The sequence below is a fragment of the Arthrobacter sp. UYEF20 genome, assembly GCF_040546335.1.
In the GTDB taxonomy this organism is placed as follows: domain Bacteria; phylum Actinomycetota; class Actinomycetes; order Actinomycetales; family Micrococcaceae; genus Arthrobacter.
On record NZ_JBEPNP010000004.1, the window covers coordinates 114007 to 171677 of the forward strand.

Annotated in this window: 51 protein-coding genes, 1 tRNA gene and 2 pseudogenes (2 of these 54 only partly in view); 33 read left to right on the top strand and 21 right to left on the bottom strand. The window is 66.5% G+C overall.

Translation table 11 applies throughout. The features are described 5' to 3' along the window. Together ABIB26_RS06330 and ABIB26_RS06335 are read left to right on the top strand one after the other, a co-directional pair. On the top strand, nucleotides 1–296 hold the 3' end of the coding sequence (locus ABIB26_RS06330) for a 2-hydroxyacid dehydrogenase (protein ID WP_354240630.1). 694 nt of this gene lie to the left of the window's left edge; the window shows 296 of its 990 coding nt (coding positions 695–990); the start codon falls outside the window, past its left edge; its stop codon occupies nucleotides 294–296. Continuing rightward, a pseudogene (locus ABIB26_RS06335) lies at nucleotides 293–1069 on the top strand (glycerate kinase); the annotation flags it as partial. The gene ABIB26_RS06330 and the pseudogene ABIB26_RS06335, both read left to right, overlap by 4 nt. A gap of 15 nt (nucleotides 1070–1084) precedes the next feature. On the opposite strand, the gene ABIB26_RS06340 reads toward ABIB26_RS06335, so the two are convergent. Together ABIB26_RS06340 and ABIB26_RS06345 are read right to left on the bottom strand one after the other, a co-directional pair. Next, nucleotides 1085–1867 (bottom strand): IclR family transcriptional regulator, encoded by a 783-nt coding sequence (locus ABIB26_RS06340; RefSeq protein WP_354240632.1) that lies wholly within the window; start codon nucleotides 1865–1867, stop codon nucleotides 1085–1087. 114 nt (nucleotides 1868–1981) lie between these two features. Further along, nucleotides 1982–2866: an SDR family NAD(P)-dependent oxidoreductase gene (locus ABIB26_RS06345; RefSeq protein WP_354240634.1), complete on the bottom strand. Its 885-nt coding sequence runs from the start codon at nucleotides 2864–2866 to the stop codon at nucleotides 1982–1984. 173 nt (nucleotides 2867–3039) lie between these two features. On the opposite strand from ABIB26_RS06345, the gene ABIB26_RS06350 reads away from it, so the two are divergent. From ABIB26_RS06350 to ABIB26_RS06365, 4 genes and pseudogenes are all read left to right on the top strand, one after another. Next, a complete protein-coding gene (locus ABIB26_RS06350) occupies nucleotides 3040–3525 on the top strand; it encodes an FAS1-like dehydratase domain-containing protein (RefSeq protein WP_354240636.1) in 486 nt (161 codons plus the stop codon). Between the two features lie 17 nt (nucleotides 3526–3542). Next, complete coding sequence (locus ABIB26_RS06355; RefSeq protein ID WP_354240638.1) at nucleotides 3543–3992, top strand: MaoC family dehydratase; 450 nt, start codon at nucleotides 3543–3545, stop codon at nucleotides 3990–3992. Nucleotides 3993–4017: 25 nt separating this feature from the next. After that, nucleotides 4018–5298, top strand: a pseudogene (locus ABIB26_RS06360) (MFS transporter). A gap of 60 nt (nucleotides 5299–5358) precedes the next feature. Continuing rightward, nucleotides 5359–6426 (top strand): UDP-N-acetylmuramate dehydrogenase, encoded by a 1068-nt coding sequence (locus tag ABIB26_RS06365; protein ID WP_354240640.1) that lies wholly within the window; start codon nucleotides 5359–5361, stop codon nucleotides 6424–6426. 32 nt (nucleotides 6427–6458) lie between these two features. Here the strand turns inward: ABIB26_RS06365 and ABIB26_RS06370 are convergent, their stop codons facing one another. Then, nucleotides 6459–6950, bottom strand: a complete 492-nt coding sequence (locus tag ABIB26_RS06370; protein ID WP_354240642.1) for a hypothetical protein — start codon at nucleotides 6948–6950, stop codon at nucleotides 6459–6461. 75 nt (nucleotides 6951–7025) lie between these two features. On the opposite strand from ABIB26_RS06370, the gene ABIB26_RS06375 reads away from it, so the two are divergent. Continuing rightward, a complete protein-coding gene (locus ABIB26_RS06375; protein WP_354240644.1) occupies nucleotides 7026–8132 on the top strand; it encodes a winged helix DNA-binding domain-containing protein in 1107 nt (368 codons plus the stop codon). 22 nt (nucleotides 8133–8154) lie between these two features. Here the strand turns inward: ABIB26_RS06375 and asd are convergent, their stop codons facing one another. The 10 genes from asd to ABIB26_RS06425 form a co-directional block, all read right to left on the bottom strand. Next, nucleotides 8155–9297, bottom strand: coding sequence for an aspartate-semialdehyde dehydrogenase (gene asd, locus ABIB26_RS06380; RefSeq protein WP_354240646.1), 1143 nt, complete (start codon nucleotides 9295–9297; stop codon nucleotides 8155–8157). An 81-nt stretch (nucleotides 9298–9378) separates the two neighbouring features. Further along, on the bottom strand, nucleotides 9379–9597 hold the full coding sequence (locus ABIB26_RS06385) for an NF038396 family protein (protein WP_354240648.1): 219 nt from the start codon (nucleotides 9595–9597) through the stop codon (nucleotides 9379–9381). A 2-nt stretch (nucleotides 9598–9599) separates the two neighbouring features. Beyond that, nucleotides 9600–10190 carry a dihydrofolate reductase gene (locus ABIB26_RS06390; protein ID WP_354240650.1) on the bottom strand — a complete coding sequence of 197 codons (591 nt, stop codon included), beginning with the start codon at nucleotides 10188–10190 and terminating at the stop codon, nucleotides 9600–9602. Beyond that, on the bottom strand, nucleotides 10187–10990 hold the full coding sequence (locus ABIB26_RS06395) for a thymidylate synthase (protein ID WP_354240652.1): 804 nt from the start codon (nucleotides 10988–10990) through the stop codon (nucleotides 10187–10189). The genes ABIB26_RS06390 and ABIB26_RS06395 overlap by 4 nt, the downstream gene beginning before the upstream one ends. A gap of 31 nt (nucleotides 10991–11021) precedes the next feature. After that, nucleotides 11022–11432, bottom strand: coding sequence for a GntR family transcriptional regulator (locus tag ABIB26_RS06400; RefSeq protein WP_354240654.1), 411 nt, complete (start codon nucleotides 11430–11432; stop codon nucleotides 11022–11024). Continuing rightward, nucleotides 11429–13078, bottom strand: a complete 1650-nt coding sequence (locus ABIB26_RS06405; RefSeq protein WP_354240656.1) for a hypothetical protein — start codon at nucleotides 13076–13078, stop codon at nucleotides 11429–11431. Before ABIB26_RS06405 ends, ABIB26_RS06400 begins: the two co-directional genes overlap by 4 nt. A gap of 86 nt (nucleotides 13079–13164) precedes the next feature. Then, nucleotides 13165–14142 carry an NUDIX hydrolase gene (locus ABIB26_RS06410; protein WP_354240658.1) on the bottom strand — a complete coding sequence of 326 codons (978 nt, stop codon included), beginning with the start codon at nucleotides 14140–14142 and terminating at the stop codon, nucleotides 13165–13167. A 10-nt stretch (nucleotides 14143–14152) separates the two neighbouring features. Continuing rightward, on the bottom strand, nucleotides 14153–16402 hold the full coding sequence (locus ABIB26_RS06415; RefSeq protein WP_354240660.1) for an RNA degradosome polyphosphate kinase: 2250 nt from the start codon (nucleotides 16400–16402) through the stop codon (nucleotides 14153–14155). A gap of 140 nt (nucleotides 16403–16542) precedes the next feature. Further along, nucleotides 16543–17526, bottom strand: a complete 984-nt coding sequence (mshD, locus tag ABIB26_RS06420; RefSeq protein WP_354240662.1) for a mycothiol synthase — start codon at nucleotides 17524–17526, stop codon at nucleotides 16543–16545. Between the two features lie 261 nt (nucleotides 17527–17787). Beyond that, nucleotides 17788–18486, bottom strand: coding sequence for a winged helix-turn-helix transcriptional regulator (locus tag ABIB26_RS06425; RefSeq protein ID WP_354240664.1), 699 nt, complete (start codon nucleotides 18484–18486; stop codon nucleotides 17788–17790). Between the two features lie 228 nt (nucleotides 18487–18714). Between ABIB26_RS06425 and ABIB26_RS06430 the strand changes: the two genes are divergently transcribed. The 7 genes from ABIB26_RS06430 (at nucleotide 18715) to ABIB26_RS06460 (ending at nucleotide 24818) form a co-directional block, all read left to right on the top strand. Further along, nucleotides 18715–19449, top strand: a complete 735-nt coding sequence (locus ABIB26_RS06430) for a permease (protein ID WP_354240666.1) — start codon at nucleotides 18715–18717, stop codon at nucleotides 19447–19449. A 184-nt stretch (nucleotides 19450–19633) separates the two neighbouring features. Continuing rightward, nucleotides 19634–20248 carry a nitrobindin family protein gene (locus tag ABIB26_RS06435; protein WP_354240668.1) on the top strand — a complete coding sequence of 205 codons (615 nt, stop codon included), beginning with the start codon at nucleotides 19634–19636 and terminating at the stop codon, nucleotides 20246–20248. Nucleotides 20249–20317: 69 nt separating this feature from the next. Then, nucleotides 20318–21052, top strand: a complete 735-nt coding sequence (locus ABIB26_RS06440) for a flavodoxin family protein (RefSeq protein WP_354240670.1) — start codon at nucleotides 20318–20320, stop codon at nucleotides 21050–21052. Nucleotides 21053–21074: 22 nt separating this feature from the next. After that, entirely contained in the window at nucleotides 21075–22157 is a 1083-nt protein-coding gene (ygfZ, locus tag ABIB26_RS06445) for a CAF17-like 4Fe-4S cluster assembly/insertion protein YgfZ (RefSeq protein ID WP_354240672.1), read from the top strand. Next, nucleotides 22154–22549, top strand: coding sequence for an ankyrin repeat domain-containing protein (locus ABIB26_RS06450; RefSeq protein WP_354240674.1), 396 nt, complete (start codon nucleotides 22154–22156; stop codon nucleotides 22547–22549). The genes ygfZ and ABIB26_RS06450 overlap by 4 nt, the downstream gene beginning before the upstream one ends. A 132-nt stretch (nucleotides 22550–22681) precedes the next feature. Beyond that, the gene (locus ABIB26_RS06455; RefSeq protein WP_354240676.1) at nucleotides 22682–23245 is read left to right on the top strand and encodes a PadR family transcriptional regulator; all 564 of its coding nucleotides are present in this window, start codon (nucleotides 22682–22684) and stop codon (nucleotides 23243–23245) included. 49 nt (nucleotides 23246–23294) lie between these two features. Further along, entirely contained in the window at nucleotides 23295–24818 is a 1524-nt protein-coding gene (locus ABIB26_RS06460; RefSeq protein ID WP_354240678.1) for a DHA2 family efflux MFS transporter permease subunit, read from the top strand. 18 nt (nucleotides 24819–24836) lie between these two features. Here ABIB26_RS06460 and ABIB26_RS06465 read toward each other — a convergent pair whose 3' ends face one another. Further along, entirely contained in the window at nucleotides 24837–25547 is a 711-nt protein-coding gene (locus ABIB26_RS06465) for a GNAT family N-acetyltransferase (RefSeq protein WP_354240680.1), read from the bottom strand. A 104-nt stretch (nucleotides 25548–25651) separates the two neighbouring features. Then, complete coding sequence (locus tag ABIB26_RS06470; protein WP_354240682.1) at nucleotides 25652–26677, bottom strand: 6-phosphofructokinase; 1026 nt, start codon at nucleotides 26675–26677, stop codon at nucleotides 25652–25654. Nucleotides 26678–27057: 380 nt separating this feature from the next. Between ABIB26_RS06470 and ABIB26_RS06475 the strand changes: the two genes are divergently transcribed. Then, complete coding sequence (locus tag ABIB26_RS06475; protein WP_354240684.1) at nucleotides 27058–28749, top strand: FAD-dependent oxidoreductase; 1692 nt, start codon at nucleotides 27058–27060, stop codon at nucleotides 28747–28749. Then, nucleotides 28746–30011 (top strand): cytochrome P450, encoded by a 1266-nt coding sequence (locus ABIB26_RS06480; protein ID WP_354240686.1) that lies wholly within the window; start codon nucleotides 28746–28748, stop codon nucleotides 30009–30011. Before ABIB26_RS06475 ends, ABIB26_RS06480 begins: the two co-directional genes overlap by 4 nt. Nucleotides 30012–30177: 166 nt before the next feature. On the opposite strand, the gene ABIB26_RS06485 is transcribed toward ABIB26_RS06480, so the two are convergent. Genes ABIB26_RS06485 through ABIB26_RS06495 form a run of 3 tightly spaced genes read right to left on the bottom strand, consistent with a single transcriptional unit; the run spans nucleotide 30178 to nucleotide 32410 of the window. Further along, a complete protein-coding gene (locus ABIB26_RS06485) occupies nucleotides 30178–30432 on the bottom strand; it encodes a PspC domain-containing protein (RefSeq protein WP_354240688.1) in 255 nt (84 codons plus the stop codon). Nucleotides 30433–30435: 3 nt separating this feature from the next. After that, the gene (locus ABIB26_RS06490) at nucleotides 30436–30744 is read right to left on the bottom strand and encodes a hypothetical protein (RefSeq protein ID WP_354240690.1); all 309 of its coding nucleotides are present in this window, start codon (nucleotides 30742–30744) and stop codon (nucleotides 30436–30438) included. Nucleotide 30745: 1 nt separating this feature from the next. After that, on the bottom strand, nucleotides 30746–32410 hold the full coding sequence (locus tag ABIB26_RS06495) for a PspC domain-containing protein (RefSeq protein WP_354240692.1): 1665 nt from the start codon (nucleotides 32408–32410) through the stop codon (nucleotides 30746–30748). Between the two features lie 124 nt (nucleotides 32411–32534). On the opposite strand from ABIB26_RS06495, the gene ABIB26_RS06500 reads away from it, so the two are divergent. Continuing rightward, nucleotides 32535–33986 (top strand): PspC domain-containing protein, encoded by a 1452-nt coding sequence (locus ABIB26_RS06500; RefSeq protein ID WP_354240694.1) that lies wholly within the window; start codon nucleotides 32535–32537, stop codon nucleotides 33984–33986. After that, the gene (locus ABIB26_RS06505; RefSeq protein ID WP_354240696.1) at nucleotides 33983–34657 is read left to right on the top strand and encodes a LuxR C-terminal-related transcriptional regulator; all 675 of its coding nucleotides are present in this window, start codon (nucleotides 33983–33985) and stop codon (nucleotides 34655–34657) included. The genes ABIB26_RS06500 and ABIB26_RS06505 overlap by 4 nt, the downstream gene beginning before the upstream one ends. Nucleotides 34658–34887: 230 nt before the next feature. Here ABIB26_RS06505 and ABIB26_RS06510 read toward each other — a convergent pair whose 3' ends face one another. Further along, nucleotides 34888–36105, bottom strand: coding sequence for a pyridoxal phosphate-dependent aminotransferase (locus ABIB26_RS06510; protein ID WP_354240698.1), 1218 nt, complete (start codon nucleotides 36103–36105; stop codon nucleotides 34888–34890). Nucleotides 36106–36379: 274 nt separating this feature from the next. Here ABIB26_RS06510 and ABIB26_RS06515 point away from each other — a divergent pair. The 9 genes from ABIB26_RS06515 to rplL all read left to right on the top strand — a co-directional run bounded on the left by ABIB26_RS06515 (nucleotide 36380) and on the right by rplL (nucleotide 43123). Continuing rightward, nucleotides 36380–36452, top strand: a tRNA-Trp gene (locus ABIB26_RS06515). Between the two features lie 78 nt (nucleotides 36453–36530). Further along, nucleotides 36531–36806: a preprotein translocase subunit SecE gene (secE, locus tag ABIB26_RS06520; protein WP_354240700.1), complete on the top strand. Its 276-nt coding sequence runs from the start codon at nucleotides 36531–36533 to the stop codon at nucleotides 36804–36806. 114 nt (nucleotides 36807–36920) lie between these two features. Continuing rightward, complete coding sequence (nusG, locus tag ABIB26_RS06525) at nucleotides 36921–37829, top strand: transcription termination/antitermination protein NusG (RefSeq protein WP_354240702.1); 909 nt, start codon at nucleotides 36921–36923, stop codon at nucleotides 37827–37829. 129 nt (nucleotides 37830–37958) lie between these two features. After that, on the top strand, nucleotides 37959–38390 hold the full coding sequence (rplK, locus tag ABIB26_RS06530) for a 50S ribosomal protein L11 (RefSeq protein WP_248759567.1): 432 nt from the start codon (nucleotides 37959–37961) through the stop codon (nucleotides 38388–38390). A 185-nt stretch (nucleotides 38391–38575) separates the two neighbouring features. Then, nucleotides 38576–39283: a 50S ribosomal protein L1 gene (gene rplA / locus ABIB26_RS06535; RefSeq protein ID WP_354240704.1), complete on the top strand. Its 708-nt coding sequence runs from the start codon at nucleotides 38576–38578 to the stop codon at nucleotides 39281–39283. Between the two features lie 93 nt (nucleotides 39284–39376). Continuing rightward, nucleotides 39377–40507 carry a GNAT family N-acetyltransferase gene (locus ABIB26_RS06540; RefSeq protein ID WP_354240706.1) on the top strand — a complete coding sequence of 377 codons (1131 nt, stop codon included), beginning with the start codon at nucleotides 39377–39379 and terminating at the stop codon, nucleotides 40505–40507. A 133-nt stretch (nucleotides 40508–40640) separates the two neighbouring features. After that, the gene (locus ABIB26_RS06545) at nucleotides 40641–41750 is read left to right on the top strand and encodes a GNAT family N-acetyltransferase (RefSeq protein WP_354240708.1); all 1110 of its coding nucleotides are present in this window, start codon (nucleotides 40641–40643) and stop codon (nucleotides 41748–41750) included. Nucleotides 41751–42072: 322 nt separating this feature from the next. Further along, complete coding sequence (rplJ, locus tag ABIB26_RS06550) at nucleotides 42073–42672, top strand: 50S ribosomal protein L10 (RefSeq protein WP_354240710.1); 600 nt, start codon at nucleotides 42073–42075, stop codon at nucleotides 42670–42672. A gap of 76 nt (nucleotides 42673–42748) precedes the next feature. Then, nucleotides 42749–43123 (top strand): 50S ribosomal protein L7/L12, encoded by a 375-nt coding sequence (gene rplL / locus ABIB26_RS06555; protein ID WP_354240712.1) that lies wholly within the window; start codon nucleotides 42749–42751, stop codon nucleotides 43121–43123. Between the two features lie 503 nt (nucleotides 43124–43626). On the opposite strand, the gene ABIB26_RS06560 is transcribed toward rplL, so the two are convergent. Then, a complete protein-coding gene (locus tag ABIB26_RS06560) occupies nucleotides 43627–44247 on the bottom strand; it encodes an aminoacyl-tRNA deacylase (RefSeq protein ID WP_354240714.1) in 621 nt (206 codons plus the stop codon). A 7-nt stretch (nucleotides 44248–44254) separates the two neighbouring features. Then, nucleotides 44255–45454 (bottom strand): acetyl-CoA C-acetyltransferase, encoded by a 1200-nt coding sequence (locus tag ABIB26_RS06565; RefSeq protein WP_354240716.1) that lies wholly within the window; start codon nucleotides 45452–45454, stop codon nucleotides 44255–44257. Between the two features lie 441 nt (nucleotides 45455–45895). Here ABIB26_RS06565 and rpoB point away from each other — a divergent pair, with 441 nt between their 5' ends. The 6 genes from rpoB to tuf all read left to right on the top strand — a co-directional run. After that, nucleotides 45896–49414 (top strand): DNA-directed RNA polymerase subunit beta, encoded by a 3519-nt coding sequence (gene rpoB, locus ABIB26_RS06570; protein ID WP_354240717.1) that lies wholly within the window; start codon nucleotides 45896–45898, stop codon nucleotides 49412–49414. Between the two features lie 120 nt (nucleotides 49415–49534). Beyond that, a complete protein-coding gene (locus ABIB26_RS06575; protein WP_354240719.1) occupies nucleotides 49535–53434 on the top strand; it encodes a DNA-directed RNA polymerase subunit beta' in 3900 nt (1299 codons plus the stop codon). Nucleotides 53435–53890: 456 nt separating this feature from the next. Next, nucleotides 53891–54265: a 30S ribosomal protein S12 gene (rpsL, locus tag ABIB26_RS06580; protein ID WP_011692814.1), complete on the top strand. Its 375-nt coding sequence runs from the start codon at nucleotides 53891–53893 to the stop codon at nucleotides 54263–54265. Between the two features lies 1 nt (nucleotide 54266). Then, nucleotides 54267–54737, top strand: coding sequence for a 30S ribosomal protein S7 (gene rpsG, locus ABIB26_RS06585; protein WP_011692813.1), 471 nt, complete (start codon nucleotides 54267–54269; stop codon nucleotides 54735–54737). Between the two features lie 69 nt (nucleotides 54738–54806). Then, entirely contained in the window at nucleotides 54807–56921 is a 2115-nt protein-coding gene (gene fusA, locus ABIB26_RS06590) for an elongation factor G (RefSeq protein WP_354240721.1), read from the top strand. A 231-nt stretch (nucleotides 56922–57152) separates the two neighbouring features. Further along, nucleotides 57153–57671, top strand: the 5' portion of a protein-coding gene (gene tuf, locus ABIB26_RS06595; RefSeq protein ID WP_069949303.1) for an elongation factor Tu. The gene runs 672 nt beyond the window's last position; the window shows 519 of its 1191 coding nt (coding positions 1–519); the start codon lies at nucleotides 57153–57155; its stop codon lies off the right edge, out of view.

Consider the following 57671-nt stretch of genomic DNA (forward strand, 5'->3'; position numbering starts at 1 on the left):
TGCGGCCCGACGCTATCCTGATCAACACCGCCCGTGGGCCGATCGTGCACGAGGCCGCCCTGGTGGACGCACTGCGGGACCGTGTCATTGCCGGCGCCGGTTTGGACGTCTTCGAGGACGAACCGCGGCTGGCTCCGGGGCTGGCCGAGCTGCCCAACACGGTCCTGCTGCCCCACGTGGGCAGCGCCACCGTTGCCGTCCGCAGCGAGATGGCCCGGCTCAGCGCCCTGAACGCAGTGGCCATCGCCGAAGGACGCATGCCGCCGCATGCCGTCAACCCACTGGTCCGGGCATGACGATTCTTGTTGCCCCGGACAGCTTCAAGGGGACGTACTCAGCCCTCGAGGTTGCAGCGGCAGTCACCGCAGGCATCACCGACGGCGGCGGCAGGGCAATGCCGCTACCTGTCGCAGACGGTGGCGAGGGGACCTTCGACGCCCTTTGCCACAGCCTGAGGACGTCGCCGGTGACGGCCGACGTCGTCAATTCCTGGGGTGAGCCGCTGCAGGCGATCATAGGGCTGGCAGCCGACGGGACCGCCGTCGTCGAAGTTGCCCAAGCGAGCGGCCTCACCGCCGCGCGGAACAGCCCCGAGGACGCCCTGACGGCCAGCACGTACGGCACGGGCCTGCTGATAACGGCCGCTATCAGTCATGGAGCCACGCACATTCTGGTGGCAGCAGGCGGTTCTGCGACGACGGACGGCGGGGCTGGGGCCGTGCAGGCGATCACCGAAAAGGGCGGTCTTCAGGGTGCCCGGATCACTGTCCTGTCTGACGTGACCACCAGCTTCCTTGACGCGCCACGCGTCTTTGGGCCGCAGAAGGGTGCAGATCCTGCAACCGTGCGGCTGCTGGAAGAACGCCTGTATCAGCTGGCCACTACGTATCCGCGAAATCCAGCCGGCGTGCCGCGCACTGGCGCGGCCGGCGGACTTTCCGGCGGGTTGTGGGCGAACTTAGGCGCAGCTCTGGTTTCCGGGGCAGACGCCGTCCTGGACGCCGCGACCTTCGACCGGCATTTGGAGCGCGCTGCGGCCGTCGTTGTGGGCGAGGGGCGGCTCGATACGCAGACCGGGGAAGCATCATGCCTCGCCGGGAAACCGCCCACCTATCAACCTCGTCATGTTGTCGGCTGTTGCCAGGAGCGGTTCCACCCATGCCTCGCAGGTCTCCAACGGCATTCTCAGAGTCGGACCGCTGATGGTCACCGCCCCCACCAAGGCGGCCGCGGAGTCGAAAACCGGGGCAGAAAGACCCGAGGCACCGTCTTCACGCTCGCCCACGGTGATGGCAAATCCGTCTGACCGGGTCCTCTTCACCGCAGCTTCCAGATCTTCAGAACTGGTAATGGTGGAATCGGTGATCGACTCCAGCGGGGCGTGCCGGACGGCGTCCATGAGCTCCGGATCCCAGGCCAGGAGGACCCGCCCCGCAGAACCCGCATGGAGCGGGAGGATCTTCCCAAGGTGCATTTCCCGGCGGAGGGCGTGCCGCGTGTCCGCCATGGCGACGCACACGCGGTACTGCTGCTCCGCCTTGAAGAAGCACGCGGTCTCGCCCGTGCTGTCCCGCAGCGTCTTGAGCAAGGGCCCGATGATGTCCAGGACTTCCATTCCTCGAGTGGCGGGGGCCGCCCAATACGCCATCCGCACGCCGATCCGGTACCGGTCATCCACCCTGTCAATGAATCCGTGCCCCACGAGGTTCCCCACCAGACGCTGCACCGTGGACGTCGGAAGACCCGTCGAATCGCGAATTTCAGCCAACGTCAACTCCGGCCGGGCGAGTGAAAAGGAATCCAAAATGTCACTAATTTTCGCCAGGACAAGAAGAGGGGCGGGCCCCTGGTTCGTGGGAGTAACCATGAGCCAATTCTATGGTCGGCCCACATTGCAGCGACTGTCCGACTCTCACACTTGCGGAACTTCAACATCGGAGAAGAAGTTTGGGCGGTGACGTAGGTATGGAGAGTGGGAGGGTTATGCCGTCACGTTTGCACTGTCGCCGGCGGTTGCGGCAAACGATGTTCCACTGACCATGCGGGCTTCCTCGGATGCCAGGAACACCACAAGCGGAGCCACGTCCGCAGGGTCGATCCATGGCACGCCCAGCGGGCTTTTTGCCATCAAGGACTTCCGTGCTGCGGCCTCGTCTTTCGCCTCGTCCCCCGTGGCCTCGCCGCCGCCGGTCGCGATCGCCTGCGCATAGCGGTCCTCGTGGCGGGTGAGTGCTGTGTCAATCAGGCCAGGGATGACTGCGTTGACGGTGATGCCGTGCTCCCCGAGTTCCAGTGCGGCCGACTTCATGAGGCCGATGATCCCCCACTTCGAGGCGGAGTACGAGGACCCCCACTTCGTCCCGTGTTGCCCCTGTGTGGAGGAGGTGACGATAATCCGGCCGCCACCACGACGCACCAGGAGCGGTGCAAAGACGCGCAGAACGTTGGCGGTGCCGTTGAGGTTGTTCTCGATTTGGTCGAACCAGTCCGCGTCTTCCATCTCCAGCAAGGGTTTGAACGCTTGGATGCCGGCATTTGCAAACACAATGTCGACACCGCCCCAATCCTCTTCCACCGCCTCGCTGATCCCCCGCAGATCGGTGATGTTCCTGTGGTCGGCGATGAACTGCCTCCAACGGACGCCATTCGCAGTTACTTGATCACCGGTCTCGGCTAGCTCGGCCGGCGACGCGGGGGCGAAAGTGTCGATCGGGCTGACTTCGGCTGCGATGTCGATGCCCACAACGTCTGCCCCGGCGCGGGCGAGAGCGATAGCACTGGCCCGCCCGATACCGCGTGCCGCGCCCGTGACCACCGCGCTCTTTCCGTCCAGACGTCCGGTGGTCCAACTCTTCTTCTCGGCCACAGCGAATGCTCCTCTCGGGCTCCGGCAGATGGACGCTTGCCGGTGGTGACGCGGCCCAGTCTACGGGGGATCCGGGCGAATATACCCGGGTCCGCTCCGAAGGCCGCGCAGACGATAGGCGACGGTTCCCCTTCCACAACGGTTCGTGGGCGGCGTGGCGCTAGGCTGGATCCATGACTATCAATCCGGATCTGCAGGGCCGCAGCTACCCTGCCGCAGAGATGTACGAGGTGGGCCGCGAGAAGATCCGCGAGTTCGCGCGTGCGGTAAAAGCCACCCACCCCGCCCACTTCGATGTGGACGCGGCCGCGGCGCTGGGCCACAGCGACCTCGTGGCCCCGCCGACCTTCGCGATCATCGTCGCCCAGCGCGCCGATGCCCAGCTGATAGAGGATCCGGACTCCGGCATCGACTTCTCCCGCGTGGTCCACGCCGACCAGCGCTTCACCCACCACCGTCCGATTGTCGCCGGCGACCGGCTGGTCGCGGAGCTGCACGTCGACGGCGTCCGCGCCATGGGCGGCGGCGCCATGATCACCACCCGCTCGGAAATCTTTGCGCTTGCCGCAGGTGCAGACGCAGTCGCGGCCGGCGATGACTCCCGCGAGGCTGTCGCCACCGCCACCTCGTCCATCCTGGTCCGCGGAGAGGGACAGTGATGAACAAGAAACAGGGCATGAGCACAGCAACCACCCCCACGCTTGCAAGCCTCACGGTCGGCCAGGACATCGGCAGCCGCAGCATCGACGTCGCCCGCACTGACCTGGTGAAGTATGCCGGCGCGTCCGGTGACTTCAATCCGATCCACTGGAACGAGGCCTTCGCCACCGGCGTCGGGCTGCCCGGCGTGATCGCGCACGGCATGTTCACCATGGGTGCGGCCGTCCAGCTGGTCACCGACTGGGCCGGCGACCCCGCCGCCGTCGTCGATTTCCAGACCCGCTTCACCAAGCCCGTCCCGGTGGCCGACACCACGGGAACCCCGGAGCCCGGTGCCGTGATCGAGGTCAGCGGCGCCATCGGAGCGCTCGACGCCGGCGCGGGCACCGCCCGCGTGGACCTCACCGTCGTCTCGGGCGGCCAGAAGGTGCTGGTGAAGGCGCAGGCCGTCGTCAGGCTGGCGTGACCAAGATCGTGACAAAGATGCTGCCGTGACCAAGGATGTCTTCGTCCCGGCTGCCGAGATCACGCACTGGCGGAACGCTGTGGTGGTGGCCTACGGGGCCAGCGGAATCGCGTTTTCCACCTAGGTGTCCCGGCTGCCGGCCATCCGCGACGGCCTGGACCTGACGCCAGGCACCATTGGGCTGCTCCTGCTCTGCATGACGGCGGGGTCCTTCCTGTCCGTGTCCGCCTCGGGCCTGATTGTCCTTCGGCTTGGCCCCAAGCGCACCATCCAGATCGGCAGCATCCTGGTCGGGTTCGGGCTGGTGCTCGCAGGCTTCGGCACGTCGGTCCTGGTCAACCCCTTGGCCGTAGCGGCGGGCCTGGCAGTGATCGGGCTGGGCACCGCGAGCTGGAACACCGCGTCCAATGTCGAGGGCGCCGCCGTCGAGCGGGCAGTGCGCCGGCACATCATGCCCCGGCTGCACGGTTCCTTCAGCCTGGGAACAGTGGCAGGAGCCGGGCTGGGTGCATGGGCCGCCGGTGCCGGCATCCCGGTGTTCTGGCATCTGGCAGCCGGCGGGCTCGTGGTGGCCGGCTCGGTGGCCACTGCCGCCGCCTGGTTCCGTGCAGACATCACTCCGGTCGAGGCGGAACGCCCCTTCAAGGCATCCGGGACGGATACCTTCGAGGATCCCTCCACCGGGCCCATCCCCATCGTCCGGCAGACGGACGCGGTCCCCGAGCAGCCGCTGGACAACAAACGCCAGATCACCCAGGCCTGGCGGGACCGCAGGACACTCCTGCTGGGCGTCCTGGTGCTGGGCCTTGCCCTTGCCGAGGGGGCGGCGGGCGACTGGGTGGCCCTGGCGCTCGCCGACGGCCACGGCCAGACCGATGCCGCCGGCGCCGCCGGGTACGGGCTGTTTGTCACCTTCATGACCGTGGGCCGCTTCGCCGGCACCCTGGTCCTGGACCGCTTCGGCCGCGTCCCGGTGATGCGCTGGTGCGCCGCCCTGGCCGTGCTGGGCCTGGGTCTGTTCGTCTTTGCCCCGGTTCCGTGGCTGGCCTACGTGGCCCTGGCGATCTGGGGACTTGGCGCCTCGCTGGGCTTCCCGGTGGGCATGTCCGCCGCAGCCGACGACCCCGCCAAGGCCGCCGCCCGGGTCTCCGTTGTGTCCACGATCGGTTACGGCGCGTTTCTCTGCGGTCCGCCCCTGCTGGGTCTGCTGGCCGAACACGTGGGCATCCTGCACTCGCTGCTGGCCGTGATGGTGATGATCGTGGTCAGTTTCCTGCTCTCCCCGGTAGCCCGCAAGATCAGTTAGCCTGCCGGGCACCGCCGGCCCGCTTGCCGGGGAGCCGCCCATCCCGGCTAGGCTGGTGAGGTGACCCAGACACTGCTTTCCGCCCTAACCACGGCTGCCGTCGGCGGCCCCGCCGGCAACTTCATCGAAGCCCGCACAGAGGCCGAAATCATCGACGCCGTCCGCTCGGCCGACGCCGCCGGCGAGCCGCTGCTGATCATCGGCGGGGGTTCCAACCTGCTGGTCTCCGACGCCGGGTTTCCCGGGACCGTCCTGAAGATCGCGTCGGAGGGGTTCGCCGTCAACGCCGAGGATTCCTGTGGCGGGGCGGCCGTCGTGGTCCAGGCCGGCCATAACTGGGACGCGCTCGTGGCGCACGCGGTGCTGCACGCCTGGTCCGGCATCGAGGCGCTGGCCGGCATCCCGGGCGCCACCGGCGCCACGCCCGTGCAGAATGTCGGGGCCTACGGTTCCGACGTCTCCCAGACCATCGCCGCCGTGCGCACCTGGGACCGGGAACGCAACGCCGTCCGGACCTTCACGAATTCGGAGCTGAAGTTCGGCTACCGCGATTCCGTCCTCAAGCAGACCACCGTCAACGGCTCCCCGCGCTTCGTGGTCCTCACGGTGGAGTTCCAGCTTCCGCTGGGCCGGATGAGCGCCCCGGTCCGCTACGCCGAACTTGCCCGGAGCCTCGGCGTCGAGGCGGGCCGCCGGGCGTACTCGAATGACGTCCGGCGCGAGGTGCTCCGGCTACGGGCCTCCAAGGGTATGGTCTGGGATCCTTCGGACCGGGACACCTATTCCACCGGTTCGTTCTTCACCAACCCGATCGTTCCGGCGGAGTCGGCTGCGCAATTGCCGGCGGACGCTCCCCGGTATCCGGGCGGAACGGACGGGCTGACGAAGCTCTCGGCCGCCTGGCTGATCGACCAGGCCGGGTTCGGCAAAGGCTTCGGGCTCGACGCCGGCAGCGTCTCGGGCGGCCGTGCTTCGCTGTCCACGAAGCACACCCTGGCTATCACCAACCGGGGTGGCGCGCGGACCGAGGACATGCTGGCAATCGCGCGGGAGGTGCGGCGCGGCGTCGTCGAACGCTTCGGCATTGAACTGCATCCGGAACCGCTGCTGATCGGCGTGGAGCTCTAGGAAACGGCGTCTGCCGCCGGCACAGTTGCCGCTCAGCTCCGGCGGCCGCGCGGGGAAACCTTGCTGAACAGCATGAAGGTGAAGCCCGACGCCGCGGCGCCCAGCAGGAACACCTCGCAGAACGCCACGGACTGCGCGCTGGGTCCGCTCCGGAGCAGCAGACCGGCGCAGGCGAAGACGACGGCCCCGGCGAGCAGGGCCAGGGAACCCAGCAGGAAGCTCTGCACCGTGGCTGGAAGCTCCGCCCCGGTCTCGAGCCGGAGATCCGCGTCCCGCGGCTCGGCGGCGGGCCGGGCTTCGGCGCGCGGCTGCAGCGCGGCGGCCGGGACGAAGGCGGCCACGGAGACGGCCATACACACGCTGGCGACAAGCTGCATGGTGCTCATCATGGGGGAGAGGCGGGTTCCGCTGGCGATGGCGACGGCGAGGCCGGCAGCCATTCCGGCCGCGCTGGAGGCCCAGCCCAGCAGGGCAAGCTTCCTGCACAGGGGCCGCAACAGGGGCCACATCTCGCTCATGGTCATGTACCAAGCGTAGGGAGTCCTGCTGGAAGGCGGCTGGGAACGTCCGGTGCGGACGCAACGGCCTACGATGGGTCCATGACAGCAGTGGTGCGCGCACGGCTGGGCCGGGGGGCCATGGGCCGGCTCCGCCTGGCCTCACAGGGGCTGACCGGCCCGGGGCTTGGCACTGTCCCGGAAGCCGTCCGGTGGATGACCGCGATGCAGGCGCAGGACCTGCCGGCCGCGCTCTGGGCCGTCGGACAGCGGGTTCCCGGATCCCGTCTGGGCGAGGTCCGCGGCGCGCTGGATCGCGGTGAGATTGTCCGCTCCTGGCCGATGCGCGGCACCCTGCACCTGCTGGCTCCCGAGGACCTGAAGTGGATGCTGGCGATCACCTCCGAACGGCTTATCCGGGGGATGGCGGGACGGCACAGGGAGCTGGAGATCACGGCAGCGGACGCGGAGGCGGCGCGTGAGGCTGCGCTTCGGCTCGTGTCCGGCGGCGGCTCCGCGACCCGGGCCGAGCTGTTCCAGGCCTTCGAAGGCGCCGGCCAGTCGACGGCGGGCCAGCGGGGCATCCATCTGCTGGGGATCCTCTGCCAGCGGTGCTGGCTCGTGCAGGGGCCGCCTGCCGGCAACCAGCAGCGGGTGGTGGCCTTCGACGAGTGGATCAAGGAGTCGCGTTCGCTGGGCCGGGAGGAGGGAATCGCCGAGCTGCTGCTGCGCTACCTGCGCAGCCACGGACCCGCCACGGAACGGGACTTCTCCTGGTGGGCCGGCGTCCCGCTGACCGAGGTCCGCGCCGCCCTCGCCGCCGTGAGGGACGAGCTGGTGGAGCTGGAGTTTGAAGCGAAGAGCTACTGGCTGTCGCCGGAGACGGCGGCGCTGCTCGACGGCGCCGTCCCCGGGGCACGCTCGCTGCTGGCGCTGCCGGGCTTTGATGAGTTCCTGCTGGGTTACGCGGACCGCTCGCTGGTCCTTCCGCCAGAGCATTCGGACAAGGTGGTGCCCGGCGGAAACGGGATGTTCAAGCGGACCATCGTGGCCGGCGGCGAGGTGGTCGGCACCTGGGCGGTGGCACGGAACGGCGCGGGAGCCGGCGTCGTGCCCGAACCGTTTGACCCTGTTAACGGACTGCGGCCTGCGGCCCAAAAGTCCTTTGAGCTGCAGGCCGCGAAGTACCGGAAATTCCTCGGTGTCTGAGGGGTTCGGCGTCTGACCGGTCCTAGAGCATCCCGGTGGCGATGTTGAGCATCCGGCGCAGCGGTTCGGCGGCGCCCCACAGCAGCTGGTCGCCCACCGTGAAGGCGCTGATGTACTGCGGGCCCATCTCGAGTTTGCGGATGCGGCCCACCGGGATGTCCAGGGTGCCGGACGCCGCCACGGGAGTGAGATCGGCCATCGAGGCTTCCTTGGTGTTCGGCACCACGGTGGCCCACTCGTTGTCCGCGTCCAGGAGCTTCTCGATTTCGGCGACGGAGAGGTCCTCGCGGAGCTTGAGCGTGAGGGCCTGCGAGTGCGAGCGCATGGCGCCGATCCGGATGCACAGCCCGTCCATGATGATGTGGTTCTCGCCGGACGTGCCGAGGATCTTGTTGGTCTCCACCCCCGCCTTCCACTCTTCCTTGGACTGGCCGTTGCCGAGGTCCGCGTCGATCCAGGGGATCAGCGAGCCGGCCAGCGGAACGCCGAACTGGCTGGCGTCGATGTCGGTGCGCTGGTGTGCCAGGACCTTGCGGTCGATCTCCAGGATGGCCGACGCCGGGTCGTCCAGTTCGCTGCTGACCTCGGCGTTGAGCGTGCCGAACTGGCTGAGGAGTTCGCGCATGTGCCGGGCGCCGCCGCCGGACGCCGCCTGGTAGGTCATCGAGGTGCCCCATTCGACGAGGCCGTTCTTGAACAGGCCGCCCAGGCCCATGAGCATGCAGGAGACGGTGCAGTTGCCGCCGATGTAGTCCAACACGCCGCCGGAAAGGCCGGCGTCGATCACGTCGCGGTTGATCGGGTCCAGCACGATGATTGAGTCGTCGTTCATCCGCAGGGTGGAGGCGGCGTCGATCCAGAGGCCGTTCCAGCCGCGGCTGCGGAGCTCGCCGTGGACCTGCTTGGTGTAGTCCCCGCCCTGGGCGGTGACGATAATCGGCAGCTTGGCCAGCGTCTCGACGTCGAACGCGTCCTCGAGCTTGCCGGCCGCACCCGCGGCAGCACCGGCAACAGCCGGGGCGGCACCTCCGGCGTTCGAGGTGGAGAAAAATACCGGGTTGATGTTGGCGAAGTCGCCCTCGTCCTGCATACGCTGCATCAGGACGGAACCGACCATGCCACGCCAACCGACCAGTCCAACGGACGGAGTAGCTGCTGTAGTCATTGAGCCAGTTTAGACTTTGCGGCCGGCAGGGCGCAGTCGGTTACGTCACCCGCACGCCTGCGGGTGGCTGCGGAGCCCGGGCTATTCGCCGCGGGACTCCTCGAGCAGCGCCGATTTCCGCTTCCGCAAGGCATAGACCGCGCCGAACGCGAAGAGCTGGGTGACCACCACGATCACGATCGCGCCGATGATCTTGTTGCCGCCGAGGATCATGGTCAGCCCTACGATCGCGGACAGCAGCGCCAGCAGGGGCAGCAGCATGTAGCCCAGGACAAAGAGGGTTTCGGGTTTATTCGGCATTCCTAGGCCTCCGTCCGGCGCCAGAGGGTGACGCGGTAGCGGGTGCTGTTGTCTGCGGTCAGCCAGCCGTCGGACGGCAGGGACGTTCCGGCGGTCCAGTCGTAGCCGAGCTCGGGAGCGAAAGTATCTCCCTCGGTGGTGGAGTCGATGGTGGTCACGACGGCGACGTCCGCAAGATCCACGGACTGCGCGAAGATCTCCCCGCCGCCGATGATCCAGACCATCTCGTGGCCGGGTGCGAACTGCGACTCCAGCAGCGCGTCGTCGAGGGATTTGACGGCGACGGCGCCTTCGGCCGCGGGCGTTCCGCCCCAGCCTTCCTGCCGGGTGATGACGATGTTGGTCCGGCCGGGCAGCGGGCGGTACTTGTCCGGGAAGGATTCCCAGGTCTTGCGGCCCATGATGACCGGATGGCCTGCGGTGAGCCGGCTGAAGTGCCTCATATCCTCCGGCAGGTGCCACGGCATGCCGCCGTCCTTGCCGATGGCTCCGGTGCTGGTCTGGGCCCACACGACGCCGAGGCCGGTGAGGGAGGCGGCGAGCTGCTCGGTGAAGTTGGCGGGCTGCGCGTCGGGGCTGGCTTCGTTGCTCATACGGCTATCGGGGCCTTAATCGTCGGGTGGTGCTGGTATCCGACCACTTCGAAGTCATCGAGGGTGTAGTCGAAGATGGTGTCCGGTTTTCGGGTGATCTTGAGCTGCGGGGAGTCGTAGGGTTCCCGGGGGAGTTGCTTGAGGACCTGGTCCATATGGTTGTCGTAAATATGGACATCGCCGCCGGTCCAGACGAACTCGCCCGGTTCCAGCCCGGTCTGCTGGGCGATCATGCAGGTCAGCAGGGCGTAGGAGGCGATGTTGAACGGCACCCCCAGGAACGTGTCCGCCGAGCGCTGGTACAGCTGGCAGGAGAGTTTCCCGTCGGCCACATAGAACTGGAAGAAGGCATGGCATGGCGGCAGGGCCATGTCCTTGAGCTCGGCCACATTCCAGGCCGAGACGATGTGCCGGCGTGAGTCCGGGTTGGACTTGAGGTTCTCGATGAGTTCGGCGATCTGGTCGATGTGGCCGCCGTCGGGGGTGGGCCAGCTCCGCCACTGGACGCCGTAGACCGGGCCGAGTTCGCCGTCGGCGTCGGCCCATTCGTTCCAGATGGTGACGCCCTGGTCCTGCATCCATTTCACGTTCGTGTCCCCGCGCAGGAACCAGAGCAGCTCCACGGCCACGGACTTGAAATGCACGCGTTTGGTGGTGATCAGGGGGAAGCCCTTGCTCAGGTCGAAGCGGAGCTGGCGGCCGAACACGCTGAGCGTGCCGGTCCCGGTACGGTCCGATTTGTGCGTGCCGTGTTCCAGGACATCGCGCAGCAGGTCTTCATAGGGCGTTGGAATGCTCACCGTCCCAGTCTACTGATCCGCCGGGCTCCGCTCATTCGTGTTGCCCGCCAAGTCTCGCCCGCACGACCGCGAGCAGGGCGGCGTCGTCCAGTCCCGCTTTGCGGCCTTCCGCAATGTAACGGTCGACGGCGGCGATCACCTCCGCGCTGAGGGCGGCCGGCATCCCGGCGGACATCCCGGCAGGGTCCGCCGGGGCGGCCATCCCGGCGACAACCGTGCCGTTGCGCCGCCGGGTCTCGATCAACCCGGCCTGTTCGAGCTCCTTGTAGGCCCGGGCAACGGTCCCGGCCGCGATGCCGAGGTCCGCCGCGAGGCTCCGGACCGTCGGCAGTCGGGTACCCGGTGCCAGCGTTCCGAGGGTGATCAGCGAGGAGATCTGCGCCCGGATCTGGTCGTAGGGCGGTGTGGCCGAGAGCAGGTTCACCGAGATCCCTGCGGTCATGACACGGGTTCCTTCTTCCGCGGCTGGCCGGGGGCGGCGCGTGCCGGGGTGCGCACCGGTATCACGGCGATGACTGTGGCCGCCGCGCCCAGGAGGGAACCTGCGATTGTCGCCGGCCACCATGATCCGGCGGACGGATTGATGGCATCCCCGAATGACGAGGCGACGAAGACCGCAGCCCAGGCCGGGCCCTGGGTCAGCAGTAGGACCGCGGCCTGGGCGGTCAACGCGGCGGCGAGGGTCCGCACTGTCCGGTGGATGGTGATGGCGCGCAGGGCCGCGTCCACGCCGGCGGGGAGATCGGGTACGGTCTGGCGGAGCCGGACGGCCAGGAATGCCGGCAGGGACATTACGGCGACGCCGGCCGTGAACAGCACAACCGGAATCCAGTCCGGTTCCTCGGCGAGCCGGGCCTGCCCCAGTGCGGTGACGATCACGGCCACCAGGAAAACAAGGAGCGCTAAGTCGGCGGTGGTCAACAGAGCAGGACTCACCGGCTGCCGGGGCCAGGTGCGCGGCGCGTCAGGCGTCCCGTAGTTGCGCTGCAGGAGCAGTTCGCCGGCGGCAATCACGAGCAAGACGAGCCCGGCCACGAGGGCCACGAAGCCGGCAAGCCCGAAGCTGGCAGCAGCCATGAGGGCCGGGGCGAGGAAGATGCCGGCCACCAAGGGTACGGCAGCCGTGAGCCCCAAGAGCGGCCCGAGCGAGGAAACGAGCCTGGCCGCCGGGTGCTGCCTGCCCGCGGCGAGTCCGGCTTCGGGCCGGTTCCGGACGCCCAGCCCGGCGGCCGCGAGCCGGGGCGGCCGCCACCACCACATCACGAGCAGGACCACGGTAGCGGCCAGGCCTGCCGGGTTGGTCCACGACGTCGTCCCCGCCGACGGATCGGGGCGGGCCGCGAAGTTCCCCGCAATGACGGCCAGCCCGGCGGCCACCGTGGCCACTGTGCGCAGCAGCCGGTTCATGGCGATGGTGCGGAGCAACGCATTGTCGGCGGTGTCAAGGGACTCCAGCTGCCGGCGGCGCGCAATCAGCCACAGCACCAGACACGTCCCGCCCGCCAGCACCAGCAGGGCGCCGCCGAGCCAGCCGGCCAGCTCGGCCCCGGGGATGCGGCCGTCGCCGCCCGCGCTCTGGTAGCTGTAGGGCCCGTCGCTGAACGTGACAGGAGGCACTGCGGCAAATCCCGGCAGGGCGGCGGTCCGCGCGATGCAGCCGGCCGCCAAGGCGAAGATGGCCGCCGTGGCCAGTGCCAGCCTGCGCGGCAGGAAATCCCGGATGCGCCGCACCGACAGGACGGCCTGCCGCCGCAGCCGCCGCGGTCCCGGGTAACTGATCTGGCCCAGGGCATGCACGGCGAGGCAGCCCAGAACCGGCCAGCCCAGGGCAGGAATGATGGCGTCCGGGGTCACCATGGGTGCGGTGGTGACCGGATTGGCCGGGATGATGCCCAGGTTCATCGCACCCTGGAGTGAACTCGCCAGCCAGCCGATCACCCCTACCCACAGCCCGTGCTCGGACACCGTGGCCGGGGATGTCCCCGTGCGCGGAGCCCAGATCACCCAGCGCAGCACGAGGTACACGACGACGGCGGCGAGCAGCGGACCGAGCAGCAGGATCGGCGGGACGTTGAACTGGACCGGCATGAATTACCCCAAAATCCTGCGTCAATGTATCAAGTGCTTGATACAAAGTAGGGCCGGCAGCGCTGCACGGTCAAGGGCCGCAGGCCTCAGTCGTCGAAGGGCCTGAACCGCTCCACGGCAACCACCCTGATTTTGCTGCCGTGCGCCACGTGGCAAACAAGGATCTCGCCCGGGGCCAGGAACGGGTCGGCGGACGGCAGCATGTCCCTGAGCCGCGAACTCATGTGTTTCTCGAGCTGCTTCAGGACGGTCGGCAGCGCGGGGCGGTGCGTACACAGGGCCACGGGCCGCTGCTTGTCGAAGAGCGCCTCGACGACGGCGGCCGTCTTGTGCGGGCTGCGGCCGTGCCGGTGTTCGGTGAGCGACTCGTTCAGCTTCACCTTGGCGTCGGCGGCCTTGGCGTACGGCGCGATGGTGGCCACACACCGCAGCCAGGGGCTCGAGACGATCCGTGCGGGTTTCCAGGCCTGCAGGAGCCGTCCCACGGCCTGGGCCTGCCGCAGGCCGGTGGCGGCCAGTGGGCGGTCGCCTTCGGCCTTGGTCCAGGAGGAACGCGGTTTGGCCTTGGCATGGCGCACCACCAGCAGCGGCCACGTCGCCAGTTCGCCGCGGCCATGGGCCGCCACCAGATGCTCGAGCGGGGTGACGTCGCTGGGATTGCTCAGCAGGCGCGCGGCCCTCTCCGGCGAGCACCACATCACGCTGTCCACTTCCTTGCCGTCGGGCACGATCCTCGCGCCGTCGACGTCGACGGCCCAGTAGTGGACCACCTTCAGCCCGGCGGGAACGTGGTAGTGGATGGGAGGCAGCGGGATGCCCAGCGGGGCGCTGAGCCCGATTTCCTCCTCCACCTCGCGGCTGGCGCACTCAGGCACCGTCTCGCCTGGATCGATCTTGCCCTTGGGCCAGGACCAGTCGTCATACCGCGGACGGTGGATCAGCAGGACTTCGAGCTGGTCCTTCGCCGCCGAATTAAGGCGCCAGGGGATGGCGCCGGCCGCGGTAACCGCAATCGCTTCGCCTAGATGGTCTGTCTGGTCCGCAACCAGTGAATCGCTACTCAACGCCACAGCCCTACCGAAGGCCTGCCGAGCGTTGCCGCGAGCGGGATGCGAGCAGCCAGGACTGGACGTCCTCCAGATTTTGGCCGTCCTCGCTGAGATGGTGGCGCTCCCACTCTCCCCGGCTGTCCAGATGCCAGCTGGCCGTCCCGGGATCCATGTAGCGGCGGAGCATGTCCAGGACATACGTCGTGTCGTCCCCGCTGGTGAGCTGCACGAGGGCCTCCACGCGGCGGTCCAGGTTGCGGTGCATCATGTCGGCCGAACCGATGTAGACCACCGGGGCGCCGGCGTTGGCGAACGCAAAGACGCGGGAGTGTTCGAGGAACCGGCCGAGGATGGAGCGGACCGTGATGTTCTCGCTGAGACCGGGGACGCCCGGGCGCAGCGAGCAGATACCGCGGACAATGACGTCCACCGGGACACCGGCCTGGGACGCCCGGTACAGGGAATCGATGATGGCCTCGTCCACCATCGAGTTGACCTTGATCTGGACGCGGGCAGGGAGGCCCGCCTTGGCATTGCGGATTTCGGTTTCGATCCGGTCAATGAGCCCGGACCGCACCGAACGCGGTGCCACCAGGAGCCGCTTGAAGGTGGATTTGGGCGCGTAGCCGGAGAGCTGGTTGAAGAGCTTGGAAAGGTCCTCGCCCACCTGCTCGTTGGCCGTCAGCAGCCCCAGATCCTCGTAGTAGCGGGCGGTGCGCGGGTGGTAGTTGCCGGTGCCGATGTGGCAGTAGCGGCGCAGGCCGTCCACTTCCTGGCGCACCACCAGGGACAGCTTGCAGTGCGTCTTGAGTCCCACGATGCCGTAGACCACATGGACGCCGGCCTGTTCCAGTTTCCGGGCCCAGGAGATGTTGGCCTGTTCGTCGAAACGGGCCTTGATTTCCACGAGGGCCAGGACCTGCTTGCCGGCTTCGGCGGCGTCGATCAGCGCATCGACGATGGGGGAGTCGCCCGAGGTGCGGTACAGCGTCTGCTTGATTGCCTGGACCTTCGGGTCCGAGGCGGCCTGCTCCAGGAACGCCTGGACGGAGGTGGAGAAGGAATCATACGGGTGGTGCAGGAGGATGTCCCGGCGCCGCATGGCCGCGAAGACATTGGCCGCCTTGGAGGTCTCCGATTCGTTGAGGTACCGCGAGGTGTGAGGGACGTGCTTCGGGTAATGCAGGTCCGCACGGTCGATTCCGGCAATGACGGAGACGCCGCGCAGGTCCAGCGGGGCCGGAACAGAGTAGACCTCGGATTCCTCGACGCCCAGCTCGCGGATCAACAGGGCCCGGATGTTCGGGTTGATGTCGTTGGTGACCTCGAGCCGGACGGGAGGCCCGAAACGGCGGCGCAGGAGTTCCTTCTCCAGCGCCTGCAGCAGGTTCTCGGCGTCGTCCTCTTCCACTTCGACGTCTTCGTTGCGGGTGACGCGGAAGGTGTGGTGCTCGAGTACCTCCATGCCGGCGAACAGCTGGTCCAGGTGGACGGCGATGACTTCCTCGAGGGCGATGAAGCGGGCCACCCGCCCGGGAATGGAGCCCGCGCGCGGACCGTCAATGGAGATCAGCCGGGGCAGCTGGTCCGGGACCTTCAGGCGGGCGAAGAGTTCCTTGTCGCTGACCGGGTTGCGGACCACCACGGCGAGGTTGAGCGAGAGCCCGGAGATGTACGGGAACGGGTGCGCGGGGTCCACGGCCAGCGGCGTCAGGATCGGGAAGACCTTCTCGGCGAACATCGCGCTGAGTTGGTCCTGGGCCTGGGAATCCAGTTCCTCCCAGTGCATGAGGTGGATGTGTTCGTACGCCAGCGCCGGGCGGATCTGCTCGGCGTAGACCCGGGCGTGGCGCTGCTGCAGCCGGTGGGCCTCCTCGCCGATCTGCTCCAGCACCTGCATGGGGCTCAGCCCGGCGGGGGATGGCACGGCGAGCCCGGTGGCGATCCGGCGCTTCAAGCCAGCGACGCGGACCATGAAGAACTCGTCCAGGTTGGAGGCGAAGATCGACAGGAAGCCGACGCGCTCCAGCAGATGCAGATTCGGGTCTTCGGCCAGTTCCAGGACCCGGGAGTTGAAGGCGAGCCAGCTGAGCTCCCGGTCCAGGAAACGGTCCGGCCTGATGTCGCCTGCCGGTTCCAGGTTCGGCGCGAATTCGGGAATGTCGATCCGGTCCTGGGTGGCGCGGGAGGCCGGTACTTCGGAGGAGCCGAAATGGGCACGCACGGGACGCGCTTTTTCTTCAGACGTGGCGGTCCGGGCAGATTCCCGTTGCATGGTCTCTCCTAAATGCTGGCGCGATTTAGCTTCAACCTTACAAGCAATCAGATTCCGCCGAGCCCAGATTTCGGCCCCGGCCGGCCGCATGCCCGCCGACTGGATTAAGGGCGGGAGGAACGGCTGGAGGAACGGCGCAACTAGCGCCCGTCAAGCGGGGCATACATGACATCGACGTCCCAGCGGGTGAAGCCCAGCCGCCGGTACAGCGAGACGGCAGGGATGTTGTCGGCGTAGACATAGAGCATCACCGCGTGCAGGCCCTGCTGCTGCAGGTGCCTGATGCCGGCGACGGTCAGCGCCTTGCCGAGTCCGGTGCCCTGCGCGGCCGGCGTGACGCCGACGACGTACACCTCACCGATCGCAGGATGCCCGCCGTGCCGGGGGTGCACCTTGGTCCAGTGGAAGCCGAGCAGCCGCCCCCGGGGGTCCGCGGCAAGCAGGAACCCGGCGGGGTCAAACCACGCTTCGGCCATCCGCGCGTCCAGGTCGGCGCGCGTCATGTTCCCCTGCTCCGGGTGGTGCGCGAACGCGGCCCGGTTCGCCGCCAGCCAGGCGTCCTCGTCCCGGCCCGGAACGAACGCCCGCACTGTGACGCCTTCCGGCAGGGCGACGTCGGGCAGCTCCGCCGCCGCCGTGGTGAGCCGCATCTTCCACAGTTCGCGGAACGGGCCGTAGCCATAGCGCGCCGCCAGCTCCGCCGCCGCCTCATGGTTTCCATGCGACCAGGCCTTGAGGCCGGCAAAACCGCGGGTGTTCCTGAGCTCGCGCACCAGCCGGTCCGCCACGCCCTGGTTGCGGTAGCTCGGGTGGACGGCGACTTCCAGCACCCCGGTGCCGTCCGGCTCCTCGACGACGACGGCGAAGCCCGCCAGGTCCTGCCCGGTGGCCGCGTCGGATTTCTCGTCAGGGCAGTAGAGGGCGAGCGTCAGCACGGTATTTGTAACTTCGGTCGCCGCGGTGTCAGCGGCGCGGAGGGTCACAAGCGTCTGTTCGGACAACGGCGGATTGCCGTCGGATTCCTCTGCGGCAGCCACGAGGACTTTGACGTCCCTCAGGAGCTGCTCATCCGCCGCTCCCTTGGCGACGAAGACGGGCCAGTTTTCAGGATGCGCAGGACTCATGGTGCAAGGCTATACGCTGGTGCCGCGGGGGAGCCGATTTTGTTGTTTCCGGAACTGCTGCGTATAGTCGTTAACTCATCCGGCGGTTCGCTGCAAAACCGTCAGGCCGGATGCGAGGGGGATCCACCACTGGGGTGGCCTCGATACGTTCGACCCGTATGTCCTCCACTCAAATACTGAAAGCCCCGGACTCCAGAGTCCGGGGCTTTTAGTATTTGAGTGGAGGACGTGTCAGCTCCGGTGGAACTGCGGGGCCGGCGCTCAGGCCTCGCTTAGTTCCTCTTCCGGATGACGGACCAGGGTCAGGCGGTAGCCGACGTTGCGGACGGTGCTGATGAGGTTCTCATGGTCGGCGCCGAGCTTGGCCCGCAGCCGCCGGACATGGACGTCCACCGTGCGGGTGCCACCGTAGTAGTCGTAGCCCCACACTTCGGTCAGCAGCTGCGCCCGGGTGAAGACCCGGCCGGGGTGCTGCGCGAGGTACTTGAGCAGCTCGAATTCCTTGAACGTCAGATTCAGTGCCGCCCCGTTGACGCGGGCGGTGTAGCTGGCCTCATCAATCACGACGCCGGCGGCCCGGATCTCCGTCGGGGCATCGTCCTTTTCCGGCACGGCGCGTGCGATGCCCAGCCGGATGCGGGCTTCCACCTCGGCCGGTCCGGCGGACTCCAGCAGGATGTCGTCCACGGTCCAGGCCGAGGACACGGCCGCCATGCCGCCCTCCGTGAGAATCAACATCAGCGGTGCGCTCAAGCCCGTGGCCTTGAGCAGCTGGGTGAGGGAGCGGGCACCCACCAGGTCCTTGCGGGCGTCCAGCAGGACGATGTCACAGGGGTCGGTATCCAGCAGTGCGGTGGGTTCGGCCGGAAGGATGTGGACGCGGTGGTTCAGCAGTTCCAGCGCAGGCAGGACGTCCACCGATGAGCCGGTGCTGTTCGTCAGTAGCAAGATGTGCGACATAGTTCCTCCAAGGGGTGTCCGCGCATCGTCGGGCGACTGTAGCTGAAATCGAGTATACCCAACGGCCTCATGCCGGACACGGTCCCGTCACCTGGCGCGGGTCCCTTTGCGACATAAAACGTTCACATAAGGCAGGATTGATCCGTCAGGGCGCGCAGCCCTTGAAGATGGCGATCAGGTCGAATGGGGGTCCGCAGTGAGCGAAGGTACGGCATCGGCGGGTAGCCAGTGAAGACGTGGAGCATAGGAATCATCGGCCTGGCCGGTCTCGCCGCCATCGTCGGCGGCGCCTACTCCTCGCCGGAGGCCCTGCTCGCCGTCGCATCGCTCACCGCCGCCGGCGTCGGCATCGGCTGGCCCCACTTCCTGGGCATCCCCGCCAAGAAAACCCTGGCCGCCCTGATCGGACTGCCGGGCGTGGGGTCCGCCGTCGCAGCCACCTACCTTCCCGCCCCGGGCTTCCTGAACTGGACCCCGTCCTTCCTGGCCGCCGGCGTCATGGCCATCTTCGTGATGCAGCTGCTCCGCGGCACCGGCCAGGCCCAGCGGCTTGAATCCACGCTCGGCTCCTGCGCCGGCGTCCTGTTGTCCTGCCTCGGGGCAGGCTGGATCGCGTGCTCCCGCTTCAACGGGGTCCGGGAAATGCTCCTCGTCGCGGCCATCAGCGCCGCATTTGCCCTGATGGCGGGCCTGATCCGCTGGCCGGACAGGATCGTCGCGCCGCTGGGTATCATCGGAGCCGGACTGGCCGGCCCGCTCGCCGGGCTGGTGTTTTCCGATATCGCCGTCCTGCCGGCGGCCCTCGTCGGCGTCGTCGTGGGGTCCGTGCTGGTGAGTTTCCGCCGCCTGGTGGTCCTCCGCGGCGAAACGCTCAACCTCCCGGCGGCCCTGGGAATGGGTCTGGGGCCGGTCTCCGCCATCGGCTCGCTGGCATACTTCATAGACAAACTACTCATCTACTAACGCGTTAGGATGGCATCATGTCCGTACTTGCATTTGAGATCTTCTTCCTTGTCCTGCTTGGCATCGCCAGCCTGTCCATGGCCTGGTTCGCCGGCTTTGTGGTGTACCGCCTCTTCGCGGGCCAGAAGTAGCCAGCCAGAAGCCAATACCCGTCCAGAACCCGTAGTTTCCAGAGGTAGCCTCCGTGCCTATTGAAATACCTACAGATCTGACACCCGAAATCGTTCCGCTGTCCTGGCTCATTGGCGAGTGGGAGGGCCCCGGCCGCCTTGGCGCCGGGGACGAGGAATCCGAGCACTTCCTGCAGCACGTCTCCTTCACCCACAACGGCCTGCCATACCTCCAGTACCGGGCCGAGAGCTGGCTGACCGACGACGAGGGCACCAGGCTGCGTCCGCTCGCTGTCGAAACCGGCTTTTGGGCCCTCGAGCGCAAGCAGCGCGAAGAGGACAGCGGGCCAGGCCTGACTCCGGGTGACATTGTCCCGGTCCTCAAGAGCGCCGACGAGGTCGAGGCCCTGCGCAACAGCGACGGAGGCTTCGACATTTCAGTCTCCGTCGCCCACCCCGGCGGGATCTCCGAGCTGTACTACGGCCAGATCAAGGGCCCCCAGATCCAGCTGAGCACCGACATGGTGATGCGCGGAAGCCACTCCAAGGAATACACTGCCGCCACCCGGATCTTCGGACTCGTGGACGGCAAGCTGCTGTGGCGCTGGGACGTGGCGACCGGCAAGGATCCGACGCCGGGTGGCGGGCTGGAGGCACACGCCTCCGCCATCCTCGACAAACTCAGCTGACGGCTCTGCCGGGAGCGTTGAGGTCTCACTGATTTTCAGTTGTACGCACCGAACGCAGGGAGCAAGGCAGTGACTGAAGAAGTAGCCACCCCCGTGGGCAAGAAGAGCTACGGCGACCTCAAAGCCGTGTACTTCAACGGCACGCTCAAGAAGTCGCCGGAGACCTCCAACACCCAGGGCCTGATCGACATCAGCCGCCGGATCATGGAGAAGCAGGGCGTCACCACCCGGGTGATCCGCACGGTGGATCACGACATCGCCAGCGGCGTGTATCCGGACATGCGCGAGCACGGCTGGCAGAGCGATGAATGGCCCGAGCTCTACCCCGCCGTCCGGGAAGCAGACATCGTGGTCATAGCCGGACCCATCTGGCTGGGCGACAACTCCTCACAGACCAAGAAGCTGATCGAACGCCTCTACGCGCACTCGGGCCAGCTGAACGAGAAGGGCCAGTGGGCCTTCTACCCCAAGGCGGGAGGCTGCCTCATCACCGGCAACGAGGACGGCATCAAGCACTGCGCCATGAACGTCCTCTACAGCCTCCAGCACATCGGCTTCACCATTCCGCCGCAGGCCGACGCCGGCTGGATCGGCGCCGTCGGGCCCGGGCCGAGCTACCTGGACGAAGGCTCCGGCGGCCCGGAAACCGACTTCACCAACCGCAACACCACCTTCATGACGTGGAACCTGCTGCACCTGGCCCGGATGCTCAAGGACGCCGGCGGCATCCCGGCCTACGGGAACCTGCCCGAGGCCTGGAAGGCCGGTACCCGGTACGACTTCGAAAATCCGGAATACCGCTAGACCCTGAGGACTTCTACTAGATATGACTTACACAAGCCCATTGTTGTCGCGCCCGGGCGCGGTCGAAGCCGGCGGCGCTGACGCCGGCGTCGCCTCCCACTACGGTGAGCCGCTGCGCGAGCAGCGGGCGCTGGCCGCCGGCACCGCCGTCGTCGATCTCTCCCAGCGCGGGGTGGTCACCGTGAGCGGGCCGGACCGGCTGAGCTGGCTCAACACCCTGTCCTCCCAGCAGGTGACCAGCCTGCCGCCGGGCCAGTCCACCGAACTGCTGCTGCTCAGCGTGCAGGGCAGGATTGAATTCGACGCGCACGTGGTGGACGACGCCGCCACCACCTGGCTGATCGTGGAAGCCGCCGAGGCCGCGCCGCTCGCCGAATGGCTCAACCGGATGAAGTTCATGCTCCGGGTCGAGGTCGCCGACGTGTCGGCGGGCTGGGCCGTGCTCGGCGCCACCGGGCGCATCCCGGAGTGGTCCGGGCTGCAGGTCTGGGAGGATCCCTGGCCGCACGTCGGTGCCGGCGGCTATTCCTACGCCGTGGTGGGCGAGGACGCCCATCCCGGGCTGGAACGTCCCTGGTTCGAATACCTCGTCCCCGCAACGAAGCTCGAAGCCACGGTCGGTGAGCGCCAGCTGGCCGGCGTCTGGGCAGCCGAGGCGCTGCGCATCGCCGCGTGGCGGCCCCGCTGGGGTGCCGAAACCGATGACAAGACCATCCCGCACGAACTCGACCTGCTCCGCACCGCCGTGCACCTGAACAAGGGCTGCTACAAGGGCCAGGAAACCGTGGCCCGCGTCCACAACCTGGGACACCCGCCGCGCCGGCTCGTCTTCCTGCAGCTCGACGGCTCGCAGCATACCCTGCCCGCCGCCGGCAGCGAGGTCCGCATCGGTGACCGCAAGGTAGGCACCGTGACCTCCGTGGCGCAGCACTACGAAATGGGGCCGGTGGCCCTCGCGGTCATCAAGCGCTCCGTGGCACCGGAGGAAGTCCTGACCGTCCTCGACGGCGACGAGCCCTACACCGCGGCGCAGGAAGTCATTGTGGCTCCGGACGCCGGCCAGGTGGTCGGACGGCAGACCGGATTCCTGCGAGGGACCCGGTGACAGGCGGGACCGCCGCGCCGGATGACGAGACGCTCGCCCTGGCCCATAAGCTCTTCGACGCGGCGCGGGAAGGGAACAGTGCGCTCCTCGGCAGCTACTTCGCCGCGGGGGCGCCCGCCACACTGACTACCTCCGGCGGGGACTCCCTGCTGATGCTGGCGGCCTACCACGGCCATGCCGGCACCGTTCGGCTGATCCTGCAGCACGGCGGTGACGCCAATGCCGCCAACGACCGCGGCCAGACGCCCCTCGCCGGAGCCGTGTTCAAGGGCTACTCCGATGTGGTGGAGGCGCTCGTGGAAGCGGGAGCCGACCCCGATGCGGGCACGCCCTCCGCGCGGGCCGCCGCGCAGATGTTCGCGCGGACGGACATCCTCGCGCTGCTGGGCTGAGCACTTGCTGCTCGGCTGAGCACGCGCCGGACGGTTCCGGAGGCACCTTGCGTCCTGATACTCCCTGTGGAATAGTTCTCGTGGAATAGTCTTCGTTGACGCAGGACGCAACACCAAAAAGGAGACTGCCTCATGGCCCGAGCCACGCCGCTGACGCCTTTGGGCGTCGCCGCGCTCTCCCTGCTGGTCGAGGAGCCCATGCATCCCTATGAGATGTACCAGCTCCTGATGGCCCGGCACGAAGACCGGCTCGTGAAGGTCCGCCCGGGAACGCTCTACCACGCTGTCGGACGGCTGGAAGAGCAGGGGCTGGTCGAGGCCGCGGGCACCGACCGTGAGGGGAACCGTCCCGAACGCACCACCTATGAAATCTCCGGGGCGGGCCGGGAAGCCCTGATCCAAAGGGTCCGGGACATGCTCGCCAAGCCCGTCAACGAGTACCCTTCATTCCCGCTGGCCATCTCGGAGGCGTACAACCTGCCGGCCGGCGTCGTGGTTGAACTGCTCGGCCTGCGTCTGGCGGACCTGCAGGGGCAGTTGAACTTCCTCGCCGCCGCGGAGGAACGGGTCCAGGCCAAAGGCGTCGAGCGCAAGTACTGGATCGACCTGGCGTACCAGCAGACCATGCTGCGCGCCGAGATCGGCTGGATCCGGAACCTCCAGGACCAGCTCGGTGGCGGACAGTTGCCCTGGTAGCCGCCCTCCGCATTCTTATCAACCCACCCATCAGCACTTAAGGAATTCCATGGAAAACGTAGCCAGGCCGTGGCCGGCACTCTGGTCCCTGGTGATCGGCTTCTTCATGATCCTGATCGACACCACCATCGTCTCGGTGGCCAACCCCAAGATCATGGAAGGCCTGAACGCTGACATCAACGCGGTGATCTGGGTGACCAGCGCCTACCTGCTCGCCTACGCCGTGCCGCTGCTCATCACCGGCCGGCTGGGTGACCGCTTCGGCCCGAAAAAGCTCTACCTGACGGGGCTGGTGGTCTTCACGCTGGCCTCGCTCTGGTGCGGCCTGTCCGGCGACGTCCAGACCCTCATCGAGGCCCGGGTGCTCCAGGGCCTCGGCGCAGCGTTGATGACGCCGCAGACCATGGCCGTCATCACCCGGATCTTCCCGCCGGACCGCCGCGGGGCCGCGATGGGCATCTGGGGCGCCACGGCCGGCGTCGCCACCCTGGTGGGACCGATCCTCGGCGGTGTCCTCGTGGACGGACTCGGCTGGGAATGGATCTTCTTCATCAACATCCCCGTGGGCATCGTCGGCTTCATCCTGGCCCTGCGCTACGTACCGGCCCTCAGCACCCACCCGCACAAGTTCGACATCCCCGGCGTGCTGCTCAGCGCCGTCGGGCTCTTCCTGCTGGTCTTCGGGATCCAGGAGGGCGAGACCTACAACTGGGGGACCATCGCCGGACCCATCACGGTCTGGGGGCTCATCATCGCCGGCCTGGTGGTCCTCACGGCCTTCGTGGTGTGGCAACGGTACAACAAGGGTGAACCGCTGCTGCCGCTCTCACTCTTCAAGGACCGCAACTTCTCCCTGGCGAACATCGGCATCACCACCGTCGGTTTCGCGGTGACGTCCTTCACCCTGCCGCTGATCTTCTACTACCAGATCGTCCGCGGCCTGACCCCGACCCAGTCCGCGCTCATGATGGTCCCGATGGCGCTGATCTCGGGCGGCCTCGCCCCCGTCGTGGGCAAGATCATCGACCGGGTCAATCCGAAATACATCACCGCGTCCGGCCTGCTGCTGATGTCCGTGGCGCTGTTCTGGAACGCCTTCCTGATGCACCCGGATACGCCGATCTGGCTGTTCCTGCTGCCCAGCGCCGTGCTCGGCTTCGCCAACGCCGGGATCTGGGCGCCGCTGAGCACCACCGCTACCCGGAACCTGCCGCCCCGGCAGGCGGGAGCCGGCGCCGGCGTCTACAACACCACGCGCCAGATCGGCGCGGTCCTTGGCAGCGCCGCCATCGCGGTGCTGATCCAGGCCCGGCTCGCGGCGGAGCTCCCGGCGGCTCCGGGTGGCTCCGGGGAGGCCAGTCCGATGTCGTTTGGCGGCACCCTGCCGGCGGCTTTGCACGAGGGCTTCTCGACGGCGATGGGCCAGTCCATCCTGCTGCCCGCGGCGGTCATCCTGCTCGGTGCCGCGGTGGCGCTGTTCTTCGCCAAACCGCAGCCGACGCACGGCTGGGGCGGCGGTTCTTCGCCGGCGCAGGCCCCGGCGGCTGAGCAGGCCGAGGCCAGGCGGCGCTGACCCAAGCCGGCATCCGGATCAGCCCAGCAGCACGCTGGTCTGGATGCCGCCGGCGGCAAAGCCCAGGCTCCGGGCGATGGCGAGGGAGCCCTTGTTGCTGACGTCGGAGCGCCATTGGAGCGTCAGGCCGGAGGCGAGCGCCTCGTGGGCGGCGATCGAGGCCGCCAGCGAGCCCAGGCCCCGGCGGCGCCACTCCGGATCCACCAGGACGCGGACGTCGGCGAGGATCCCCTCCCACTCCGTGTACGCCCCGCACGCGACGGGAACGGACCGGCCGCCGTCGTCGCGCATGACCGTGTAGCGGTGCGGCAGCTCGGGCAACCGCACCTCGTTGACGTCGTCCGGCGGGCAGCGGCCCTCCAGCTCCACGGCCTCCGGGTTCCCGTGCGCGACGGTGAGCTCCTCGGCGGGCTGCAGCAGGGGCAATTCGTCCGCGAAAAAGAGTGCTGCCGCGCCCAGGCCGTGGCCGCCATGGGGCCGGGTCAGGGTGAGAAGGGTGACGTGCTGGGCGAGCTCCTCATCGGAAATCCCGACGGCGGCATCCAGCACCCATTGCGGCCCCACCAGGGCGGAGGCGCCGAACAGGCGGACGAAGTCGACCGTGCGGCGGGACCCGTCCGCCCGGGTGAGGCGTTCGCCGGCGGAAGCGGCGAGGGCGGCGTCGTCGAATCCCAGGTGGCGCGCCCACGCGAGATGGATAATGTCAGCGGAACCGGGCTCAAGACTCATGACTCAACCCTACCCACCCGGCGGCAGCACCCTACCCACCGGCGGCAGCACCCGCGGCGCGGCCGCCGGGAGGCCGCCACGAATCCCGCGCAGGCGGACACGGCTCAGCCGAAGAGGACAGCAGCCTCGTCATAACGGTCCTGCGGGACGGTCTTCAGGTTGCCGAGGGCGGCGTCGAAGGCCACGTGGACTATGTCGGTGCCGTTGAGGGACACCATGGTTCCCCAGCGCCCTTCCACTACCGAATCGATGGCAGCCATGCCCAGGCGGGTGGCCAGCACGCGGTCGAACGCCGTCGGGACGCCGCCGCGCTGGATGTGGCCGAGGACGGTCGCGCGGGTCTCGATGCCCGTCATGGCCTCCAGCTCCGGGGCGAGCCGTTCGGCGATGCCGCCCAGGCGGGGCCGGCCGAAGGTGTCCAGGCCGCGTTCGGAGTGCGGGGTCTCCTGGCCGTCCGGGACGAAGCCCTCCGCCACCACCACGAGGGGAGCGCGGCCCCGGTCGTGGGCCGATTGGACCCAGTCCGCGATCTGCTGCATCGAGGCTTTCTGCTCCGGGATCAGGATGACGTGGGCGCCGGACGCCATGCCGGCGTGCAGCGCGATCCAGCCCACGTGGCGGCCCATGACCTCGGCGATCATGCAGCGGTGGTGGGATTCCCCCGTGGTGCGCAGGCGGTCGATCGCCTCGGTGGCGATCTCCACGGCGGTGTCGAAGCCGAAGGTGTAGTCCGTGGCGTCGAGGTCGTTGTCCACCGTCTTGGGGACTCCCACGATCTTCAGCCCGGCATCCGTGAGCCGCTTGGCCGCTGCCAGGGTTCCCTCGCCGCCGATGGCGATGATGGCGTCGATGCCCAGGCGGTCCATGTTGGCCTTGATGACCTCGGGGCCGCCGTTGTTTTCGAAGGGGTTGGTGCGGGAGGTGCCAAGGATGGTCCCGCCCTGCTTGCCGATGCCGCGGACCATGGTCCGGGGGATGTCGATGATGTCGCCTTCGACGACGCCGCGCCAGCCGTCCAGGAATCCCACGAATTCGTGGCCGTGGACGGCGATGCCCTTCAGGACGGCGCCACGGATGACGGCGTTCAGTCCGGGGCAGTCTCCGCCGCTGGTGAGGATTCCAATTTTCATGTCTCTGCTCAAATCCTGGTTCGAAGGTGTACAGGCAGAGCGCCACGCTGAGCTCACCCTAGATTCTACTGGCGGATGTGGGGCAGGACACAAACGGTTACTGCGCCATGCGCAGTCCTGTTCACGGCCGTGCCGCGCCGCTTACGCCGCTTTTGCCCACGATCGCGATCGACTCCGCTGCCTTCACCTCCAGGGACGCCCCGCGAAGCGCCTCAAAACGGGCCGGAAGGCCTAGACTCAAATTCACTTGATCGTGAATGGAATCGAGGCCCCGCACGCCTCCCTGCCCCGCAGCACTGCAGGGCGCGGGAACGGCCGGTTAGGTCGGGTGGGGCCGCCGGCCGGACGGCAGACGAAGCCGGCAGGAGGGAGAAACCGGCATGAGGATCGTTGTTGACCTCACTAAATGCCAGGGGTACGCCCAGTGTGCCTTCCTCGCCCCGGACGTCTTCACGATCCAGGGGGACGAGGCGCTGACGTACGATCCCTACCCGGACGGGGCGCAGCGCACGAGGATCCGGCGGGCCGCCGCTGCGTGTCCGGTCCAGGCCATCGCACTGGACCAGGCGGACGGCGGGCCGGACGAGTCCCTGAATCCGAACCCACGGCCCGGAACGGCTCCCATGATCGAGGACAGCGGGGACACGTTCAAGAGAACCGGACGGATCGTCATCGTTGGAGCGTCATTGACCGGGCTTCGGGCAGCGGAGCGGCTGCGCGAGGAAGGCTTCACCGGCGCGCTGACTTTGGTAGGTGCGGAACCGCACGAACCCTACGACCGGCCGCCGCTGTCCAAACAAGTCCTGGCCGGCACTGTGCCGTTGGAAGACACCTCGCTGCCGCGGCGCCGGGACATTGACGCCACATGGCGGCTGGGCGTGGCGGCAACCGGCCTGGATCTGGCCGCGAAACACCTCCACCTCGCCGACGGCGGCCGGATCGGATTCGACAAGTTGTTGATCGCCACCGGCCTGCGGGCCCGCCCCTGGCCCAACCCTGCAGAGGCGGCCCTGACAGGCGTCCTAACGTTGCGCACCCGGGAGGACGCCGCAACCCTGCGACAGCACCTCGCGCGGCGACCCCGCAGGGTGCTGGTCATCGGCGCCGGGTTCATCGGTTGCGAGGTCGCTTCCGTGTGCCGTGAACTCGACCTGCCGGTCACCGTCGCGGAGGCTGGTCCGGCACCGCTCGTCGCTGCCCTGGGCGGGGTGATCGGAGCAGTCGCCGGGGAGCTGCAGATCGAGAAAGGCGTGGATCTGCGCTGCGGCGTCCGCGTCCTGTCCCTTGAGGGTGACGCCACGGGGCAGCTGCGCCGGGCTGTTCTGTCCGACGGCACGACGCTTGAGGTGGGCGTGGCCGTCGCCGCGCTGGGCGCCATCCGCAATGTCGAATGGCTCGCAGATTCCGGTTTGGCGTGCGGCGTATGGGGCGTCGCGTGCGACGCCGGCTGCCGCGCCTTCGACGCGAACGGCCTGGTCACCGACGACGTCTTCGTCGCCGGCGACATAGCGCGCGCCCCGCAGCCGATGTACGGATATCAATACCTCGCCGTCGAACACTGGGGAAACGCCATCTCCCAGGCCGAGGTCGCGGCACACAACATGGTCAGCCGCGAGACCGAACGGTGGCCGCACCTGGAGGTGCCGAAATTCTGGTCAGTCCAGTTCGGCACCGAAATCAAAAGCGTCGGGGTGCCCTCGGTCGCCGATGAGGTCGCCATCGTCCAGGGATCAGTGGCCACGCGGCGATTCCTGGCCGTCTACGGCTACAAGGGCCGCATCGTGGCGGCGGTCGCCTTCAACCAGAACAAGTGGCTCGACTTCTACGAACCGCTGATCGAGCAAGCCGCACCCTTCCCGCCAGCATTCCACCACATCGACGAATCAGTCCATCCCCAGCCCGTGCCGGCCGGGTTCAAACCCGCGGCCAGCCCCACCCAGGACGCGACCGTCGTCGTGACCGGGCACGATCCCAATGAACGCCGCGCCAGATTGACCAACACCGCCGCCGGTGACACGCCGTCACGCAGGCCCGCAGAAACCGCCCCACAACTAAAGGAGCCTTCACCATGAGCCAGGCCAGTGCCTGGGAGCAGATCCTCGACTACTCCAACAGGGCCAACCCCTACCCCTTCTACGCCGAGCTCCGCAAGACCCCGGTGACACGGCTTCCGGACGGAACGTACGTTGTCAGCGGGTACGCCGAGATCGCCTCGCTGCTGCACGACCCGCGGGTAAGTTCCGACATCACACTCAATCCGGCCGCAGCAGCGGCGGGCGCCACCGGCGACGACGGGGAGGGCCCCGGCATGTCTCCGACCTTCCTGAGCATGGATCCGCCCGACCACGACAAGTTTCGGCGGATCGCCATGCGCCACTTCGGCCCACCCACGACGCCCGGCCGGGTCGCCGGAATGGAACCACGGATGACGGAAATCGCCACCGAACTGATCGATAACATGGCGGGCCGCACCAGGATCGACGTCGTTGATGACCTGGCATATCCGCTGCCCGTCACCGTGATCTGCGAACTTCTCGGCGTACCCCCAGGAGACGAACAGCGCTTCCGGATCTGGATAGACATGGCCCTGCAATCCACCGATCCCGGCCTCGATCCCGAAACGCAGCAAAAGAAGAGAGCCGAAGCCGGGAAGGAACTGCGCTCCTTAATGGAGGATCTGGTCGAGGACCACCGCCAGGCACCGGGCAATGACCTGCTCTCGGCGATGGCAACGGATGACGGCCCGGAAGGCCGCATGTCCGCCGAACAGCTCGTGGGCACCGGCCTTCTCCTGCTCATAGCCGGACACGAAACCACCGTGAACCTCATCGCCAACGGCGCCCTGACACTGCTACGCCACCCGCACGAGCTCCAGAGACTGCGCAACGACCCCGGCCTGGCCATCCCGATGGTTGAGGAACTGCTGCGCTACGAGCCGCCAGTGCATTTCGTTCCCTTCCGCACTGCCCTGGACGATATCGAGATCGCGGGCACAACCATCCCCGCAGGCTCCTCGTTCACCCTGCTCCTGGCCGCAGGCAACCGCGACCCCGCCCATGTCCCCAACCCCGAGCTCTTCATCCCGGACCGGCCCAACAACCAACACCTCGGCTTTGGCGGCGGCATCCACCTCTGCTTCGGCGCGCCCCTGGCCCGGCTCGAAGCCCAGATCGCCCTCACCGAATTTGCGAACAGGCTGGAGAACCCGCGGCTTGTCACCGACCCGCCACCCTACCGGCCGAGCCCCTTCCTGCGCGGACCCTCCCACCTGCAGGTCGACATCGACGGCGTCGCCGAGGCAGCCAAGACGGTCCGCTCCAAAGGGGACATCTAGAGCGCCCGGCACCTCAAGGGAGATCGCCCTGCCGTGTTGCTAAACCTCGTGCATGGATGATGACTGGCGCCCGGCCGTGGACATGGCCCAGGCCATTCGTAGTAGCCCTCTGCGGGGAAGTTTTCCGACGCAGAGGGCCGTGTGCTCCCGTTCTCAGCGGATGGCTTCAGGGCCGGGTTGAGCGCTTCTCGAGGAAGGATTCCAGGACGATTGCGTTCCGCTGGTCCGGAAAGATCAGCCACGCCGCGAGATAGACGACGAAGGCGGGGCCGGGGAGCAAGGCGAAGAGCAGGAACGCGATCCGGACGAACGCCACATCGACATTCAACTTTGCGGCGATCCCGCCGCAGACCCCGCCCAACCAGCGCTGCGGACCACGTTTCAGGCCAAGGCCCCTGACGGTGCTGAAGAATTTATCCATGGTTCAAGACTTCCCTGTCGATGAATCTTTGTCACGTCCGCGGGCTGAGAGCAGCCCGCCGACCACGAGTGCGGCGCCGGCTCCGATCATCAGGCCGATCAGGACATAGGTGCCGTTCAGGGCCACCAGGCCAAGCCGGGAGACGATGATCAGCGCGGCGAGGGCCAGCACGATCAGCCCCCAGACGATGGTCCCGACGCGGGCCCGGGAGCTTCCCGGCTGTTCGGGGCCGCCGGCCTTCAGCGGGGTGGTCGGCCCGTTGCCCGCGGCGCTGCTCGTCGACTTGTCTGCCGGTGATTCATAGCTGCCCATGTCAGTTTCCTTCCTGGATCGTCACGTTGCTCACGGTGCCGGAGATCCTCAGGATCAGCCGCGCGCCGGGCTGGCCCGTGTTGTAGTCGTTTTGCTGGGTGGTCATGCCGCCGTGGCTCCGGCCACCCTCGTTGAGGTTGCCCATGGTCATGTCCGCCTGGATCTGCACGGGCACGGTCTGCGGGATGATCACGGTCACGTTGCTCGCCGTGACGTCGACGGGGACGACGACGTCGGAGCCCAGCGGCGGGTTGAGTGCCAGCCCGGTGAGGTCAACGGTGCCCCTGCCGCCGGTGATCTCGAACCCGCTCCGGGCCTGCTCGATGCTGGCCGGGGACCAGTCGGCGTTCTGGAAGCGGAACCTGTCGCCGTTCGGGACCACGTTGAAGATACCGCCGACGATCAGGGCCACCACGGCGAAGAACCCGAGGATGCCCGAGGTGCGTCCGCGGAGCCCGGCGACGAGGATCCCGAGGCCCAGGACAGCCGCCCCGCTTGCCCACACGACGGCGTTGCCTGAGTCGCCCAGTCCGATCACGTTGGCGGCGTCGAGCGCCTTGAGGCCGCCGCCAACGAGGAGGGCGAGCCCTGCCGTCACCGCCACGGCCGGGGCGCCGGGGCCAAGGTTACGGGGCTTGGCCGGGGGGAGGGCACTCCCGTCGGGGCGGTAACCGCCACCGGGCGGGGGCGTCGGGCCGGACGGCGGGGGTGCGCCCCAGGTCGTGCCGGGCACCGCGGACGGGTCATACCCGGACTGGTCGTAGTTCGGGCGGCCGTAGCCGGGCTGGCCGTATGCCGGGATGGGCTCCGTGCTGCCGTGGGACGTGCGGGCGAAAGCGGCTGTTTTGGCCGTTTGTGCCTGCTGGGCCGCGTTTGGCCAGCCGGCCGGGTCTGCGTGACTTGCCGGGGCGCCGGGATGGGCGCGCGCGGACATGGGCGGGGTTCCGGTCCGGGCCCTATGGCGTCGGGCCAGGTAGTAGATGAGGTAGCCGATGCCGCCCAGCCAGAAGACGGTCCAGATGAAACCGCCGAAGCCGTGGCGGTCCCAGCCCCAGACGCCGCTGCCCAGGCCGGGCAGGCCGATGAGGGTGGTGATCAGTGCGCCGGTCATCCCGCCGCTCCACCGGCCCGCGGCGGCTTCCTGCACATGGATCCGTCCGTCGGGTTCGGGCAGCAGCGCCCAGGCGAGACCGTAAAGGAGCACGCCGACGCCCGCGAAAATGGCCAGGACAATGAAGATGCCGCGGACGATCAGCGGGTCGACGCCGAACCGCTGCGCGATGCCGCTGGCGACGCCACCTACCCAGCGGTCACGTCCGCGGTGGACTCCCTGGCTCCGGACCCAGCCGAAGAAGTTCTGCGGCTGCGCGCCGGCGGGAGGAGGCGTGGCGCCGTAGTACGGCGGAGGCGGGGGAAGGGTGCCGGATCCGGCCGGCTCGCCCGGATACAAGGGCGGGGCCTCCGGAGTCGGACCGCTGCGCGGAACGTCCGGTGTGCTCTGGGCGCCGGCGTCCGCCGGAAAATCCAACGGGATGGTCGGGGAAGTGCCGGCCGGAGTCTCCGCCGGGGTCTCAGAGGCGGCGGAAGAGGCTTCGGAGGGTCCACTGCCCGCCGCGGGGCTGGACGGGTCTTGGCCTTCATCGGGGTGCGGAGTGTGCGGATTCATACTTCGATCCTCCCGTTCGCGGCGGTTCCGCTCTACTGGGGGATACCCTGAACTGTCCCTGAGCCATCCCCGGTTAGGGACCAAAACCGCTCCGGGGAACCCTGATCCGTGCTTGGATTGATGCATGACAACCGCTGTTCCCCGCCCTCCGCTGGTCCGCGGCGGCGACCGGGTGATTGCCGGCGTGTGCGCGGGCCTCGCCAGGCACCTGGGCTGGCCGGTGCGGATGGTCCGGATCGGCATGGTGGTCGCGGCGCTCGCCGGCGGCGCCGGCGTCGCGTTCTACGCCTGGCTCTGGATCATGGTCCCCACGGCGGACGAAAGCGCCAAGCGCACCGCACGCCTTCCGGCGTCGCCCATTGCCCCGGCCGTGAGTGCACCGTTTGTCGACCCCTACCCGGGTGCTTACCCGGGCCCAGCGCCTGCAGGCTACACGGCGCCCCCGGATTTTCCGTCGCAGTCCACGGACCCCACCTTCGCGGGGGACCCTGGGGCGCAGGACGCTCCGGTAACGACCAAGGGCCCGGCCGCTGCGGCCGCTGGGGCTATGGGGCCTTGGCCGAACCGGGTCCGGAGCATGCCGTACGGAAAGGAGATCCTGCTTGGATCCGGCCTGCTGCTGGCTGCTGGGATCCTGATCGCCAGGATGCTCGGATTTGACGTGCCGCTGGGGACCCTTATCCCGGTGGCCGCCATCCTGGGCGGCGCCGCCATCGCCTGGATGCAATTGGATGAGACCCGGCGGGCGGGACTCGTGGACAAGGCCAAGGCCGACCAGGCCGGCGGCTGGGCCCGGCTCGCGGCCGGGCTCGCGCTGGTGGTGGCCGGCGTGCTGGTGATGGTGTCCGGCTCGGGGTCCTGGGAGCAGACCTGGCTAGCGTTGCTGGCCTCCGTGGCGGTGCTCGGCGGCGTGGCGCTGGTGCTGCTCCCCTGGGGGCTGAAGTTCTGGCGCGACCTTGAAGCGGAACGCGCCGGCCGCGTCCGAGCCACGGAACGGGCCGAGATCGCCGCCCACCTGCACGACTCCGTGCTCCAGACCTTGGCGCTGATCCAGCGGCGCGCCGGCAACGAGCACGACGTCGTGCGGCTCGCTCGCGCCCAGGAACGCGAGCTGAGGGGCTGGCTGTACCGGGACCCGGGCAAGGAAGCCGGGCAACTGTCCGAAGGCATCAAGGCGGCCGCGGCGGACGTGGAAGATGCGCTGGGCCACGCCGTCGAAGTCGTGAGTGTGGGGGACTGCGCCATGACTGAACGGCACGAGGCCCTGGTCCAGGCAGCCCGCGAGGCCATGCTGAACGCTGCCCGCCACGGCGGGGGTGCCGTGTCCGTATACCTCGAAGTGACCGACGGCGCCGCGGAAGTCTTTGTGAAGGACCGCGGGCCCGGGTTCGATCCGGATTCGGTCCCCGCGGACCGGCTCGGCGTCCGCGAATCGATCATCGGCCGGATGAACAGGCACGGCGGCACCGCCGCCATCAGCAGCAACCCGGACGGCACCGAGGTCCGGCTGCGGCTGCCACTGCCCGCCAGCACGGCCGCCCCGGCCGCCGCCGACAACGGAGAGGTAAAACTGTGACCAACACAGATACAGGAGGGGCGCCCCGGGCAATCCGTGTCGTCATCGTGGATGACCACGCCATCTTCCGGTCCGGTCTCAAGGCCGACCTGGACCCCGCCATCGTCGTCGCGGGGGAAGCCGGAACGGTCGACGAAGCCATCGCGGTCATCGCCGCGGTGCGCCCCGACGTCGTGCTGCTGGATGTCCATCTGCCCGGCGGTCTCGGCGGCGGCGGCCGGGAGGTGATTGCCGGCTCTGTCCCGCTGCTGGGCAGCACGCGGTTCCTGGCACTGAGTGTTTCCGACGCGGCGGAAGACGTCGTCTCGGTAATCCGGGCGGGCGCGCGCGGCTATGTCACCAAGACCATTTCCGGCGCGGAAATTTCCGACGCCGTCCGCCGGGTCGCCGGGGGCGACGCCGTCTTTTCGCCCCGGCTCGCGGGCTTCGTCCTGGACGCCTTCGGGACCGCACCCGGGGACATCGCCGACGACGAACTGGACCGGCTCTCCGCCCGGGAACTCGAGGTGATGCGGCTGATTGCCCGCGGCTACAGCTACAAGGAAGTCGCCAAGGAGCTGTTCATCTCGATCAAGACGGTCGAAACCCATGTCTCGGCGGTGCTGCGCAAACTCCAGCTCTCCAGCCGGCACGAACTCACCCGATGGGCGGCCGAACGCCGCCTCCTCTGACCCGCCCCGACCCTCCCGCAGATCCTGCTGCCCGGAACCCGACCCTCCCGCAGATCCTGCTGCCCAAAGACAGACGCTCCCTGCCAAACGTGAGGGAGGGTCCGTCCTATACCTGCCAAACGTGAGCGAGCGTCTGTCCTATCCGGGCCAAACGTGAGGGAGCGTCCGTCGTTTTCGGGCGAAACGTGCGGGAGCGTCCGTCGTTTTCGGGCGAAACGTGCGGGAGGGTCCTATTTGGCCTTGCCGAGGAAGCCCTGCAGGCGGGCGACGCCGGTGGCCAGGTCCTCGTCGCCGAGGGCGTAGGAGAGGCGGAGGTAGCCGGAGGGGCCGAACGCCTCGCCCGGAACCACGGCCACCTCCACCTCGTCCAGGATCAGCGCGGCCAGCTCGGCCGACGTCGCGGGCCGGACCGGTCCGTTGCCGGATGGGAACTCCTTGCCCAGCAGGGCGCGGACGTCCGCGTAGACGTAGAACGCACCCTTCGGCGTCGGGCATTCAACGCCCTCAATGGCGTTCAGGCCCGCGACAATTGCCTTGCGGCGGCGGTCGAAGGCGAGTTTCATCTCGTCGACGGCGGTCAGCGGGCCGGAGACCGCCGCGAGGGCCGCAACCTGCGGGATGTTCGAGACGTTGGACGTGGCGTGCGACTGCAGGTTGGTCGCGGCCTTGATGACGTCGGCCGGGCCGATCATCCAGCCCACCCGCCAGCCGGTCATGGCATAGGTCTTGGCCACGCCGTTGAGGATGACCACCTTGTCGCCCAGTTCCGGGACGGCAGTGGCGATCGAGGTGAAGGGCACGCCGTCGTACGTCAGGTGCTCGTAGATCTCGTCGGTGACCACCCACAGGCCCTTGGCGGCCGCCCACTTGCCGATTGCCCTGACCTGCTCCGGCGAGTACACGGCACCGGTGGGGTTGGACGGGGAGACGAAGAGGAGGATCTTGGTGCGGTCCGTGAGCGCGGCGTCCAGCTGCTCCACGGTGACCAGATAGTCCTGTTCCGGGCCCGCGAAGACTTCCACGGGCACGCCGCCGGCAAGACGGATGGCCTCCGGATACGTGGTCCAGAACGGCGTCGGGACAATGACCTCGTCGCCCGGATCCAGCAGGGTGGCGAAGGTGTTGTAGACCGCCTGCTTGCCGCCGTTGGTGACCAGCACCTGGGATGCCTCGGCCTTGTAGCCGGAATCCCGGAAGGTTTTGTCCGCGATGGCCTGCTTCAATTCGGGCAACCCGGCGGCGGGGGAGTAGCGGTGGTACTTCGGCTGGCTGGCGGCCTCGATGGCGGCCTGCACGATGTAGCCGGGGGTCGGGAAGTCCGGTTCGCCGGCGCCGAAGCCGATGACCGGCCGGCCGGCCGCCTTCAACGCCTTCGCCTTGGCATCGACAGCCAATGTGGCGGATTCGGCAATGGCGGAAATGCGCTTTGAAATGCGGGCGGCAGGCATGGCGGGTCCATTCTTCGCTTGCAGCTGGAGGGCTGTTTGTGGGATTCGACGGACTCTACTCTATGCTGATCAGCGGATCGCCCGGGGTGCCGGCGCGGAAATGTGACTGCAGCTGCGTCAGATGTTTTCGCCGACACGCCACGGTGTCCGGAGGTGCCCGGTTCGACGTAGGCGCAGTTGTTGCGTAGACTGGTTCTCCGGTGTTGAAAACACGATGATGGTCTGCGCCTCAGGAACGTCTGGGTAAGCGCAGCCGGATGTGTTTTCGATCCATAGGGTAGTGGCGCAATTGGTAGCGCAGCGGTCTCCAAAACCGCAGGTTGCAGGTTCGAGTCCTGTCTGCCCTGCGCAAGCTGTTCCGGGTGAACCGGAGCAAGCGCAGCAACCATGGTTCAGTTCAGAGCCGGGTATCCGACATTGCGAGGATGAGTGAGGACCAGGTGACCGAAACAGCTGCCAGCAGCTCCAAAGGCCGCCCCGCGAAGAATGCCGCCAGGGCTGGCTTCTTCGCTCGCATTGCGCTCTTCGTCCGCCAGGTCATCGGCGAGCTGAAGAAGGTCGTCGCGCCGACCCGCAAGGAACTGATCAATTACACGCTCGTGGTGCTGGTGTTCGTGGTCATCATGATGCTCATCGTCACCCTGCTGGACCTGGCCTTCGGGACCGGAGTGAGCTGGGTCTTCAGCGGCACGGGCCGCTAACGCGACCGGTCCGCAGACTGCGTGGAATTTCCCGGGTAACGGGAGCGTCCGCGGAGTGTGCGGAATTGAGTCATTTAAATAGGCATGTTAGGCAATGAGGAAGCAGGAGACCAAGTGTCTGAGCAGGAGCTCCAGGTAACCAAGACTGAGCTGGATAAGAGCCAGGACGCCGCGGTGGAAGCCGGGGAAGAGTCCGAGGCTGTGTCTGCTGCGCCCGAATCCGACGTCGCCGACGAGGCTGTAGCCGTTGAAGCCGCAGACGAGGAGTCTGTCGAAGCAGAAGTCGAAGCAGAAGCCGACCAAGCAGACGAGTCCGGCGAGGTAGCAACCGGCGAAGAAGCAGTCGAGTCCGGCGAGGCAGAGACTGGCGAAGAAGCAGACGAATCCGGCGACCTTCTGGTTGCCGCCGCTGCTGCCGCCGAGGTGGACCCGGCCGATGAGTTCAAGGCCAAGCTGCGCCGCCAGGAGGGTGACTGGTTTGTCATCCACTCCTACGCCGGCTACGAAAACCGCGTCAAGGCAAACCTTGAGACCCGCATCCAGACGCTGGACATGGAAGATTACATCTTCGAAATCCAGGTTCCGATGGAGGAAGTCGTTGAGATCAAGAACGCTCAGCGCAAGGTCATCAACCGCGTCCGCATCCCCGGCTACGTCCTGGTCCGCATGGACCTGACGGATGCCTCCTGGGGCGCCGTCCGCCACACGCCCGGTGTCACCGGTTTCGTGGGCAACGCCCACAACCCGGTTCCGCTGCGCCTCGACGAGGTCTTCTCCATGCTCGCCCCGGTCTTCGAAGAAGAGCAGGCCGAGAAGGGCAAGCCCGTCAAGCACGCCGCCGCGCACGTCGACGTCGACTTCGAGGTTGGCGAGTCGGTCATCGTCAAGGAGGGCCCCTTCGAGACCCTTCCCGCCACGATCTCCGAGATCAAGGTGGATTCCCAGACCCTCGTGGTGCTGGTCTCCATCTTCGAACGCGAGACCCCGGTCACCCTGGCGTTCAACCAGGTCAGCAAGATCTAGCTTTCCGCAAAGAATTCGCCCCGGGCTGCCCGCTTAGCAGCCACGGGGCGGCCGGCCGCCTCGCCATGGCGGCCACCAACCTGAGGCACGCTCCTGTGTCCCAGGACGTATTTGAGAGAAGGACCTACATTGGCTCCCAAGAAGAAGGTCACCGGCCTCATCAAGCTGCAGATCCAGGCAGGTGCCGCTAACCCGGCCCCGCCGATCGGTCCTGCGCTTGGCCAGCACGGTGTCAACATCATGGAATTCTGCAAGGCGTACAACGCTGCGACGGAATCCCAGCGCGGCAACGTAATCCCAGTGGAAATCACGGTCTACGAGGACCGTTCATTCACGTTCATCACCAAGACCCCGCCGGCTGCGGAGCTCATCAAGAAGGCTGCAGGCGTTGCCAAGGGTTCACCGACCCCGCACACCGTCAAGGTTGCCAAGCTGACGCAGGCCCAGGTCAACGAGATCGCCACCACCAAGATGGAAGACCTCAACGCCACGAGCCTGGAAGGCGCCGCGAAGATCATCGCCGGCACCGCCCGTTCCATGGGTATCACCGTCGAGGGTTAATTCCCCACCGCTGATGCGCCGGGTTCGGGAAACCGATCACGACGCCGGTCAGCACCGCCGGGCAACCGGCACCACCTAATCATTGAAATGTTGGAGACCCGGCACGGCTAGACCAGCCGGAGTCCCGACTGTGGCAGGGCCCAGCGCGGTCCGCAGACCACAACTGCACAAGGAGAATAAGCAGCATGGCAAAGCGCAGCAAAGCATATGAGGCAGCCGCAGCCAAGATCGACGCGGAGAAGTTCTACGCGCCGTTCGAGGCAGTGACGCTGGCCAAGGACACCAACCCGTCCAAGTTCGACGCCACCGTTGAGGTTGCTTTCCGCCTGGGCGTCGACCCTCGCAAGGCCGACCAGATGGTCCGCGGCACCGTTATCCTGCCGCACGGCACCGGTAAGGTTGCCCGCGTCCTCGTCTTCGCAACGGGCGACAAGGCCGAGGCAGCAATCGCAGCCGGCGCCGACTTCGTTGGTTCCGATGACCTGATCGAAAAGATCGCAGCCGGCTGGACCGACTTCGACGCTGCCGTCGCCACCCCTGACCTCATGGGCAAGGTTGGCCGCCTCGGTAAGGTCCTGGGTCCTCGTAACCTGATGCCGAACCCGAAGACCGGCACCGTGACCGCTGACGTCGCCAAGGCCGTCAACGACATCAAGGGCGGCAAGATCGACTTCCGCGTCGACAAGCACTCGAACCTGCACTTCATCATCGGCAAGGTTTCGTTCGACGCCATGAAGCTGGCCGAGAACTACGCAGCCGCTCTGGAAGAGGTCCTTCGCCTCAAGCCGTCCGCTTCCAAGGGACGCTACATCCAGAAGGCCACCGTCGCCACCACGTTTGGTCCGGGCATCTCGGTTGACCCCAACGTCACCAAGGTCCTGACCGAGGTCTAAGCCTCACCTGCCCTACAGTAAGCAGCAGAAAAGACCGTCCCGCATCCGCGGGGCGGTCTTTCTTGCATTCAGGGAGCCGGTTAGGCTGGCCCGGTGACGACAGCGCCGTACCTCATCGAACCCCTCGTCCTCCCCGCCGCCGTCGAGTCCGCCGATGCCGCCGACTTCCTGGAAGTCGGGGAACTGTGCGATGCCCTGACGCTCGGAACCTGGCGCAACCTCGACCGGTCAGCCACGCCAGCGGCCCGGCTGCATGGCTGGCGGGACAACACCTACCGGCACATCCGCCTCTTCTTCGTGCGCCAGGGAGGGCGGGTGGTGGGCAGCTCGTGGATCAGGTGCGAAGTCCAGGAGAACCTTCGCTGCGCCCTCGTGCACGTCCAGGTGCTTAATGAATTCACCGGCCGGGGGATCGGCAGGACCCTGCTCCGGCACGCAGAGGAACTGGCCCTCGCGGAGGGACGCACTATCCTGCAGAGCTTTACGGAGCACCCCGCCGATTTCGACGTCGACGGGCCGGCCGTGCTGAGGCCCGCCACCGGATCCGGAGCGCTGCCCGCTGAGGCGCGGGGCGTCCGCTTTGCGGTGAAGGCCGGCTACCGCCTGGAGCAGGTGGAGCGTTTTAGTGCCTTGGACGTGCCGAAACATGCCGCCACCTGGGATGCCCTGGAGCGGGAGGCGCTAACCAGGGCGGGGGACGAGTATGAGCTGGAGTCCTGGACAGACCGCTGCCCGGACGATCGTGCCGAGCAGTTGGCCGTGCTGATGTCCAAGATGAGCACGGACGCGCCCATCGGAGAGCTCAGCTATGACCCGGAGCGGTGGGACGTGGCTCGGGTCCGTCACGTCGAAGACACCTGGAAGCGGGCCGGCCTGACCACCCTCGTGGCGGCCGCGAGGCACCGCGGCAGCGGGGAACTGGCCGCGTACTCGGTACTGCAGCTCTCGCCGTTGAAACCGTGGCTGGCCGATCAGGACGACACCCTGGTGGCAGCCAGCCACCGCGGGCACCGGCTGGGCCTTCTGGTCAAGATCCTTAACCTGCGCCGGCTCCGGTCCGAGTACCCGGGAGTGGAACGCGTGATCACGTTTAACGCCGAGGAAAACGACCACATGCTGGCGATCAATATCGCGCTCGGCTTCCGGCCCGCGGGGTACGACGGCGAATGGCAGCGGGTTGCCCCGGCTGCCGGCCCGGACGGCGGCGGCGGCCCCCGCGGGTGACGCCGGTCCGAGGCGCAGGAAGCAACCCATGGAACGGCGGACCAAACCGGCATATGCTGGCGGTTGAAGCCCGGGCTGAGCCGGGCTTCCGGCATCCGTAGTGGATGGCAGAACGGCTGGGATGATGTCCTCTATGGCAAACGATGTGCGGATTGAGCAGCTGTGGATCCCGGACTCCGTGGACGGGCCGGACGCCGCCGACTTCCTGGCCGCCATCGAAGTGGGCCGCAAGGTGCGCATGCAGACCTGGGGGAGCGACGACCTCGCGTATGCCCCGCAGGAAAAGCTCCTCGAGATGGCGGACCCCTATGAACGCCAGGTGATCCTCGTGGCCAGGATCGGCGGCGAGATCGTCGGGACCGTCGACATCGCGCTGCCGCTTGCGGACAACCTCGACATCGCCGAATTCACCCTCGACATCCTGCCGGAGTTCCAGGGCCAGGGTGTGGGCCGGCAACTGCTCGAGGCCGCGGAACACTTCGCCCGCGACGAGGGCCGGCACACCATCCTGATCGACACCAACCATCCGGGCGCGTCCCTGGGCGACAGCGAGGCCGGGCAGCTGGTGCCCGGCAGCGGCCTCGGCTTCGTTCCGCTGGGCAGCCGCGAGGTGGAGTTTGCCCGGCACACCGGCTACACCCTGCAGCACATCGAACAGTTCAGTTCCTGCGCCCTCCCGCTGGACAGCAAGCTCGTCGCCGAGCTTGAGGCCGAGGCCGGGGAAGCCAACGGGGACCGCTACTGCCTGCACCACTGGACGGACCGGTGCCCGGACCAGTGGCTTGAAGCCGTGGCGGCGCTGGAAAACCGGGCGGGCGAGGACGGGGTGCCTGGCGCCGAAGCTGAAGACATGGTGTTCGACGGCGGCATCCTCCGCGAGGCCGAAGAAGTCGCCATCGCGCAGGGCCGCCGGACGGTGGTCACCGCCGTCGAACACATCGCCAGCGGCGAGCTCGTTGGCCTGACCACCATCAGCGTCCTCGGGCTGCGCCCCGACGTCGTGTTCCAGGATGACACGGTGGTCCTCCAGGAGCACCGCGGGAATAAGCTCGGCCTGCTGATCAAGGTTGCCAACATGGAGCGGCTCACCGAACAGTTCCCGGACGCCAGGGTCCTCTACACCTGGAACGCCCCGGAAAACCGGTACCTGCTCAAGGTCAACCAGCAGCTCGGCTTCACCACTGCGGGCGTGACCGGGATCTGGCAAAAAGAACTGCCAGACTTCGGGCCAAGCGTCAGCTGAACACCGGGCGGCTGAACCTGTTATGCCACGATTTGGAGCAGACGCAGCGCGTCCCGTAAGCTTGGAGGACCAAAGACCGTCGGTTGTTGGAAATCCACTCTCCCAAGCAAGACTCACTTCTGCAGTCGCGCCGGGGAGAGCCAGTGGATCTCCAGACGAAGGACCCTGAACATAGGGCGGCCGGCGCAGGTGAACGAAGCAAAGCTCCGCAGTCATTGACCGCGTCGAGACAAGCCCCGTGCATCTGCGCGGGGCGTTTTTTCGTTTTAGCTCTGTTGAGCGGGGACCGGGAAACACCGGCACTATCCCCGGAAGGAGGGTTATGGCAACGCCTAGCAAGGTTTCAGCAGTCGCTGAGATCACTAACGATTTCAAGGAATCGAACGCCGCTGTCCTGACCGAATACCGCGGGCTCACCGTTGCACAGCTCAAGCAGCTGCGTGTCTCTCTCGGCCAGGACACCAAGTTCTCGGTCGTCAAGAACACCCTGACCGCCATTGCAGCCAAGGAAGCTGGTGTTGAAGCTTTCAACGACCAGCTCGCCGGCCCCACTGCAATCGCGTTCATCAAGGGTGACGCAGTTGCCGCTGCCAAGAGCCTGACGGATTTTGCCAAGACCAACAAGCAGCTGGTTATCAAGACCGGTTACTTCGAGGGCAAGGCACTGAACGCCAGCGAAGTCGCTGCCCTGGCAGCACTCGAGTCCCGCGAGCTGCAGCTCGCCAAGGTTGCAGGCATCATCAAGGCTCCTGCTGCCGCGGCTGTCCGCATCATCGACGCCCTGCGCCTCAAGCTTGAAGAAGAGAACGGCGCACCGGCAGAAGCCGAGGCGCCTGCCGCTGAAGAAGCCCCGGCGGACGCTGAAGCTCCCGCAGCAGAGGCCGAAGCTCCGGCTGACGCCGCAGCCCCCGAAGAGAACTAACTCTCTTTCACATCAGACTCCGGTGTGAAGGCGTGCCCCAGGCCGCCGAACACCACTATAGGAAGGACGCCACACCATGGCGAAGCTCACCAACGAAGAGCTCATTGAAGCTTTCAAGGAACTGACCATCATCGAGCTCTCTGAGTTCGTAAAGCTCTTCGAAGAGACCTTTGAAGTTACCGCCGCTGCCGTTGCCGTTGCTGGCCCCGCCGCCGGTGCTGCTGCAGAAGAAGAAGAGCAGACCGCATTCGACGTCATCCTGGAACACCCGGGCGACAAGAAGATTGCAGTCATCAAGGAAGTTCGCGCCATTACTTCCCTGGGCCTCAAGGAAGCCAAGGACCTGGTTGACAGCGCCCCCAAGGCTATTGTCGAAGGCGTCACCAAGGAAGCTGCCGAGAAGGCTGTTGCACAGCTCGAAGAAGCTGGCGCTCGCGTTACCCTCAAGTAACACGCTGCTCCGGGAGCGGGCCGGAAACGACCCGTTCCCAGTCTGCTCCGGGAAACCCCGTCCACTCCGGTGGGCGGGGTTTCCTGCGTGTACGCCCAGAAAAGCGGGTCACTTCCGGCCCATCCCGGCGGCGGTTTCAAGGTCCTCGGCCAGCCCCCACGCGAAGACTGGGCGGTGACCTCCCGGGGAAGTGGCCCGATGCGCCCAGCGGAGCCCCTGCACGCGCCCCCGGATCAGGACATGCCCCGCGCCCAGGCCGGCCGATGGGCAAATTCCGGTAATGCCCTGTCCCGGGCGCGAAGACTGGGCATGTCCTCCCGGGGAAGTGGCCCGGCGCCGCCAGCGGAGCCACTGCACGTGCCCCCGGATCAGGACATGCCCCGCGCCGGGGTCGGCCGATGGGCATATTCCGGTAATGCCCTGTCCCGGGCGCGAAGACTGGGCATGTCCTCCCGGGCCCGAAGACTGGGCCTCAACCCCGACAAATTAACGATAATGACGGACTAGTTAGGCTCGGAGATGTCCGCGACGACGGCGCCGAGGGCCGCCGTCAGGGCGTCGGCGTCGACGAAGGCGCTGTAGCCGTGCTCCCCGGCACCCATCGAAATGCGCCGGCCCGTGATGGTCCGGTCGGCGTACACAGGCCACGCTGCAGTGCTGCCGAGCGGCGTGATGGTGCCGCGCTCGTAGCCCGTGGCCGCCAGGGCCACCTCCGCCGTCGGCAGCGACAACTTGTTGACGCCCACCAAGGCCCGGAGCTTGGGCCAGGAAATCTGCCGGTCGCCGGGAATCAGGGCGAACAGGAAGCTGCCGTCCTTGTGTTTGACGACGAGCGATTTTACGATGTCCGCCGGCCGGATCCCCAGAATCTGCGCCGCCTCCTCGAGGCTGTTTGCAGCGAGGCGCTCGACCACCCGGACCTCAAGCCCGCGCGCCGCGGCGTCGGCGAGGAAGCGCTCCCGGCCCGCATCGCCGTCGGCCGCGCCCGCACCACCGTCGGACCGGCCCGCACCGCCGTCGGACGCGCCGGCACCGCCGTCGGACGCGCCAGCACCGCCGTCGGACGCGCCGGCACCGCCGTCGGACCCGAGTTCGACGGCGCCGGCCGGCTCCTTGTCCGTCATGGCCGGCTCAGTCGCGGTAGAGCAGGAGGGCTTCGCCCTGGCCGCCGCCGCCGCACAGCGAAACGGCAGCCTTGCCGCTGCCCCGGCGCTTCAGTTCGTGCGCCGCGTGCAGGGCGAGCCGGGCACCGGAGGCGCCGATCGGGTGTCCCAGCGCGATGGCGCCGCCGTGGATGTTGCACTTCTCCAGCGGGTAGTCCAGGTCCTTGAGTGACTGGACCGCCACGGAGCCGAACGCCTCGTTGATCTCGATGAAGTCCAGGTCCGCGGTGGACCAGCCGGCCTTGTCCAGTGCGCTCCTGATTGCAGTGGAGGGCTGGGAGTGCAGCGAGTTGTCGGGCCCGGCCACCTGTCCGGGCTTGCCCACCACGGCAAGGTACTCCAGCCCGTTGTCCTCGGCGAATCTCCGCGACGAGAGCACCAGGGCAGCGGCACCGTCGGAGAGGGGAGAAGAGTTGCCCGCGGTGATCGTTCCGTCCGTGACGAACGCAGCGCGCAGGCCCGCGAGGGACTGGGCGGTGGTGTCAGGGCGGATGCCCTCGTCCTTGGCCACGACCACCGGATCGCCCTTGCGCTGCTTGACGCTGATCGGCGCAATCTCGCCGTCAAACAGCCCGTCCTTCGCTGCCCTGGCAGCGCGTTGGTGCGAGCTGGCCGCGACCTCGTCCTGGGAGGCACGGTCGATGCCGAGCGTGAGGTTCTTGCTCTCCGTCGACAAACCCATGGATTGGCCGTCAAAGGCATCGGTCAGGCCGTCGTGGGCGGCGACGTCCAGCGCCTGGACAGTGCCGTAGGTCCAGCCCTGCCGGGAACCCGGCAGGATGTGCGGGGCCCGGGTCATGGACTCCTGGCCGCCGGCGACGACGACGGTGGCGTCGCCGCTGCGGATCATCCGGGCCGCGTCAATCACCGCGGTGAGACCCGAAAGGCAGACCTTGTTGATGGTGACGGTGGGGACGTTCCAGCCGATGCCGGCCGCGATGGCGCTCTGGCGGGCAGGATTCTGGCCTGCTCCGGCCTGGAGTACCTGGCCCATGACCACGGCGTCCACCTGGTCGGCCTTCACCCCGCTGGCCGCCAGGGCTGACCGGATGGCATGGGCGCCGAGCTCTACGGCCGTGAAGCTCGCCAGCTGGCCGTTGAGACGGCCCTGGGGCGTGCGGGCGGCGGCAAGGATGACAACATCATTGTTGTCCGCGGAGTTGCTCATTGTTTTCTCTTCCGATCATTAACGATGTATGCCTAGGTTATCGTGAGCCCCGTCACCGATCCATGCCCGGCCCTGAGCCTGCCCGGCATTGGCCGGGCGGCGCGGGCAGGCGCGGTGCCGGCAGGCGCGGCCCGTGCCGGTGCGGAGCAGGTGCGGGCGGGGCCGGTGCTTGCAATCGGAACGGAAGTGGGGTAGACAAGTAGGTTGCTTTGCCGTATCGTAGATATTTGCGTCTTCCCTGTTTACCTTCAGCCTTCATATAGCGGTGGGCTTAGCCTGGCAGCTGCTCCATCAATGTGCCGTCTACCACGTGCACCACCATGGACAGCGCGGGTCCCGGGTCATATAGCGGAACCGGACTGGTAGCACTGCGGAGTCACTCCGCAGGGTGCATAGCGGGGGAGATCTGAAAACGCCTGAAGGTCTGTGGAAGGATCCCTCTTGGTCGCCTCGAGCACCTCTAATGTAAACAACGCTGCAACCGCTATCAATGCCGACAGTACCGACGGTGCAACCCGCCGGCTCTCATTCGCAAAGATTCACGAACCTCTTGACGTTCCGAATCTGCTTGCCCTGCAAACCGACAGCTTTGACTGGCTGGTCGGAAACGAACGCTGGCAGGCACGCGTGGCGAAGGCCACCGAAGAAGGCGACCTGAGCGTCGCCACCTCCTCCGGTCTGTCCGACATCTTCGAAGAGATCTCCCCGATCGAGGATTTCCAGGGCACCATGTCCCTGAGCTTCTCCGAGCCGGAGTTCGCTGACCCGAAGTACACCATGGCCGAGTGCAAGGACCGGGACGCTACGTATTCGGCTCCGCTGTACGTCAAGGCCGAATTCATGAACAACAACACGGGCGAAATCAAGCAGCAGACCGTGTTCATGGGTGACTTCCCGCTGATGACCGAAAAGGGCACCTTCGTCGTCAACGGCACCGAGCGTGTTGTCGTCTCCCAGCTGGTCCGCTCCCCGGGCGCCTACTTTGAGCGCACCGCCGACAAGACCAGTGACAAGGACATCTTCACCGCGAAGATCATCCCGTCCCGCGGCGCCTGGTTCGAACTCGAAATCGACAAGCGCGACCAGGTCGGCGTTCGCCTCGACCGCAAGCGCAAGCAGTCCGTCACGGTGCTGCTGAAGGCCCTTGGCTGGACCGAAGGCCAGATCCTCGAAGAGTTCGGCCAGTACGACTCCATGCGCGCAACGCTGGAGAAGGACGCCACCGAAACCCGCGAAGACGCCTTGCTGGACATCTACCGGAAGCTGCGGCCGGGCGAGCCGCCCACGGTCGAGGCTGCCCAGTCCCTGCTGGACAACCTGTACTTCAACTCCAAGCGCTACGATCTGGCCAAGGTTGGCCGCTACAAGATCAACCGCAAGCTCGGCATCGACCGCTCCCTTGGTGACAAGGAAGCCTCTGTCCTGCACGTTGAAGACATCGTCGCCATGATCAAGTTCCTCGTTGCCCTGCACGCCGGTGAGAAGACCCTCACGGGCAAGCGCGACGGCCAGGACCACGAGCTGCGCGTTGAGATCGATGACATCGACCACTTCGGCAACCGCCGCATCCGCGCCGTCGGCGAGCTCATCGAGAACCAGGTCCGCACCGGCCTGTCCCGGATGGAGCGCGTCGTCCGCGAGCGTATGACCACCCAGGACGTCGAGGCCATCACGCCGCAGACGCTGATCAACATCCGCCCCGTCGTGGCAGCCATCAAGGAGTTCTTCGGAACGTCCCAGCTGTCCCAGTTCATGGACCAGAACAACCCGCTCTCGGGCCTGACCCACAAGCGCCGTCTGTCTGCCCTGGGCCCGGGCGGTTTGTCCCGCGACCGTGCAGGCATGGAAGTCCGGGACGTTCACCCGTCCCACTACGGACGTATGTGCCCCATCGAAACCCCTGAAGGCCCGAACATTGGCCTGATCGGTTCGCTGGCTTCCTACGGACGGATCAACCCGTTCGGTTTCATCGAGACGCCCTACCGCCTCGTGTCCGAGGGCGTCGTTGCCGATGAGGTCCAGTACCTCACGGCCGACGACGAAGCCGAGGTCCTGATCGCCCAGGCCAACGCTCCCCTGGACGCGAACAAGAAGTTCGCCGAAGAGACCGTCCTCGTCCGTGCCCGTGGTGGTGGAGGCGAGCCCGTGCTGGTTCCCGCCGCCGACGTCGAGTTCATGGACGTTTCCCCGCGCCAGATGGTGTCCGTGGCAACGGCCCTGATCCCGTTCCTCGAGCATGACGATGCCAACCGCGCACTCATGGGTGCCAACATGCAGCGCCAGGCCGTGCCGCTGGTCCGTTCCGAGGCGCCGTTCGTCGGTACCGGCATGGAGCGCGCAGCTGCAGTCGACGCCGGTGACGTTGTCATCGCGAAGAAGGCAGGTGTGGTTACCGAGGTCTCCGCTGAGCTGGTCATCATGCTCAACGACGACGGTACGGAAACCAACTACCGGATCAACAAGTTCGCCCGTTCCAACCAGGGCAACTGCTACAACCACCGCGTTCTGGTGGGCGAAGGCCAGCGCCTGGAGGTCGGCGGCATCATCGCTGACGGCCCGGCAACGGACCAGGGCGAACTTGCCCTCGGTAAGAACCTGCTCGTGGCATTCATGTCATGGGAAGGCCACAACTTCGAGGATGCCATCATCCTGTCCCAGCGGATCGTGGCCGAGGACGTTCTTTCCTCCATCCACATCGAGGAGCACGAGATCGATGCCCGCGACACCAAGCTTGGTGCCGAGGAAATCACCCGTGACATCCCCAACGTGTCCGAGGAAGTCCTGGCAGGCCTGGACGAGCGTGGCATCATCCACATCGGCGCCGAGGTTGAAGCCGGCGACATCCTGGTCGGCAAGGTCACGCCCAAGGGCGAGACCGAACTGACCCCGGAAGAGCGCCTGCTGCGCGCCATCTTCGGTGAGAAGTCCCGCGAAGTGCGCGACACCTCGCTGAAGGTTCCGCACGGCGAGTCCGGCACCGTGATCGGTGTCCGCGTCTTCGACCGCGACAACGACGACGAGCTGCCCCCCGGCGTCAACCAGCTGGTCCGCGTTTACGTGGCTGCCAAGCGCAAGATCACCGACGGCGACAAGCTCGCCGGCCGTCACGGCAACAAGGGTGTTATCTCCAAGATCCTTCCGATCGAGGACATGCCCTTCCTGGCCGACGGTACCCCCGTTGATATCGTCCTGAACCCGCTGGGTGTTCCGGGCCGTATGAACGTCGGCCAGGTGCTGGAAACGCACCTCGGCTGGGTTGCCAAGACCGGTTGGAAGATCGAAGGCGAGCCCGAGTGGGTCAAGCAGCTGCCGAACCTGCCGCGCGAGAGTGGCTCGACCACCGTCGCAACGCCGGTCTTCGACGGCGCCCGCGAAGAGGAAATCACGGGCCTGCTCGACTCCACCAACGTGACCCGCGACGGCGTCCGCCTGATCAACTCCTCGGGCAAGACCCGCCTGTTCGATGGCCGCTCCGGCGAGCCGTTCCCGGATCCGATCTCGGTCGGCTACATGTACATCCTGAAGCTCCACCACCTGGTGGACGACAAGATCCACGCACGCTCCACCGGCCCGTACTCCATGATCACGCAGCAGCCGCTGGGTGGTAAGGCACAGTTCGGTGGCCAGCGCTTCGGTGAAATGGAAGTGTGGGCGCTCGAGGCTTACGGCGCCGCCTACACGCTCCAGGAGCTCCTCACGATCAAGTCGGATGACATCCATGGCCGTGTGAAGGTCTACGAAGCCATCGTCAAGGGCGAGAACATCCCGGAGCCGGGCGTTCCTGAGTCCTTCAAGGTCTTGATCAAGGAAATGCAGTCGCTGTGCCTGAACGTGGAAGTGCTTTCCACGGACGGAACCACAATTGAAATGCGTGACTCTGATGACGCAGTCTTCACGGCTGCGGAAGAACTGGGCATCGATCTGTCTCGTGCAGAGCCCAGTTCCGTAGAAGAGGTCTAGCAGGGTGTTTACCGGGAAAAGCAAGCGGCCCCGCCGCGCTGACTTTTCCCGGTGAACCTCCTCCCTCTTCCCGTAACCCAAGACTTCAGAATTTAGAGAACAAGAGAGAACAGGGACCATATGTCCAGCGAATCCTCCTTCGGCCTCATGCAGATCGGCCTCGCCACCGCGGAAGACATCCGTGGCTGGTCTTACGGCGAGGTTAAGAAGCCGGAAACCATCAACTACCGCACGCTCAAGCCCGAGAAGGACGGCCTCTTTTGCGAGAAGATCTTCGGCCCGTCCCGCGACTGGGAATGCTACTGCGGTAAGTACAAGCGCGTGCGCTTCAAGGGCATCATCTGCGAGCGGTGTGGCGTTGAGGTCACCCGTGCAAAGGTCCGCCGTGAGCGCATGGGCCACATCGAGCTGGCCGCCCCGGTCACGCACATCTGGTACTTCAAGGGTGTCCCGTCCCGCCTGGGCTACCTCCTTGACCTGGCACCGAAGGACCTCGAAAAGGTCATCTACTTCGCCGCCTACATGATCACGAGCGTCGACGCCGACAGCCGCCACGAAGAACTGCCCAACCTCCAGGTTGAGCACGACATCGAGAAGAAGCAGCTGATCGACAACCGCGACTCGGACATCGCCACGATCGCCCGCGACCTGGAGAACGAGCTCGCCCGTCTCGAAGGCGAAGGCGCCAAGGCTGCCGACAAGAAGAAGGCCCGCGACTCCGCTGACCGCCAGATGGCCAACGTCCGCAAGCGCGCGGATGCGGAAATCGAGCGCCTCGAGCAGGTCTGGGACCGCTTCAAGAACCTGAAGGTCGCCGACCTCGAAGGTGACGAAGGCCTGTACCGTGAACTGCGCGACCGCTACGGCATGTACTTCGAAGGCTCCATGGGTGCCGAGGCCATCAAGAAGCGTCTTGAGAACTTCGACATGCAGGCCGAGTCGGACATGCTGCGCGACATCATCGCCAACGGCAAGGGCCAGCGCAAGACCCGCGCCCTGAAGCGGCTCAAGGTTGTCAACGCTTTCCTGACCACCACCAACAGCCCGCTCGGCATGGTGCTGGACGCCGTCCCGGTGATCCCGCCGGAACTGCGCCCGATGGTCCAGCTGGACGGTGGCCGCTTCGCGACCTCCGACCTCAACGACCTCTACCGCCGCGTGATCAACCGCAACAACCGGCTCAAGCGCCTGCTTGACCTGGGTGCCCCGGAGATCATCGTCAACAACGAGAAGCGCATGCTTCAGGAAGCTGTTGACAGCCTCTTCGACAACGGCCGCCGCGGCCGTCCGGTCACCGGACCGGGCAACCGTCCGCTGAAGTCCCTGAGCGACATGCTCAAGGGCAAGCAGGGCCGTTTCCGCCAGAACCTCCTGGGTAAGCGCGTTGACTACTCGGGCCGTTCGGTGATCGTCGTCGGCCCGCAGCTGAAGCTGCACCAGTGTGGCCTGCCGAAGCAGATGGCCCTGGAGCTCTTCAAGCCGTTCGTGATGAAGCGCCTGGTTGACCTCAACCACGCACAGAACATCAAGTCGGCCAAGCGCATGGTCGAGCGCTACCGCCCGCAGGTCTGGGATGTCCTCGAAGAGATCATCACCGAGCACCCCGTGCTGCTGAACCGTGCACCTACCCTGCACCGTCTCGGCATCCAGGCGTTCGAACCCCAGCTTGTTGAAGGTAAGGCAATCCAGCTTCACCCGCTGGTCTGTGGCGCCTTCAACGCTGACTTCGACGGCGACCAGATGGCAGTCCACCTGCCGCTGAGCCCCGAAGCCCAGGCTGAGGCCCGCATCCTGATGCTGTCTTCGAACAACATCCTGAAGCCCTCCGACGGCCGCCCGGTGACGCTGCCTTCGCAGGATATGATCATCGGCCTCTACCACCTGACCACCAAGCGTGTCGGTTCAGCTGGCGAGGGCCGGATCTTCTCCTCCGTCGCGGAAGCCATCATGGCGTACGACCTGCACGAGCTGCACCTGAACTCCCAGGTCAAGATCCGGCTTGAGGGCTTCGTCCCTTACGCCGGCTGGGAAGCCCCGGAAGGCTACGAGCCGGGTCAGACCGTGCTCGTCCAGACCTCCCTGGGCCAGGTCCTGTTCAACGAGACCCTGCCCGCCGACTACCCGTGGGTTGAGAACGTTGCGGACAAGGGCGAGCTGTCCACGATCGTCAACGACCTCGCCGAGCGCTACCCGAAGGTGATCACAGCGGCAACGCTGGACAACCTGAAGGACGCCGGTTTCTACTGGGCCACCCGGTCCGGCGTCACGGTCGCCATCTCCGACATCGAGGTGCCCAAGGACAAGCCGCGGATCCTCGCCGGCTACGAGACCATGGCTGCCAAGATCCAGGGCCAGTACGACAAGGGCCTGATCGACGACGACGAGCGTCGCCAGGAACTGATCGAGATCTGGAACAAGGCAACGAACGAGATCGCCCAGGTGATGCGTGACAACCTGTCCCCGATGAACACCATCAACCGCATGGTGTCCTCCGGTGCACGTGGTAACTGGATGCAGGTCCGGCAGATCGCGGGTATCCGCGGCCTGGTGGCCAACCCTAAGGGTGAGATCATCCCGCGTCCGATCAAGTCCTCCTACCGCGAGGGCCTGTCGGTGTTGGAATACTTCATCGCCACGCACGGTGCCCGTAAGGGTCTGGCTGACACCGCGCTGCGTACCGCCAACTCGGGTTACCTGACCCGTCGCCTGGTGGACGTCTCGCAGGACGTCATCGTCCGGGAAGAGGACTGCGGCACCGAGCGCGGCCTCATGACCGCCATCGCGGTGGCTGACGCCAACGGCGAGCTGGTCCTGGACGAGAACGTCGAGAACAGCGCGTACGCCCGAACCCTGGCCGTGGATGTCGTTGACTCCAAGGGCAAGGTCCTGGCGGCCGGCGGCACCGACTGCGGCGACGTCGTCATCGCCGAGCTGTTCGCAGCCGGCATCACCGAGGTCAAGGTCCGCTCCGTACTCACCTGTGAGTCCAGCGTCGGAACCTGCGCCCTGTGCTACGGCCGTTCGCTGGCCACGGGTAAGACCGTGGACATCGGTGAGGCAGTGGGCATCATCGCCGCACAGTCCATCGGCGAGCCGGGTACCCAGCTGACCATGCGTACCTTCCACACCGGTGGTGCTGTTTCCTCCAGTGGTGGCGACGACATCACCCAGGGTCTGCCCCGTATCCAGGAGCTCTTCGAAGCCCGTACTCCGAAGGGTGTCGCACCGATTGCTGAAGCAGCCGGCCGCATCACCATCGAAGAGTCCGAGCGCCAGATGCGCCTGGTCATCACCCCGGATGACGGATCCGAAGAGATCGCCTACCCGGTGCTGCGCCGTTCACGTCTTCTGATCGAAGACGGCGAGCACGTCAGCGTCGGACAGAAGCTCATCAACGGTCCGGTCGACCCCAAGCAGGTTCTGCGCATCATGGGCCCCCGTGCCGCGCAGAAGTTCCTGGTGGACGAGGTCCAGGGCGTGTACCGCAGCCAGGGCATCGGTATCCACGACAAGCACGTCGAGGTTATCGTCCGCCAGATGCTGCGCCGCGTCACGGTCATCGAGTCCGGTGACTCGGATCTGCTGCCCGGCGAGCTCGCCGAGCGCAGCCGCTTCGAGGATGCCAACCGCCGCGTGGTCTCCGAGGGCAAGACGCCGGCCTCCGGCCGTCCCGAACTCATGGGCATCACCAAGGCGTCCCTGGCGACCGAGTCCTGGCTGTCCGCAGCTTCCTTCCAGGAGACCACCCGCGTCCTGACGCAGGCGGCCATGGAAGGCAAGAGCGATCCGCTGCTCGGCCTCAAGGAGAACGTCATCATCGGCAAGCTCATCCCGGCCGGCACGGGTCTCCCGCGCTACACCGAGATCACGGTGGAGCCGACTGAAGAAGCAAAGGCCAATCTGTTCACCGGCCCCAGCGCCTTCAGCGACTTCTCCTACGATTCCCTGGGCGGCGACGGAGCTCCTGAGTTCCACGCCATCCCGCTGGATGACTACGACCTGGGCAGCGACTTCCGCTAACCCTTCCTGAAGCATGGCGAGGTCCCGCACCCTGGTTGGGTGTGGGACCTCGCTTGTCTCTTCCCAACTGGCTGGCAGTTGTTGTCGTTTTGAGCGCTCATAACGACAACAACTGCGAGCCAGTTGGGGTGAAACCCCGCCGATTAAGGGCTGGGACCCGTCCGTGTTAGAGTTGAGACTAATTGTTATTGTGGCAGTGGATGAGTGCGCCGGTTGCAGCCGAAAGGCTGGACCAGGACGACGTTTCCGGTTTGCAGGGTTCTTGTGCAACGTATGCCACATTTTTGCATGCCTAGGGGCACTCCAGGATGGAAGTCCGTTGGTCCCGGCGTGCGGTCCGACTATTAAGGCTTCGCCCCTGCTGCTCTGGAGAGAACTTCAAGGCTCGAGCGGCGGGGCGCAGCGACAAGAGAGCGGCTGCCAACGGCCGCTCCGGATAAAACGGAGAACACGAGAGTGCCTACGATTAACCAGCTGGTCCGCAAGGGCCGCACGCCTAAGGTCAAAAAGACCAAGGCTCCCGCGCTTAACGGCAGCCCGATGCGCCGCGGTGTTTGCACCCGCGTCTACACCACCACCCCGAAGAAGCCGAACTCGGCTCTTCGTAAGGTTGCACGTGTGCGCCTCAACGGTGGCGTTGAAGTCACCGCTTACATCCCCGGTGTAGGCCACAACCTCCAGGAGCACTCCATTGTGCTCGTACGTGGCGGCCGGGTTAAGGACCTCCCGGGTGTCCGTTACAAGATCGTCCGTGGCGCCCTCGATACCCAGGGTGTCAAGAACCGTAAGCAGGCTCGTAGCCGCTACGGCGCAAAGATGGAGAAGAAGTAATATGCCTCGCAAGGGTCCGGCCCCCAAGCGGCCGCTAGTCCTAGATCCCGTTTACGGCTCCCCGCTGGTCACTCAGCTGATCAACAAGGTGCTGGTTGACGGCAAGAAGTCCACCGCAGAGCGCATCGTGTACGGCGCCCTCGAAGGTGCCCGTGCCAAGTCCGGCGGCGACCCTGTTGCAGCCCTCAAGAAGGCCATGGAGAACGTCAAGCCTTCCCTCGAGGTCCGCTCCCGCCGCGTCGGTGGCGCCACCTACCAGGTTCCGGTTGAGGTCAAGCCGGGCCGCTCCACCGCCCTCGCCCTCCGCTGGCTCGTTGGCTACTCCAAGGCCCGCCGCGAGAAGACGATGACCGAGCGCCTCCAGAACGAGATCCTGGATGCCTCCAACGGTCTCGGTGCCGCTGTGAAGCGTCGCGAAGACACCCACAAGATGGCCGAGTCCAACAAGGCCTTCGCACACTACCGCTGGTAATACTTCCCGGACGCCGCCGGCTCAACCGAGCCGGCGGCGAACGTGCAGTCTATCCGAAAGGGAGACCCCGTGGCACAGGACGTGCTTACCGACCTCAGCAAGGTCCGCAACATCGGCATCATGGCCCACATCGATGCCGGCAAGACCACTACCACCGAGCGCATTCTGTTCTACACAGGTGTGAACCACAAGATCGGCGAAACCCACGACGGCGCTTCGACGACTGACTGGATGGAACAGGAGAAGGAACGCGGCATCACCATCACGTCTGCCGCCGTGACCTGCTTCTGGGAAAACAACCAGATCAACATCATTGACACCCCCGGACACGTCGACTTCACGGTCGAGGTTGAGCGCTCCCTGCGCGTCCTCGACGGTGCAGTTGCCGTGTTCGACGGCAAGGAAGGCGTGGAGCCGCAGTCCGAGACTGTCTGGCGCCAGGCTGACAAGTACAACGTTCCGCGCATCTGCTTCGTCAACAAGATGGACAAGCTCGGCGCTGACTTCTACTTCACCGTCGACACCATCATCGGCCGCCTCGGTGCCAAGCCCCTGGTCATGCAGCTGCCGATCGGCGCCGAGAACGACTTCGTCGGCGTCGTCGACCTGCTCTACATGCGTGCACTGGTCTGGCCCGGCGACTCCAAGGGTGACGTCACCATGGGCGCCAAGTACGAGATCCAGGAGATCCCGGCTGACCTCAAGGAAAAGGCCGAGGAGTACCGCGCAACGCTCGTCGAGATGGTTGCAGAGTCCTCCGAGGAACTCATGGAGAAATACCTCGAAGGTGAAGAAATCTCCACCGACGAGCTCAAGGCCGGCATCCGCAAGATGACGATCAACTCCGAGCTGTACCCCGTGTTCTGTGGCTCTGCCTTCAAGAACCGCGGTGTCCAGCCCATGCTTGACGCCGTCGTGGACTACCTGCCGAACCCGCTCGACGTCCCGCCGATGATCGGTCACGATCCCCGCGACGAAGAGAAGGAACTGACGCGCAAGCCTTCCTCCGAGGAGCCGTTCTCGGCTTTGGCGTTCAAGATTGCGACCCACCCGTTCTTCGGCCAGCTCACCTTCATCCGCGTGTACTCCGGTCACGTGGAAGCCGGTGCTCAGGTGGTCAACTCCACCAAGGGCAAGAAGGAACGCATCGGCAAGCTGTTCCAGATGCACGCCAACAAGGAAATGCCTGTCGAAGGCGCTACCGCGGGCCACATCTACGCAGCGATCGGGCTGAAGGACACCACCACGGGCGACACCCTGTGTGATTCCAGCAACCAGATTGTCCTTGAGTCCATGAGCTTCCCGGAGCCCGTGATCTCGGTTGCGATCGAGCCGAACACCAAGGGTGACCAGGAGAAGCTCTCCACGGCCATCCAGAAGCTCTCCGCTGAGGACCCGACCTTCCAGGTCTCCCTCAACGTGGACACCGGCCAGACCATCATCGCCGGCATGGGCGAGCTCCACCTGGACATCCTGGTGGACCGCATGCGCCGCGAATTCAAGGTCGAGGCAAACGTGGGCAAGCCCCAGGTTGCTTACCGCGAAACCATCAAGCGTGCTGTAGAGCGTCACGACTACACGCACAAGAAGCAGACCGGTGGTTCCGGCCAGTTCGCAAAGATCCAGATTGCGATCGCTCCGTTGGACACGTCCGAAGGCGAGCTGTACGAGTTCGAGAACAAGGTCACCGGTGGCCGTATCCCGCGCGAATACATTCCGTCTGTTGATGCAGGCATCCAGGATGCACTGAACGACGGCGTCCTGGCCGGTTACCCGGTTGTCGGCATCAAGGCAACGCTGATTGACGGCGCTTACCACGATGTTGACTCTTCGGAAATGGCCTTCAAGATTGCCGGACGTATGGCTTTCAAGGAAGCCGCACGCAAGGCGAACCCCATCCTGCTCGAACCGCTGATGGATGTGGAGGTCCGCACCCCTGAGGAATACATGGGTGAAGTAATCGGTGACCTCAACTCCCGCCGTGGCCAGATGCAGTCCATGGAGGATGCCCAGGGCGTCAAGGTCATCCGTGCGCACGTCCCGCTGTCCGGCATGTTCGGCTACATCGGTGACCTGCGCTCGAAGACCCAGGGCCGCGCTGTGTACTCCATGACGTTCCACAGCTACGCCGAGGTCCCGAAGGCGTTTGCCGACGAGATCATCCAGAAGAACCGCGGCGAGTAGTCCGTAGGACTCTTCAACGCAACAAACTCGGGTGCGTCTCCGATTCCGGAGATTCCCCTGGTGCTGGTGGCCGGATCCGGCCACCAGCACCGACAGGCTCGAGGGACTAGTATTAGTTCCTGAATCTGCAATTTCACCAATCCAAAGCCCCCCAAGTAGACTTACCGGAGTTTCTGCCGCGACAAGCGCGGTCGAAGGGTAAGTCATTTGAAAACGTTCTAGGAGGAACCTGTGGCAAAGGCAAAGTTCGAGCGGACTAAGCCGCACGTTAACATCGGCACCATTGGTCACGTTGACCACGGTAAGACGACGTTGACGGCCGCGATTTCCAAGGTGCTGTACGACAAGTACCCGACTCTCAACGAGCAGCGCGACTTCGCGTCTATTGACTCTGCTCCCGAAGAGCGTCAGCGCGGCATTACCATCAACATCTCCCACGTTGAGTACCAGACCGAGAAGCGCCACTACGCACACGTAGACGCTCCGGGTCACGCTGACTACATCAAGAACATGATCACCGGTGCTGCACAGATGGACGGTGCAATCCTCGTGGTTGCCGCCACTGACGGCCCGATGGCTCAGACCCGCGAGCACGTTCTGCTCGCCCGCCAGGTTGGCGTTCCCTACCTGCTGGTCGCGCTGAACAAGTCGGACATGGTCGATGACGAAGAGCTCCTCGACCTCGTCGAAATGGAAGTTCGCGAGCTGCTTTCGGCTCAGGGCTTCGATGGCGATGAGGCTCCGGTTGTT

Coding starts and splice junctions, on each gene's coding strand:
- ABIB26_RS06340 (WP_354240632.1), bottom strand. CDS start 1,867: ATGGTTACTCCCACGAACCAGGGGCCCGCCCCTCTTCTTGTCCTGGCG.
- ABIB26_RS06350 (WP_354240636.1), top strand. CDS start 3,040: ATGACTATCAATCCGGATCTGCAGGGCCGCAGCTACCCTGCCGCAGAG.
- ABIB26_RS06355 (WP_354240638.1), top strand. CDS start 3,543: ATGAGCACAGCAACCACCCCCACGCTTGCAAGCCTCACGGTCGGCCAG.
- ABIB26_RS06370 (WP_354240642.1), bottom strand. CDS start 6,950: ATGACCATGAGCGAGATGTGGCCCCTGTTGCGGCCCCTGTGCAGGAAG.
- ABIB26_RS06375 (WP_354240644.1), top strand. CDS start 7,026: ATGACAGCAGTGGTGCGCGCACGGCTGGGCCGGGGGGCCATGGGCCGG.
- asd (WP_354240646.1), bottom strand. CDS start 9,297: ATGACTACAGCAGCTACTCCGTCCGTTGGACTGGTCGGTTGGCGTGGC.
- ABIB26_RS06385 (WP_354240648.1), bottom strand. CDS start 9,597: ATGCCGAATAAACCCGAAACCCTCTTTGTCCTGGGCTACATGCTGCTG.
- ABIB26_RS06390 (WP_354240650.1), bottom strand. CDS start 10,190: ATGAGCAACGAAGCCAGCCCCGACGCGCAGCCCGCCAACTTCACCGAG.
- ABIB26_RS06400 (WP_354240654.1), bottom strand. CDS start 11,432: ATGACCGCAGGGATCTCGGTGAACCTGCTCTCGGCCACACCGCCCTAC.
- ABIB26_RS06405 (WP_354240656.1), bottom strand. CDS start 13,078: ATGCCGGTCCAGTTCAACGTCCCGCCGATCCTGCTGCTCGGTCCGCTG.
- ABIB26_RS06415 (WP_354240660.1), bottom strand. CDS start 16,402: ATGCAACGGGAATCTGCCCGGACCGCCACGTCTGAAGAAAAAGCGCGT.
- mshD (WP_354240662.1), bottom strand. CDS start 17,526: ATGAGTCCTGCGCATCCTGAAAACTGGCCCGTCTTCGTCGCCAAGGGA.
- ABIB26_RS06425 (WP_354240664.1), bottom strand. CDS start 18,486: ATGTCGCACATCTTGCTACTGACGAACAGCACCGGCTCATCGGTGGAC.
- ygfZ (WP_354240672.1), top strand. CDS start 21,075: ATGACTTACACAAGCCCATTGTTGTCGCGCCCGGGCGCGGTCGAAGCC.
- ABIB26_RS06455 (WP_354240676.1), top strand. CDS start 22,682: ATGGCCCGAGCCACGCCGCTGACGCCTTTGGGCGTCGCCGCGCTCTCC.
- ABIB26_RS06460 (WP_354240678.1), top strand. CDS start 23,295: ATGGAAAACGTAGCCAGGCCGTGGCCGGCACTCTGGTCCCTGGTGATC.
- ABIB26_RS06465 (WP_354240680.1), bottom strand. CDS start 25,547: ATGAGTCTTGAGCCCGGTTCCGCTGACATTATCCATCTCGCGTGGGCG.
- ABIB26_RS06470 (WP_354240682.1), bottom strand. CDS start 26,677: ATGAAAATTGGAATCCTCACCAGCGGCGGAGACTGCCCCGGACTGAAC.
- ABIB26_RS06475 (WP_354240684.1), top strand. CDS start 27,058: ATGAGGATCGTTGTTGACCTCACTAAATGCCAGGGGTACGCCCAGTGT.
- ABIB26_RS06480 (WP_354240686.1), top strand. CDS start 28,746: ATGAGCCAGGCCAGTGCCTGGGAGCAGATCCTCGACTACTCCAACAGG.
- ABIB26_RS06485 (WP_354240688.1), bottom strand. CDS start 30,432: ATGGATAAATTCTTCAGCACCGTCAGGGGCCTTGGCCTGAAACGTGGT.
- ABIB26_RS06490 (WP_354240690.1), bottom strand. CDS start 30,744: ATGGGCAGCTATGAATCACCGGCAGACAAGTCGACGAGCAGCGCCGCG.
- ABIB26_RS06495 (WP_354240692.1), bottom strand. CDS start 32,410: ATGAATCCGCACACTCCGCACCCCGATGAAGGCCAAGACCCGTCCAGC.
- ABIB26_RS06500 (WP_354240694.1), top strand. CDS start 32,535: ATGACAACCGCTGTTCCCCGCCCTCCGCTGGTCCGCGGCGGCGACCGG.
- ABIB26_RS06510 (WP_354240698.1), bottom strand. CDS start 36,105: ATGCCTGCCGCCCGCATTTCAAAGCGCATTTCCGCCATTGCCGAATCC.
- secE (WP_354240700.1), top strand. CDS start 36,531: ATGAGTGAGGACCAGGTGACCGAAACAGCTGCCAGCAGCTCCAAAGGC.
- rplA (WP_354240704.1), top strand. CDS start 38,576: ATGGCAAAGCGCAGCAAAGCATATGAGGCAGCCGCAGCCAAGATCGAC.
- ABIB26_RS06545 (WP_354240708.1), top strand. CDS start 40,641: ATGGCAAACGATGTGCGGATTGAGCAGCTGTGGATCCCGGACTCCGTG.
- rplJ (WP_354240710.1), top strand. CDS start 42,073: ATGGCAACGCCTAGCAAGGTTTCAGCAGTCGCTGAGATCACTAACGAT.
- rplL (WP_354240712.1), top strand. CDS start 42,749: ATGGCGAAGCTCACCAACGAAGAGCTCATTGAAGCTTTCAAGGAACTG.
- ABIB26_RS06560 (WP_354240714.1), bottom strand. CDS start 44,247: ATGACGGACAAGGAGCCGGCCGGCGCCGTCGAACTCGGGTCCGACGGC.
- ABIB26_RS06565 (WP_354240716.1), bottom strand. CDS start 45,454: ATGAGCAACTCCGCGGACAACAATGATGTTGTCATCCTTGCCGCCGCC.
- ABIB26_RS06575 (WP_354240719.1), top strand. CDS start 49,535: ATGTCCAGCGAATCCTCCTTCGGCCTCATGCAGATCGGCCTCGCCACC.
- rpsG (WP_011692813.1), top strand. CDS start 54,267: ATGCCTCGCAAGGGTCCGGCCCCCAAGCGGCCGCTAGTCCTAGATCCC.